This window comes from Pseudomonas bharatica (assembly GCF_048586865.1).
Lineage (GTDB): Bacteria > Pseudomonadota > Gammaproteobacteria > Pseudomonadales > Pseudomonadaceae > Aquipseudomonas > Aquipseudomonas bharatica.
In genome coordinates, this window is record NZ_JBMAWR010000035.1 from 1 (window position 1) to 42676 (window position 42676).

Genomic DNA, 42676 nt, shown 5'->3' on the forward strand with positions numbered 1-42676 from the left:
TATGGCGGGGGGGGGGGGGGCCCCCCCCCCCCCGCCCGAGCAGATGTCCGCACAGCAGGCCCGATTGCCCGCCGCCGATTACGAGACAGTCGAGCATTCAAACCCCCAGGGTGGCTTTCAGGTCCAGGGCTTCGCCGGACAGCTCGGACCACACGAAGCGGGCCAGGGCTCCGACGGTGACGAAGTCATAGGCGGCGGTCGGGTCGAGGGCGATATCCAGGTGCCGTTCGAGCGCAGCGATCAGCTCGACCCTGGCCACCGAGTCGAGGCCGATGTAGTCGAACGACAGGTTGTCGTGGATCTCCTCGGCGAAGTCCGGTTGGTGCACCTTCAGGTAATCGCGCAGACGCCCCTTGATCAGGGCGTTGACAGCGGCCAGCCCGTCTTCGCTGGCCCAGGAGGCGTCAGGGATCGGGGCGCAAAGCGTGGTTTCGGTAGTCATGGCGCAATGGCCTCCAGGCAGGACGGGGCGGACAGGCGGGTGGAATGAAGCAGCAGGCGATGGTCCTCCAGGCTGCCGTCGAGGTAGCGGGCGGCACACAGGTGGCGCTGCACCTTGCCGCTGGACGTACGGGGAATGCCGCCCTGGTAGAGGAAAACGATGCCCTCCAGGCGGACCTCGTGAGCGCTCATCAACACCGCCCGCGCCTCCCGGCACAGCCGGGGGAAGTCCAGCCCGGCGGCAGCGCGGTCGCGCCGTGGAAATTCGATGCAGGCGACCACCCGCGACGGGCCGCCGTCTTCCACGGCGAACACCGCCACGGCCGCCTTGGCCAAGGCCGGCAAGGCCTCGCGCAGGCTGGCCTCGAGGTCGTGGGGATGAAGATTGCGCCCGCGCAGGATGATCAGCTCCTTGATACGTCCGGCGATGTACAAGGCTCCCTCATGGAGCAAGCCCAGGTCACCGGTGCGCATCCACGGCCCCTGGCCACAGGCCGTGGTGGCGGCGAAGGTGGCGGCGCTGGCCTCGGCGTTGGCCCAGTAGCCTGCGGCGACACTGGGGCCGGCGAACCACACCTCGCCGGTCTGGCCGTCGGCGAGCACGGCGCGGCTTTCAGGATCGACGATCGCGACCCGGTGATCGCGCACCGCCGGCCCGCAACTGACCAGCGCCTTGCCCTCGACATCGAGGCTTCGAAGCCCGTCCGCCGTAGTGCCACCGGAGACGATCAGCGTGGCCTCGGCCAGGCCGTAGCAGGGCACCACCGTCCCCGGGCGCAATCCACAGCGGGCGAACTTCGCCTCGAACTGCTCAAGCACCGTGGCACTCACCGGCTCGGCCCCGCAGAAGAGGATGCGCAGGGCCGACAGGTCCAGTTGCGCGGCGCTGCGTTCGTCCATTTCGGCCTGCACGCACAGGGCCAGGGCGAAGTTCGGCGCAGCGGTGGCCACTGCCCGGCTTTGGCTGAGCAGGCTCAGCCAGCGCAGGGGCCGCTGCAGGAAGTGCATCGGCGCCATGAACAGGTAATGACCGCCCAGGGCAATCGGCTGCAACAGCGCGCCGATCAGGCCCATATCGTGGAATTGCGGGAGCCAGCCGGCGCCGACGAAGCCTTCGTCCAGGCGCGAGACCGACTGGATGGCGCGCTCGTTGGCGATCAGTTGGCCGTGGCGGATCATTACCCCCTTGGGTACCCCGGTCGAGCCGGAGGTGTACTGGATGAAGGCCAACTGCTCGGGCCCCGGACGCTCCAGCACCGGGCTGGCGCTCGCCGACGCCGGCGGTTCGCAATGAAATGCCAGGTCGGCGGCCAGGCCCTCGGCGACCGAAGCGCGCAATTCCGCCACGGTCAGCACCGCCACCGCACCGGCGTTCTTCACGATCTGCCCGAGCCGGGTGTAGTGATGGCTGTTGCGCGCCAGGTTGGCCGGGATGGGTACCGCCTGCGCATAAGCGCAGGCGAAGAACGCGATGACGAAATCCAGCCCGGTGGGGAACAGCAGCAGCACGTTGCGCTGCGCCAACCCGGCCTGTTGCAGCACCGCCGCATAGGCGCAGGCGCGCCGCTGCAACTCGCCATAGCTGAGAACCTGGCGATCCTCGTCCTTGTGGCCGATAAAGGTGTAGGCCGGGGCATCGGGCTGGGTCGCCGCGTAATGATCAAGGCAGTCGAGGATGGTGGCGGCGCGATCCAGAACCATCATGCCGGCACCTCCCCGCTGATCCGCCGCAGCATGCGGATGCCCGCCTCCACGGCATCGACGAAGCGCTCCAGGCTGTGCTCGCAGGTCAGCGGGCCGAGGCTGACGCGCAGGGTCGCCTGGATCGCCGCCTCGTCCAGGCCCATGGCCAGCAGCACATGGGAAAGGGACTTGGCATTGTTGCTGGAACAGGCCGAACCGAGCGAGACCTGGATACCGTGCATCTGGTCAAGCAGTGCCGCCAGGGACTCGGCACGGATTCCCGCGAAGCACAGGCTGAGGGTGTTGGGCGCCTGTTTCGTCGGGTCTGCCGAACCATGCACGGTCACTCCGGGAATGCGCCGCTGCAATTGCTCGATCAGGTGGGCACGGTAGGCGCCCATGCGCGCGATGGTATCGGGCATGGCCGCCGTGGCCAGCTCGGCGGCAACGCCCATGGCCGTGACCAGTGCCGAGGCCTCGGTTCCGCCGCGCAGGCCGCCTTCCTGGCCGCCGCCATGCAGCAACGGCTCGAGCACCACGCCACTGCGCAGGTACAGGCCGCCGATGCCCTTGGGCCCGCAGAACTTGTGGCCGGCGAACGACAGGCTATCGATGCCCAGCGCCTGGACGTCCACCGGGATCTTGCCCACGGCCTGCACGCCATCGACATGGAAGTGGATACCCCGACCATGCAGCACCCGGGCGATGTCGCCCACCGGCTGCAAGGTACCGACTTCGTTGTTCATCAGCATGATCGAGACCAGCCGGGTGTCGTCGCGCAGCGCCTGGCGCACCCGCTCGGCACTCACCAGGCCTTCGCGGTCCGGTGCCAGGCGGGTGACTTCGAAACCGAAGCAGCGCTCCAGATGGGCGGCGATCTCGAGGATCGAGGAATGCTCGATCGCCGAAATGACGATATGGGTCGGCCGGGCCACGCGGCCGATGGCACCGCAGGCGAGCAAGGCGCCCTTGATCGCCCAGTTGTTGGCCTCGGTGCCTCCCGAGGTGAAGGTCAGTTCGGCCGGCGCGCAGTTCATCAGGCCGGCGACCTGTTGCCGTGCCGTGGCCAGAGCGTTGCGGTTCTGCCGGGCCAGCGTATAGACGCTCGAAGGATTGCCGAAATGATCCAGGGCTTCGCTCAGGGCGCGGGAAGCTTCCTTGTACATCGGCGTGGTGGCGTTGTAATCGAAATAACCGAGAGTCGACATCCCGTTCTTCCTCAGGCGGCGTTGTAGTGCCGTAGCCGGGCAAAGAGTGAATTGAGCATTTCCAGGCAATGGTGTTGCGACGGTTCGATCTCGCCGAGCATCCGTTGCATATCGGCTGGAGTAATAGCGTCGATATGCGCCAGCGAGCGGCCGTCTACTTCGCTGCAGAATATATTTCCGGTGGCCAGGGAAGTTGCACAGCCCCAAGCCTGGTAACGAACATTGCGAATCGAGTTTTCGACCACTTCGAATTGCACGCGAATACGGTCACCGCATACGGGGTTGCCCAGTTCGATAGTTGCAGCCTGTTCATCGAGTTCGGCGGCATACAGCGGGTTGGAGAAGTTCCTGACGATAATATCGTTGAACATACAATGTCCTTTTGCGAGGTCCACATTTATCAACTGGCGATCGGGCACACCGGCGTTGCGTCGGACGTTTGTCCATCCATGGTCTTTTCCAGGTTCACCGCGCAGCAACCGAACTCCAGCGAGGACGGCGCGCGCATCACATATTCCATGCGCTGGCCGCTGCGGCCCGAAGGGCTCTCGCCTGGCAGCAGGATCACGATGTCTTCGGTCAGGATCATTCCCGGCGTAGCCAGCGCCAGCGGGTCGAGAATCCCCAGCACGCCCTTTTCGCCGGGCGCCACTTCACGGCTCAGGTCGTTCATGTCGCGTACGGTGAAGTGCACGTAGGGCGAGACGTGCTTGACCTGGTGCTCGTCGTCGATGGCCATGACGTTGGATTCCACCAGCGCATAGATATCCCGCACCGAGCCCGGGTCGATGCCCAGGTACTCCTGGCACATCAGGTTGAATTCGCGACGGGAGATCATCTGCCCGGTAAAGCGTTTCCAGCCGCCGAGGGTAATGACCCGGCTGCTGCGGTCCAGTTGCAGGCGCTGGCCGGTCTGCTTGAGGAACTGCAGCAGGCGGTGGATCAGGAACGGCGGGCCGATGATGTGGCGGGTGAACTGGTTTTCCCAGCCCTTGAGCCGGGCGATGGCCTGCTCCGGAACGAAGCGCTCCTCCTTGACCATGAACTCGTGGGTGTCCAGCAACCCGGCAAGCATGTTCAGCGCCTTGATCATGCCCATCTCCGGGATTTCCTCGGTGGACGGGCAGATATACAGGCCGGCGCCCTTGGAGATCCCGAGGAACTCGCGGTACATCGCATAGATGGCGACCACCGCGACATCCACGGTCTCGTGGCAGCGCCGGGAAATGCTCGGGATACCGCTGGTGCCGGTGCTGCGCATTTCATGTTCGATTCGGGCAAGCGGTTTGGACAGCAGCTCATGACTGCTGGCGGACTTGAACTTGGCGATCGGCACCAGCGGAATGCGGATCAGGTCTTCATACGTTGCAATGCTATGTTCATCGATGCCCTTGCTTTCGCACGCCTGGCGATAATAGGCATTGTTACGGTAATGAAAACGGAAGGCCTCGACGATCAGGGAAGTCTTGATTTCATCTAGGCGTGCCTGGGGCAAGCGATAAAGTTCCGATACCGAAGCGGCCGCGGCTTTCAACGGGTCGATACCCAGTTCTTTCAAGGCCGCAGAAAAATCGCTGTTGTTCATGAAGTTCCTCATTTCCATTGATGGTTGTTTTAAAACAGACAAGCGCAGGGGACCGCAGACCGAACATTGAAAGTTCGATCTTTTAAATCAACTTTTTCAGCGCCCGGCCGTCAGCGCAACGACAGCCCTGATAAAACAGGTCCGGTTGTACAAGCGAACAGGCAACTACCCGAAGCCATAGGACTTCGAATAATCAACGAGGGCTAATCAGAGGGGGTATTCATTTCATCAACATCCTTGTTGAGTTATACGAACCGGGTCGGTTCGCCGATCCATGGGTATTACGATGGAGGCACGATAAACCCTCTAGTGACTACAGAGTCAAGCAGTGACCTACAAGAAACCCTGTATTTTCTACAAGGTCGGCGGAACGCCTCCTACGCACCCGAATACAGGACACCTCGCCCCGCGATCCTTTATAGTGCCGCCCATGATCAGAGACCCTTTCGAACGCCTCGGCCTCGACCGTGAAGTGCTCACCGTCAGCCAACTCAACGGCCGCGCCCGCGTGCTGCTGGAAGATGTCTTCAGCAGCATCTGGGTCGAGGGCGAGATATCCAACCTCGCCCGCCCCGCCTCCGGCCATGTGTATTTCACCCTCAAGGACAGCGGTGCCCAGGTGCGCTGCGCGCTGTTCCGCAATAACGCGGCGCGGGTCCGCCAGGCCTTGCGTGACGGGCTGGCGGTGAAGGTGCGCGGCAAGGTCTCGCTGTTCGAGGGCCGTGGCGACTACCAGTTGATCCTCGACACGGTCGAGCCGGCCGGCGACGGCGCCCTGCGCCTGGCCTTCGAGGCACTCAAGGAAAAGCTCGGCGCCGAGGGCCTGTTCGCTGCCGAACGCAAGCGCTCGCTGCCGGCGCATCCGCAGCGCATCGGCATCATCAGCTCGCCCACCGGCGCGGTGATCCGCGACATCATCAGCGTGTTCCGCCGTCGTGCCCCGCAGGTCGAACTGAACCTGGTGCCCACCGCCGTGCAAGGCCGCGAAGCCATCGGGCAGATCGTCCGGGCCCTGCAGAAGGCCGATGCCCAGGGCTTCGACGCGCTGATCCTGGCCCGGGGCGGCGGTTCGCTGGAAGACCTCTGGTGCTTCAACGAAGAAGCCGTGGCCCGCGCCATCGCCGCCTGCGTGACGCCGATCGTCAGTGCAGTGGGGCATGAAACCGATGTCTCGATCAGTGACTTCGTCGCCGATGTCCGCGCGCCGACGCCGTCGGCCGCCGCCGAGCTGCTGGCGCCCGACAGCAGCGACCTGCAACGCCGCCTGGAAAGCCTGCAACGGCGCCTGTTGCTGCGCATGCAGAACCGCCTGATGCACGATCGCCTGCGCCTCGACGGACTCAGCCGGCGCCTGCGTCATCCGGGCGAGCGCCTGCGCCAGCAGGCCCAGCGCCTCGATGACCTGGACATGCGCCTGCGCCGCGCCTTCGAGCAGCGCCTGAACCAGCGCCGCGAACGCCTGGCCCGTCTCGACACGCGCCTTGCCGCGCAGCATCCGGGACGTACCCTGGCGCTGCTCAAGCAGCGCCTGGACAACCTGTCCGCGCGCCTGCCCCGGGCCATGCGCGACACCCTGAAGGATCGCCGCCAGCAGCTCCAGGCCCAGGTGCAGATGCTCGAAGTGGTCAGCCCCCTGGCCACCCTCGGTCGCGGCTACAGCATCCTGCTCGACGAACGCGGCCAGGCGATTCGCAGCGCCGCGCAAACGAACAATGGCCAGCGTCTCAAAGCCCGCCTCGGCGAAGGCGAGTTGCTGGTGCGGGTCGAGGACAACCACCAGACCCCGGTCACGCTTTCCCTTCTGGACTGAACCCATGCCACGACTGCTTTGCGCCTTTCTCCTGCTGTGCCTGACCTTCGCCGGCAGCGCCCATGCCAGCTACATCACTCGCCAGTTGAACAAACCGGTACCCGGCGGTGTGGCGGTGATCGACCTCGGGCCCTCGGCCCAAGCGCCGAGTGCGCGCTTCGACGGCAAGCCGGTACTGGTGGTGAAGGAGCAGGACAACTGGCTGGCCATCGTCGGCATTCCCCTGACCCAGAAGCCCGGCGTTGCCCGCATCACCCAGGGCAACCGCACCCTGACCTTCAACGTTGGCAGCAAGAAGTACCAGGAACAGCACATCACCTTGAAGAACCAGCGCCAGGTCAACCCGAACCCGGCCGACCTCAAGCGCATCGACGCCGAGCTGGCCGAGCAGATCAAGGCCTACCGCAGCTTCAGCCCCGGTACGCCGAGCAACCTGATCCTCGACAAGCCGGTCAGCGGCCCGCTGTCCAGCCGCTTCGGCGTGCGCCGTTTCTTCAATGGCGAAGAACGCAATCCGCATTCCGGCCTGGACTTCGCCGTGCCCGCCGGCACGCCGGTCAAGACCCCGGCCAACGGCAAGGTGATCCTCACCGGCAGCTATTTCTTCAATGGCAACACGGTGTTCGTCGATCATGGCCAGGGTTTCATCAGCATGTTCTGCCACCTGTCGAAGATCGATGTGAAACCCGGGCAGGTGCTGACCCGCGGGGCGGTGATCGGCAAGGTCGGCTCCACCGGCCGGGCCACCGGGCCGCACATGCACTGGAACGTCAGCCTGAACGATGCGCGGGTCGATCCGGCGATCTTCATCGGTGCGTTCCAACCCTGAACTACCCGCCAGGCGGCGCTCTTGCGCCAATCAAAAAGACCGCGCAACCGACGCGGTCTTTTTGATTGGAATGCGCGATTAAATGTCGGTAAAAAGCAGATTCCGCACATTTCTATCAATTTTTTCGAGGTGCTTGCCATCTTTCACCTCACTGGTTAGGGTTGAGGGCATGAAAACCTTTGAAACCCTCATCCGCCTCCGCCAACACCGCAGCCTTTGCCTGGTCAGTGCACGACTACCAAGCTGAATCGCGTCGCCTCGCCCATTCCAAGATTCCATGTTTCCGGCAGGCCCGTTCCAGGCCGCATCAAAAGGATTGCTCCCATGTCCATGCTCAAAGACCCTTCGAAGAAATACCGCGCCTTCCCGACCATCGACCTGCCCGACCGTACCTGGCCGTCGAAGACCATCACCCAGGCGCCGATCTGGTGCAGCTCCGATCTGCGCGACGGTAACCAGTCGCTGATCGAGCCGATGGATTCGGAAAAGAAACTGCGCTTCTGGAAGACCCTGGTCAGCGTGGGCGTGAAGGAAATCGAAGCGGCCTTCCCGTCCGCCTCGCAGACCGATTTCGACTTCGTCCGCACCCTGATCGAAGACGGCCACATCCCTGACGACACCACCATCCAGGTCCTGACCCAGGCCCGCGAAGACCTGATCTCGCGCACCTTCGAATCCCTGCGCGGGGCGAAGAAGGCCATCGTCCACCTGTACAACGCCACCAGCCCGTCGTTCCGCCGCATCGTCTTCAACCAGGACAAGCAAGGCGTGAAGGACATCGCGGTGAACGCGGCCAAGCTGTTCGTCAAGTACGCCGCCCAGCAGCCGGAAACCCAGTGGACCTTCCAGTACTCGCCGGAGACCTTCAGCGCGACTGAAATGGAATTCGCCAAGGAAGTCTGCGACGCGGTGATCGAGGTGTGGAACCCGACCCCGGAACACAAGATCATCCTCAACCTGCCGGCTACCGTCGAAGTCTCGACGCCGAACGTCTACGCCGACCAGATCGAGTGGTTCTGCCGCAACGTCAACCGCCGTGACAGCGTGATCATCAGCCTGCACTGCCACAACGACCGCGGCACCGGCATCGCCGCCACCGAGCTGGGCCTGATGGCCGGCGCCGACCGTGCCGAAGGCTGCCTGTTCGGCAACGGCGAACGTACCGGCAACGTCGACCTGGTGACCCTGGCCCTGAACCTCTACACCCAGGGCATCGACCCCGAGCTGGACTTCTCCGACATCGACGGCGTGCGCAAGGTGGTCGAGGAATGCAACCAGTTGCCGGTGCACCCACGTCACCCGTATGTCGGCGACCTGGTCCACACCGCATTCTCCGGCTCGCACCAGGACGCCATCCGCAAGGGCTTCGCCCAGCAGAAGGAAGACGCCCTGTGGGAAGTGCCGTACCTGCCGATCGACCCGGCCGACATCGGCCGCAGCTACGAGGCGGTGATCCGCGTCAACAGCCAGTCCGGCAAGGGCGGTATCACCTACCTGCTGGAACAGGAATACGGCATCAGCCTGCCGCGTCGCATGCAGATCGAGTTCAGCCAGGTGGTCCAGGGTGAAACCGACCGTCTTGGCCTGGAAATGACCGCCCAGCAGATCTACAACCTGCTGCACCGCGAATACCTCCAGGCCAACGCGCCGTACGCACTGGTCAGCCACCGCCTGCAGGAAGAAAACGGCCACAGTGCCGTGGAAGTGGAAGTCGCCGGCGAAGGCGAAACCACCCTGCACTGGCGCGGCAAGGGCAACGGTGCCCTGGAAGCCCTGGTCGCCGGCCTGCCGGTTGCCGTGGAGATCATGGACTACAACGAACACGCCATCGGCGCCGGCACCAATGCCAAGGCTGCGGCGTACATCGAACTGCGCGTGGCCGGTGGTCGTCCGGTGCACGGGGTGGGCATCGATGAAAACATCACCACTGCCAGCTTCAAGGCCCTGTTCAGCGCGCTGAACCGCTCCCTGACCCAGCAGGCGGCGAGCAAGGCAGCGTAAGCCGCCAGGCACGCTCGCTGCTCGACCAAGGCCCGCCTCCCGAAGGCGGGCTTTTTTTCGTGTGAAAAAAAAGGGGCGCCGACCAAGCGCCCCGAACAGCCGTAACCACTTATCCTTCGAGCAGCGCCATCGCCTCGGCGCTGCACTTCTCCACGGCGGCCCAGTCGCCGTTCCTGATCCAACTGCTATCCAGCATCCAGGTGCCACCCACGCACATCACGTTGGGCAGGCCCATGTAGCTGAGCAGGTTATCCGGACGAACCCCGCCAGTCGGGCAGAAACGCACATCGGCAAAGGGCCCGGCATAGGCCTTGATCGCCGCGATGCCGCCGCTGATTTCCGCCGGGAACAGCTTGAAGCGCCGGTAGCCGAGGGCGTAGCCCATCATGATTTCCGACGGCGTGCTGATCCCCGGCAGCAGCGGGATATCGCTTTCGACGCCGGCCTGGAGGATTTCCCGGGTCACGCCGGGGGTGACCACGAACTGCGCGCCCGCCGCTTCCACCGCCTCGAACTGGGCGCGGTCCAGCACGGTACCGGCGCCGATGCACAGCTGCGGACGCTGCTCACGCAATACCTTGATGGCCTTCAGGCCATGCTCGGAGCGCAGGGTCACTTCCAGGGTGCGAATGCCACCGGCGGCCAGGGCATCGGCCAGGGGCAGGATATCGGCCTCGCGGGCGATGGTGATTACCGGCAGGATGCGCGCCTGGTCGCAGATCGCATCGATCCGGGCGATCTTGTCGGCCATCGTCGGCAATGGCGTGGGGCGTTCGAGCGTGGTCATGACAGGGGTCCTTGGCTCATGGGCACCAGTAGATGCTCAAAGGGTCGTGAAGAAAGGCGCGAATCGGCATCTGCGCCGGCTCGTTGCCCGCCAGCGCGGCGCGCAGGGTAGCGAGTTTGCCGGAACCTTGCACGGACAAGGCGGTAAAGCCAGCCGTGGCCAACAGCCGCCGGGTCAGGCTCAGGCGCTGGTGCGGCACGCTCGGCGCCAGCATCGGCAGGCAGCGGCGCTCGCCATCGCGGCGCAGGCCTTCGGCAAGATTGGGGCTGTCCGGGAACAGCGAAGCGGTGTGCCCGTCATCGCCCATGCCCAGCACCAGCACATCGATCGGCGGCAGCTCGGACAGCGCCTGGTCGGCCGCCAGCGCGGCCGCCTCGAGGCTGGCGGCTTGGTGATAGAGGCCGACCAGGCGCGCCTTTGCCGCTTCGCCCTGAAGCAGATGGCGACGCAACAGACCTTCGTTGCTGTCGGCATGCTCTACCGGCACCCAGCGCTCGTCGGCGAGGCTGACGGTCACCTTCGACCAGTCCAGCGCCTCTTGCGCCAGGGCCTGGAAAAACGCAACAGGGCTGCGCCCGCCAGACACTACCAGGGTCGCCCCGCCCTGCCCGGCAATCGCTGCGCGCAGGCGCGCGGCGACGTCCGCGGCCAACTGCCGGGCAAGCTGCTCGGCGGTTTTCAATTCATGGATCGTGACCGTCGCCGGCCACTGCATTTCAGATATCGCCATACCACGACCTCCCATCGCGGGTAATCAGTGCCACCGCCGCCACCGGCCCCCAGGTTCCCGCGGCATAGGGCCGGGGCGCTTCGCCGGATTGCTTCCAGCCGGCGATCAACTGGTCGCACCATTTCCACGCGTACTCGATTTCATCCTTGCGCACGAACAGGTTCTGATTGCCGCGCATCACCTCCAGCAGCAGCCGCTCGTAGGCATCGGGAATCCGTGCGCTGCGGAAGCTGCCGTCGGAAAAATTCAATTGCAGCGGGCTGCTGCGCAGTTGCATGCCCTTGTCCAGGCCCTGTTCCTTGGTCATCACCCGCAGGGAAATACCCTCGTCCGGCTGCAGGCGGATGATCAGCTTGTTGCCGATCTGCAAACGCTGTTCCGCCGCGAAGATATAGTGCTGCGGTTCCTTGAAGTGAATGACGATCTGCGACAGTTTCTGCGGCATGCGCTTGCCCGTGCGCAGGTAGAACGGCACACCGGCCCAGCGCCAGTTGCGGATATCGGCGCGCAGGGCGACGAAGGTTTCGGTGTCGCTGTGGGTATTGGCGTTCTCTTCATCGAGATAACCCGGCAGCGCCCGCCCGTCGCTGTGCCCGGCGATGTACTGGCCGCGCACCACGCGGGTGCCCAGGCCTTCGCCGGTGATCGGCGCCAGGGCCTTGAGCACCTTGACCTTCTCGTCGCGGATGCTGTCGGCGGACAGGTCGCTGGGCGGGTCCATGGCGATCAGGCAGAGCAACTGCAGCAAGTGGTTCTGGATCATGTCGCGCAGTTGCCCGGCCTTGTCGAAATAGCCCCAGCGTCCCTCGATGCCGACCTTCTCGGCGACGCTGATTTCCACATGGGAAATCGAGGTCTGGTTCCACTGGGTTTCGAACAGGCTGTTGGCAAAGCGCAGGGCGATCAGGTTCTGCACCGTTTCCTTGCCCAGGTAATGGTCGATGCGATAGATGCGGTTTTCCGGGAAGAACTGCGCCACCGCGTCGTTGACCCGCCGCGACGACTCAAGGTCATGGCCGATGGGCTTCTCCAGCACCACCCGGGTACGCTCGGCCAGGCCGACCTTCGCCAGGTTCTCGCAGATACCTCCGTAGACCGCCGCCGGAGTAGCGAAATAGGCGATCAGCGGCGCTTCGGGGGTGACCTGCGCGGCCAGTGCCGGATAGGCCTGGGCGTCGAGGAAGTCCATATGCAGATAGTTCAGGCGGCCAAGGAAACGCTGCAACACCATGGTGTCCAGGGTGTCGGACGCGACGAACTCGTGCAGGTGCGCTTCGATCGAGGCCAGGTGCTCCTGCACGTTGCCGGGCTCGCGGGCCAGGGCCAGCAGGCGGGTGCGCTCATGCAGCAGCCCGGCTCGGTCGAGCTGGTAGAGGGCCGGGAACAGCTTGCGCAAGGCCAGGTCGCCAAGGGCGCCGAACAGGGCAAAGGTGCAAGGCTCAACACTGATCGAAGACATGATGTAGGTTCTTTTACCGAGTGCGTGTAGAAATATCGCGTTCCAGCGTGGATATCAAGAGCGAATGTAGTAATAACAACAACATCTGACCTGCAAGACAGATACAAGTGGTAGGTCTACCCTGCCATCAGTAGGATACAGACCCTGTAAACCCGGCCCCTGCTTGCGCGAACGGGCCGCACCCCCGACCGAAGGAACCCCAATGGACCGCGTGCGCAATCTTCTGGAGCAGATCCAGGGCCGTCTCGACGAGCTGAACAAGGCCGAACGCAAAGTCGCCGAAGTCATCCTTGCCGCCCCGCAGCAGGCCACCCGCTTCAGCATCGCCGCACTGGCCCAGGCGGCCAAGGTCAGCGAGCCGACGGTCAATCGCTTCTGCCGCTCCTTCGGCGTCAGCGGCTACCCGGAACTCAAGCTGCAACTGGCGCAAAGCCTGGCCAGCGGTGCAGCCTACGTCAGCCGCGCGGTGGAGCCTGACGACGATCCGGCGGCCTTTACCCAGAAAATCTTCGGCAGCACCATCGCCTCCCTCGACAGCGCCTGGCAGCAGCTCGACCCGGCGCTGATCAGCCGCGCCGTGGACATGCTGATCCAGGCCCGGCAGATCCATTTCTTCGGCCTCGGCGCCTCGGCGCCGGTGGCGCTGGATGCCCAGCACAAGTTCTTCCGCTTCAACCTCGCGGTTTCCGCCCATGCCGATGTCCTGATGCAGCGCATGCTGGCGTCCGTGGCGCATACCGGTGAGCTGTTCGTGATCATTTCCTATACCGGACGCACCCGGGAACTGGTGGAAGTGGCGCAACTGGCGCGCGACAACGGCGCCTCGGTACTGGCCCTGACCGCCGCCAACTCGCCCCTGGCCCGGGCCAGCAGCCTGAGCCTGAACATTCCGCTGCCGGAAGACACCGACATCTACATGCCGATGACCTCGCGGATCATCCAGTTGACCGTGCTGGATGTGCTCGCCACCGGCATGACCCTGCGCCGCGGCGCGGACTTCCAGCCGCACCTGCGCAAGATCAAGGAAAGCCTGAATGCCAGCCGGTATCCGCTGGATGATGAGCTGGGCTGATCCGGAATCTGCTTCAAGCTACGACGCGATCCCACAGGGGCCGCGTCAGCCTTTGTAAGTTTGTAAACTTACTACAAGGTTGCCTCAGAACGAGCTCTGCACCTTGATCCCCGCCACCAGCGCGTTGTCGACCTCGTCCACCCCACCCGGACTCTTGATGTATTGCAGGTTCGGCCGCACGGTCAGCCAGTCGGTGACGTGGAAACCGTAATACAGCTCGGCGTTGTACTCGCTGCGCTGGATCGGCACGAAGGCCGGGTTGTCGTAGTCATCGATGCCGTTGCCGGCGTTGATCAGCTCGGCCCGTTTCTTCACGTCGTCGTTGACGTGGATCCGCGCCACGCCAAAGCCGATGTCGTCCTTGGGCCGCCCGTCGAACGCGCCCTTGTAGACCAGGCCCACCTGCTGGTAGTTGTCGACCACGTTGGTGTCCCTGTCGTGCACGGTGAAGTTGGCGAACAGGCTCAGCCCGCGATTGGCGTCCCCCTTGTGCGCGGTGACCTGCTGCTGCGCCACCACCCACCAGCCATGCTTGCTCGAATGGGTACGGTCAGGGTCGCTGATGTCGTCGGCCTTGGCGGTGCTGTAGTAGTACCCCAGGCGGTACTCGCCCGGCAGCCCGCTGACCTGCGGCGACCAGACCAGCTCGACAGGCAGGATCATGCCCTTGGTCCCGCTGCCGCTGAGCTTGAAGCCGTTGCCGGTTTCCAGGTTCGACGGGTTCTGTTCGAACACCCCGACCTGGGCGAAGAACTCCGGCGTGATGTTGTACTTGACCCGCATCGCCCACTGGCTGACCGGCCAGTTGTACCAGATGCCGCCCACCCAGTTGCCCACCTGCGAACCACAGAACGCCAGGTTCTGGAAATCGCAGGGGAAGCTGTTGAAGTCCTCGCCTTCACCGAAGCGCCCGACCTTCACGTCGAGGGCGCCATCGAAGTATTTCTGCTTGATCCACATCTGCGTCAGCCGCCAGGTCTGGCCACGGCCCCAGACCTCCTGCACCGAGCTGAACTGCCCGGCGCGCGGATCGCTGATCCGGTCGTTGGACAGATTGCGCCCGCTGCGCTCGGTGATTGCCAGCTTGAACTCGGCATCGTGCCAGCCAAGGATCTTTTGCAGATCCAGCTTCATGCCCAGGGCGAACTGGTCGCTGTAGCGTGCGGTGCGGTCGTCGTTGTAGCCGCCGTGCAGGTTGGTCGCCGCCTCGCCGACATAGTCGAGGGTGAAGTCGTAGCCCTTGTCCAGCAGCTCGGTACGGGCCCCGCCCCAGTCGCCGGTCATCCATTTCGACGACGACTCGAAGGCCCCGGCGGCCAGCGCCGGGTTGCTCGCCACCGCCACCAGCAGGGCCAGCGGGGTCAATCCTGAAATGCGCTTGAAGTACTCCATCCGTTGTTTCCTCGTTTTCTTGTTATCGATGGTGATTCATGCACGGCAGGCGAAGTTCAAGGCTCAACGCCCTTTGAACTGCGCCACGTTGCCCTTGCTCGCGGGCGGGTTGCCGATCGCACCCAGGCGTTCGCCGCTGGCAGCGTCGAACAGCAGCACCCGGGCAGGATCGAATTGCAGGGTCAGGCTGTCACCGACCCGCGCCGGAACATCCGGCGCCAGGCGGCAGCAGACCTTGGTCTGGTTGAGGGTGACGAACACCAGCAGGTCCGGCCCGGTGGGCTCGGTGATCTGCACCTCGGCGCGGATGCTCGGCATGCCGTTGCCTTCGCCGGGCGCCAGGCTGATCTGTTCCGGGCGAATGCCGAGGATCACGTCGCGATCCTCCAGCCCGGCCTCGCTCAAGCCCAACGGCAGCTCGCAGCGTGCCTGGCCGCTGTCGAGCAGCGCCTGCAGGCGCCCTTCGCGCCGCTGCAGGCGCAATGGAATGAAGTTCATCGGCGGCGAGCCGATGAAGCTGGCGACGAACAGGTTGGCCGGGTCGTTGTAGATCTGCTGCGGCGTACCGAACTGCTGGATCAGGCCGTCCTTCATCACCGCCACCTTGTCGCCCAGGGTCATGGCCTCGATCTGGTCGTGGGTGACGTACACCGTGGTGGTCTTCAGGCGCTGGTGCATCAGCTTGATCTCGGTGCGCATCTCCACCCGCAGCTTGGCATCGAGGTTCGACAAGGGTTCGTCGAACAGGTAGATCTTCGGCCGCCGCGCCAGCGCCCGGCCCATGGCCACGCGCTGCTGCTGGCCGCCGGACAGCTGGCCGGGCTTGCGCGCCAGCAAGTGCTCGATCTGCAACAGCCGCGCGACCCGCGCCACTTCCTCGTCGATGGCCGCCGCCGGCATCTTGCGGATCTTCAGGCCGAAGGCGATGTTGTCGCGCACGTTCATGGTCGGGTACAACGCGTAGGACTGGAAGACCATGGCGATATCCCGATCCTTCGGGCTCATGCCGCTGATATCGGCCTCATCCACCAGGATCGCCCCGCCGCTGATCTGCTCAAGGCCGGCAATGCAGTTCATCAGCGTGGATTTGCCGCAGCCGGAGGGCCCGACGAGGATCAGGAATTCCCCGGAATCGATCTTCAGTTCGATGTTCTTCAAGGTATCCGGCAGACCGCTGCCGTAGCTTTTGTTGACGTTGCGCAGTTCCAGCGTTGCCATGCTTCACCCCTTGACCGCGCCGGCCGTCAGCCCGCGCAGGAAGTATTTGCCCGCAAGGACATAGACCAGCAGGGTCGGCAGGCCGGCGATCATCGCGGCGGCCATGTCGACGTTGTATTCCTTGACCCCGGTGCTGGTGTTGACCAGGTTGTTCAGGGCCACGGTGATCGGTTGGGCGTCGCCGCTGGCGAACACCACGCCGAAGAGGAAGTCGTTCCAGATCTGGGTGAACTGCCAGATCAGGCAGACCATGATGATCGGCACCGACATGGGCAGGAGGATCCGCCCGAAGATGGTGAAGAACCCCGCGCCGTCCAGCCGCGCCGCCTGCACCAGGGCCTGGGGCACGCTGCAGTAGTAGTTGCGGAAGAACAGCGTGGTGAAGGCCAGGCCGTAGACGATATGCACCAGCACCAGGCCGGTGGTGGTGCTGGCCAGGCCGAGCTTGCCCAGGGTGAAGGAGGCCGGCAGCAGCACGGTCTGGAACGGCAGGAAACAGCCGAACAGGAGCAGGCCGAAGAACAGCTGCGAACCGCGGAAGCGCCACATCGACAGGACGTAGCCGTTGAGCGCGCCGAGCAAGGTGGAGATCAATACCGCCGGCACGGTGATCTTCACCGAGTTCCAGAAATAGCCGCCCACCGTGTCCCAGGCCTTGATCCAGCCGATCCCGGTGATCACCTGCGGCCAGCTCAGCAGGTTGCCGGCGCGGATGTCCTCGGGGGTCTTGAAACTGGTCAGCAGCATGACCAGCAGCGGCACCAGGTACAGGGCGCAGGCGGCCAGCAGGGTGGTGTAGATGGCGATGCGGCTCAGGCGCAGCGATGGGCTAGTCATGGCGCTTGCCTCGCAGTTCCGAATACAGGTACGGCACCAGGATCGCCAGGATCACGCCCAGCATCAGGATCGCGCTGGCCGAGCCCATGCCCATCTGACCGCGGCTGAAGGTGAAGGAGTACATGAACATCGCCGGCAGGTCGGAGGCGTAGCCCGGGCCGCCGGCGGTCATGGCCGCCACCAGGTCGAAGCTCTTGATCGCGATGTGGGCAAGGATCATCAGCGCACTGAAGAACACCGGGCGCAGGCTCGGCAGGACGATGCGCAGGTAGATGACCGGCAGGCTCGCGCCATCGACCTGGGCGGCACGCACGATGGACGAATCGACGCCGCGCAGCCCGGCCAGGAACAGCGCCATGACAAAGCCCGAGGCCTGCCACACGGCAGCGATCACCAGGCAGTAGACGACGCGGTCCGGGTCTACCAGCCAGTCGAAGCGAAAGCCCTCCCAGCCCCAGTCGCGCAGCAGCTTGTCCAGGCCCAGGCCGGGATTGAGCAGCCATTTCCAGGCGGTGCCGGTGACGATCATCGACAGCGCCATGGGGTACAGGTAGATGGTGCGGATAAAGCCCTCGCGACGGATGCGCTGATCCAGCAGCACGGCCAGCAGCACTCCGACGGCCAGGCTGATGGCGATGAACAGCCCGCCGAACACCAGCAGGTTCTTGCTCGCCACCCACCAGCGGTCGTTGTCCATCAACCGCGCGTACTGGGCCAGCCCGACCCATTTGTAGCTGGGCATGAAGCTGGAGTTGGTGAACGACAGGATGAAGGTCCAGAGGATGTAGCCATAGAAGCCCACCAGCACGATGAGCATGCTCGGGGCCAGGACCAGTTTGGGCAGCCAGCGCTGGAGGGCGTCCAGGGGGGAGGCTCGCCGCTGGGCGATTGCAGTGGTCATGATCGGGGATCTCCGGTGTGAACAAGCCAGCCCAAGGAACAGCACATGACTTATTGATCTAGCCGGGACCTTGTGGGAGCGGGTTCACCCGCGATTGCGTTGGTGAATTCACTATCGTAATCGCGGGTAAACCCGCTCCCACAAGACCGCGCCGCTTGATCGATATTCGTACTACCTGGCCGCCTTGATCGCCGCGTTGAGCTGCTTCACCGCCGTCGCCGGCTCGGCCTGGGGATCGTTGAGGAAGTTGGTCACCACATCGAAGATGGCGCCCTGCACCGCCAGGGTCGTGGCCATGTTGTGCGCCATGCTCGGTTGCAGGCCGTCGCCCTTGGCCGCTTCCTTGAAGTCCGCCGCCGATTTCTGCGTGCAGGCGTCGAACTTGCTCATGTCCATGTCCTGGCGCACCGGCAGCGAGCCCTTGTTCTGGTTGAACACGGTCTGGAACTCCGGCTCCAGGGCGACCTTGGCCAGGTCGTTCTGCGCCTTGATGTCGTTGGCGTCCTTGAGCTTGAACATCGCCAGCGAGTCGATGTTGTAGGCGAAGCTGCCCTGGGTCCCGGGGAAGGCCACGCACTGGTAGTCCTTGCCAGCCACCTTGCCGGCAGCGCTCCACTCGCTCTTGGCCCAGTCGCCCATGATCTGCATGCCGGCCTTGCCGTTGATGACCTCGGCGGCGGCGATGTTCCAGTCGCGCCCGGCGCGGTTGGGGTCCATGTAGGTGCCGAGGCGCTTGAGGGTGGCGAAGGCCTCGGTCATCTGCGGCCCGGTCAGGGTCTTCTCGTCGAGGTCGACGAAGGCGGCGTGGTAGCCCTTGGGCCCGAGGATGCTCAGCACCAGGTCTTCGAACACCGTGCTGTCCTGCCAGGGCTGGCCGCCGTGGGCCAGGGGAATGAAACCGGCGGCCTTGAGCTTGTCGGCGGCGGCGAAGAGCTCGTCGAGGGTGGTCGGCACCTTGGCTCCGGCCTTGTCGAACACCTGCGGGTTGATCCACAGCCAGTTGACCCGGTGGATGTTCACCGGCACTGCGACATAGTGGCCGTCGTATTTCATGATATCGGCGACCTGCCTGGGCAGCAGGTCGTCCCACTTGTTGGCGGCGGCCACGTCATCCAGTTCGGTGAGCAGGCCGAGGGCGCCCCACTCCTGGATATCCGGGCCCTTGATCTGCGCAGCGGAAGGCGGGTTGCCGGAAATGGCGCGGGTTTTCAGCACGGTCATGGCGGCAGCACCACCGCCACCGGCGACGGCATTGTCCTTCCACACGAAGCCGTCCTTCTGCACTTGTTGCTTGAGGGTTTCCACGGCCTTGGCTTCACCGCCGGACGTCCACCAATGCAGGACATCGACGGTACCGGGATTATCGGCGGCGTGGGCAGCGAGGGGAAACAGCGAGGCCAGGGAAACGACGGCGGCGAGACGGGTAAGCGCATTCATCGGGAGAAGCCTTTTTGTTGTTTTCACTGGAGTCTAATCAGGGGGTGGAAGGCGGAGGTAACGAAGGGATGCGGGAATGTCACCAGGCAGTGACATTGGCGCTGATCTCATCGCTGGCAAGCCAGCTCCCACAGGGTGGGAGCTGGCTTGCCAGCGATGAGACCCGGGAGATCAATCAAGATACCGGGGCAGGCTCAGGGTCACCCGCAACCCACCCTCCCGGAGATTCCTCAAACTCACCTCCCCGCCATGGCTATGGGCAATATTCCTGGCAATCCCCAGGCCCAGGCCATACCCCTGCTGCTTCCCGGCCAGGCGGAAATGCGGTTCGAACACCTGTTCCAGCTGTTGCGCCGGCACCCCGGGGCCTTCGTCGTCCACATGCAGAACGAAGCTGTCCTCGCTATCGATGATCCGCAGGTGCGCCCGCTCGCCATATTTCAACGCGTTGTCGATCAGGTTGCCGATACAGCGGCGCAACGCCAGCGGCTTGCCCGGGTAGGCCGCTTCGGCATGCCCTCGGATGGTCACCCGGCCGCTGGCAAGGTAAGGCTCGACCAGGCATTCCAGCACCTGGTTGAGATCGATGGCTTCGATGTTTTCGTGGATATCCGTGTCCTTCACGCATTGCAGCGCGCCTTTCACCAGCATCTCCAGTTCGTCCAGATCCCGTCCGAACTTCGCCTGCACCTGCTCGTCCTCCAGCAGCTCGACGCGCAAGCGCAAGCGCGTGATCGGCGTACGCAGGTCGTGGGAAATCGCGCTGAACAATTGGCTGCGCTCGGTGAGATAGCGGCTGATGCGCTCGCGCATGGCATTGAAGGCGCGCGCCACTTCCTCCACCTCGCTGCCGCCGCCCTCCACCACCGGCGCCACGTCCGCGCCGAGGGACATTTCCCGCGCCGCCAGGGCCAGGCGCTTGAGCGGCCTGCTCTGCCAGTGGACCAGCAGGCCGATGAACAGCAGCAGGAAGAAACCGGTGAAACCGATGAACAGCACCTGCTGACGCGGCAGCCCTTCATCTTCGAGGGTGGTGTAGGGCTCGGGCAGCAGCGAGGCGATATACAGCCACTCGCCCTCGGCCAGGCGGATCTGGGTGACCAGCACCGGCGGCTCCACCGGCTCCAGCGTGAGCGCGTAATGCGCCCAGGAACGCGGCAGTTCGTCGAGCTTCAGGCCACTGTTGAAAATCCGCAGGTCCTGCGGGCTGACGAACTCCACCGAAATGCGCATCTCGCCCAGGCGCTGGCGCAGCACTTCGTCCACCGCGGCGATGACCGCCTCCTTGCGCGGCGTGCTGGGCAGCACCTGCATGTCCAGCGGGCGATCGTTGAGTGAGACGAAGAAGCGCGTGCCGCCCATGCTGCGCAACTGGTCCAGCACCAGCGGTCGATAGGCCAGGGGCAGCGAGCGGAAGTAGCTGACACTGGCGCTCATCGAATGCGCCAGGCTTCGCGCACTGGCGACCAGCCCCTCGCGCTGGCTGGCACGCAGTTGCGACAGCCAGATCAGGCTCGACAGGCCCTGGGCCAGCAGCACCACCAGCAAGGTCAGCAGCAGCATCCGCCCCAGCAGCGAACGCGGCAGCGGCAGGCGCCGACGGCGCTCAGTGCGACGCAGCAACACTGGCCGCCAGCAGGTAACCGCTGCCCCGCACGGTCCGGATCAGCCGCGGCGGCTTGCCGGTGTCGCGCAGGCGCTGGCGCAGACGGCTGACCGCCATATCGACGATGCGATCCAGTGGCATCGGCTCGCGTCCGCGCGTGGCATTGCCGATGGTGTCGCGGTCGAGAATCTGTTGCGGATGATCGAGGAAAAGCTTGAGCAGGGCGAAGTCGGCGCCCGACAGAATCACCTCCTCGCCGTCGCGATGGAACAGGCGATGGCTGACGGTATCCAGGCGCCACTCATCGAAGGCCAGCACCTCGCCGCCAGGGGCCTGGAACCCGGCCCGGCGCAACAGCGCCTTGATCCGCGCCTGTAGTTCGCGCGGGCTGAAGGGCTTGCCGAGGTAGTCGTCGGCCCCCAGCTCCAGGCCGATCACCCGATCGGCCTCGTCGGAGCTGGCGGTCAGCATGATGATCGGCACGCGGGCCTGGCGCGGATGCTCGCGCACCCAGCGGCACAGGCTGAAACCGTCCTCGTCGGGCAGCATCACATCGAGGATCACCAGGTCGCTGCCCTCGGCATCCAGCGCCTGGCGAAACGCCTGGCCGTCGGCCACGGCGCGCACCTGGAAACCGCAGCGGCTCAGGTAGGCGTCCAGCAGTTCACGGATGTCCTGGTCGTCATCCACCAGCAGAATCGACTTGCTCACGAAAGAGGTCCTTGTCCTTGACCGGGAATCAAGCCCCGGAGGTTCCCGCCAGCGCTTGCTGCAATGCCACGCCGGCACCCAGCAGCCCGGAGAATTCGGCGGTCACCAGCCACACCGGGATGCCCTGGAAATAGCCGCTCATGCAGCCTTTGTCAGCAAAGCTTTCGGCAAAGCCGCTGCGCAGGAAAAGTCGGCTGAAACGCGGCACCACGCCGCCGACGATATACACCCCGCCGCGCCCGCCGAGGGTCAGCACATCATTGCCGGCGACCCGGCCGAGAAAGCGGCAGAACTGCTCGATCACCGCCAGCGCCACCGGCTCGCCCGACAGCGCGGCTTCGGTGATGGCAGCGGGCGTCGCCAGGGTCGGCGCGTGGCCGTCGAGGCTGCAGATGGCGTGGTACAAGCGCAAAAGTCCGCCACCGCTCAATACGGTCTCGGCACTGACGTGCCCGGTATGTTCGGCGATGGCCTGGCGAATTGCTGCCTCGCGGGCGTCGTTGACCGGCAGGTCGACATGCCCGCCCTCGCCTGGCACGGCCAGCCAGCGCCCCTCTTCCAGACGCAGCAGGCTGGCCACACCAAGGCCGGTGCCGGGGCCGATGATCAGCGCTGGGCGGCTCAGGTCGGCCTCGCCGGCGCAAACACTGATCCGCTCGTGCGGTTGCAGGCGGGTCATGCCCAGGGCCATGGCGGAGAAATCGTTGATCAGCAGCAGGTGCTCGACCTGCAAGGCAGCGCAGAAAATGCTGCGGTTGATCCGCCAGTGACTGTTGGTAAAGCGGAACTCCTCGCCCGACACCGGTCCGGCCACCGCCAGGCACACCGCCTGCAGCTCGCCACGGGCAATGCCCTGGCCCTCCAGGTAAACGCCGATGGCCTGTTCCGGGCTGCTGTAGTCCGCTGCCTGGAATACCTGCACGGCATGCAGGGCATCGTCGCGCCACAGGGCGAAACGGGCGTTGGTCCCGCCGATATCGCCTACCAGCGAAACGCTCATTTGCACCCCTCCAGCGCCTGGGTGAAGGCACTCGCGCCCTTCTCCGCCGGGCTGAAGGCCTGGCGCATGAAACCGAACAGCTCGCGGCCACAGCCGAGGTCATTGCCCAGTGGCGCAGGCGGGACCTCGCGGGCGGCCAGTTCATCGTCCGGCACCCGTACCAGCAGGCTGCCGGTGGCGCCATCGACGCGCACGATATCGCCGTCGCGCACCCGGGCCAGCGGCCCGCCGTCATAGGCCTCGGGGCAGACATGGATGGCCGCCGGGATCTTGCCCGAGGCACCGGACATGCGCCCGTCGGTGACCAGCGCGACCTTGAAGCCGCGGTCCTGCAGCACGCCAAGGAACGGCGTCATCTTGTGCAGCTCGGGCATGCCGTTGCAGCGCGGGCCCTGGAAGCGCATCACGGCGACGAAGTCGCGCTCCAGCTCACCGGCCTTGAAGGCATCGGCCAACGCCTGCTGGTCGTGGAAGACCCGCGCCGGCGCCTCGACCACCTGGTGCTCCGGAGCCACGGCCGAGACCTTCATTACGCCCCGGCCCAGGTTGCCCTCCATCACCCGCAGTCCGCCTTCGGCGGAGAACGGCCGGGCCACCGGGCGCAGGATCGACTCGTCGAGGCTTTGCCGCGGCCCCTCGCGCCACACCAGCGCGTCGCCATCGAGGAAGGGTTCCTCGACGTAGCGGCGCAGGCCTCGACCGGCCACGGTGTTGACGTCCTCGTGCAGCAGGCCGGCATCGAGCAGCTCGCGGATCAGGAAGGCCATGCCCCCGGCCGCCTGGAAGTGGTTGATATCGGCCTTGCCGTTCGGATAGACGTGGCAAAGGGTCGGAACCACTTCGGAAAGATCGGCCATGTCCTGCCAGGTCAACTGGATTCCGGCGGCCTGGGCGATGGCCGGGATATGCAGGGTGTGGTTGGTGGAGCCGCCGGTGGCGTGCAGGGCCACCACCGAGTTGACGATCACCTTTTCGTCGACGATTTCGCCGATCGGCATGAAGTTGCCGCTGGCCTTGGTCAGCCGTGTGACCTGCTGCGCGGCCGCCACGGTCAGGGCATCGCGCAGCGGCGTATAGGGATTGACGAAGGACGCACCCGGCAGGTGCAGGCCCATCACTTCCATGAGCAACTGGTTGGTATTGGCGGTGCCATAGAAGGTACAGGTGCCGGGGCTGTGGTAGGACTTCATCTCCGACTCCAGCAACTGTTCGCGGCTGGCCTTGCCTTCGGCGTAGAGCTGGCGCACCTCGGCCTTTTCCTTGTTGGAAATGCCCGAGGGCATCGGGCCACCGGGGACGAACAGCATCGGCAGGTGACCGAAGCGCAGTGCGCCCATCATCAGGCCGGGGACGATCTTGTCGCAGATGCCGAGCATCAGCGCCGCATCGAACAGGTTGTGCGACAGCGCCACGGCGGTGGACATGGCGATCACCTCGCGGCTAGCGATGCCGATCTCCATACCCGGTTCACCCTGGGTGACACCGTCGCACATGGCCGGCACCCCACCGGCGAACTGGCCGACCGAGCCTATGTCGCGCAGGGCCTGCTTGATCTGCTCGGGGTAGTGCTCGTAGGGCTGGTGGGCGGAGAGCAGGTCGTTGTAGGCGGAGACGATGGCGACGTTGGCCGAATTGGTCAGGCGCAGGGTCTGCTTGTCATCGGCGCCGCAGCCGGCCACGGCATGGGCGAAGTTGGCGCATTGCAGGCGGGCACGCATCGGGCCGTCGCTGGCGGCGCCGCGGATCAGTTGCAGGTAGCGTTCACGGGTGGGACGGCTGCGGGCGATCAACCGCTCGGTGACCTCGACAATACGCGGATGCATGAACTCGACTCCAGGCTAAACGGTGGTGGCGACGCTCTGGCGATTTTCCCTTCCAAACGATTGCGCCTACGCTCAGGCCAAGTGCCGGTAGAAAAGGACTGGATCGCTCGACGTGGTAATTCGAACAAAATATTGCCAGCAGCTACGCTTGTTTTCTATCTGTTTCCGATTAATCTTGTAATTACAACAACAAAATTCCGTACAGTACGCGAGGTGGTGCCATGACTATCCGGATTGCAATCAACGGCTTCGGCCGCATCGGCCGCAACCTGCTGCGCGCACTCTATACCCAAGGCTACCGCCGCGACCTGCAGGTCGTCGCCATCAACGATCTGGGCGACAGCGCCATCAATGCCCACCTGCTCCGCTACGACAGCGTCCACGGCCATTTTGCCGCCGAGGTGTCCTTCGACCAGGAGAGCCTGACAGTCAACGGCGACCGCATTGCCGTCAGCGCCATCCGCAACCCGGCGGAACTGCCGTGGCGGGCCGAGGGTGTCGATGTGGTGTTCGAATGCACCGGGCTGTTTACCGATCGCACCAAGGCAGCGGCGCATATTACCGCCGGAGCGCGCAAGGTGATCATCTCGGCGCCGGCCAAGGGCGCGGATGCCACTGTAGTCCATGGCGTCAACCACGACATCCTGCGCGCCTCGCACCAGATCATTTCCAATGCCTCCTGCACCACCAACTGCCTGGCCCCCGTGGCCCAGGTGCTGCACCGCGAGCTGGGCATCGAGCAGGGCCTGATGACCACCATACACGCCTATACCAACGACCAGAGCCTGACCGATGGTTACCACAGCGATCCCTACCGCGCCCGCGCCGCGACCCAATCGATGATCCCGAGCAAAACCGGGGCCGCCGAGGCGGTGGGCCTGGTCCTGCCGGAACTGGCCGGCAAGCTCACCGGCATGGCGGTACGGGTGCCGGTGATCAATGTGTCGCTGGTGGACCTGACCGTCACCCTCGCCCGGCCGACCACGGCCGAGGACGTCAATGCGCTGTTCAAGGAAGCCAGTCGCGGTTCGAAAATCCTCGGCTACAACGATCTGCCGCTGGTGTCCTGCGACTTCAACCACAACCCGTTGTCGTCGATCTTCGATGCCAATCACACCAAAGCCAGCGGGAAATTGCTGAAGGTGATGGCCTGGTACGACAACGAATGGGGCTTCTGCAACCGCATGCTGGATAACTGCCTGGCACTGTGGAACGCCCGCTAGACGGGGCTTTCGGCGTTTGGCCGGCGGGCATCCCAGGCACTGCCCGCCAGCGCCGTGCTACTTACCGCTTGACCGAAGCCGTTAATGACAATCAATATCATTAGCAAATTCCGGTCGGGTATTCCCGTGAGCCACTCTCACTTCAACACCGTTTTTCTCGCCCAACGGGTGACCCTGTTGCGTACGCTGCAGCGCATGGTGGACAACCCCAGCACCGCCGAGGACCTGCTGCAGGAAACCTACCTGCGGGTCACCCGGGCACTGGGCGAGCGTCCCATCGAGCACCTTGAACCGTTCGTCTTCCAGACTGCGCGCAACCTGGCGCTGGACCATCTGCGTGCGCGCCGGGTCCAGGCCCGTACGCTGGTGGACGATGTGCCGGAGCAGATCCTGCACAATGTCGCGGCGCCGGTCAGCAGCGCCGAAGACGCCGCCCACGCGCAAAAGCTGCTCAAGCGCCTGAGCGGCTCGCTGGCGCAACTGACCCCGCGCCAGCAGCGCATCTTCATCCTCAGCCGGCTGCATGGCGCCAGCTACCTGGAGATCGCCGAGCAACTGAAGGTCTCCGCCAGCACGGTGCAGAAGGAACTGAAACTGATCATGGCGATCTGCATGGGCGTCGCCGATCGGCTCGACGGCAACTGAAGGTTCCTTGCCTGCCCTTGCGTTTGCCGCGATCATGACGCCCACGACAAGACAGCCGCCACGCCCCAAGGACCCTCCGTGACCGAACCCGCCCATCAGCGCCCCGCGCCGCATGCGACTGCCCGCGACCAGGCCATGGACGAGGCCCTGGACTGGCTGATCCGCCTGCAATGCCCCAGCGATGACGACACCCGCGCCTTCGAAGCCTGGCTGCAAGCCAGCCCGGACAACGCCCAGGCCTATGTCGATGCCGAAGCGCTGTGGAACGGCGGTGCCGTGCGCCAGGCGGCCGGTGAGCTGCAGCGAAAACGCAAGGCCTCGCCTCTGGCACGCCTGCGCCCGCACTGGAAGCCGCTGTCCGTTGCAGCGGTGTTGCTGGTGGGTGTCCTGACCGCCGGGAACCTGCCCGTGCGCCTGCAGGCCGATCACCTGACCGTGGTCGGCGAGCGCCAGCGGGTCGAACTGAACGACGGCTCAAGGGTACTGCTCAACACCGATTCGGCCTTTTCCAGCGCTGTCGATGCGCGCCAGCGGGTCGCTCGGCTGTACCAGGGCGAGGCCTATTTCGAAATCCCCGGCGGGCTTGACCAGCCCTTCGAACTGCAAGCCGGGCCGCTGCGCGCCAGCGTGCGCGACAGTGATTTCGCGGTGCGCTACCTCGATGGCGAAGCGCTGGTGCGGGTACAGCGCGGCGATGTCGATGTGCTCGCCAGCCAGGACCAGCGCATCCGCCTCACCAGCGGCGAAAGCATCCGGGTCGGCCCCGACGGTTTCGGCGAACGGCAGCGCGCCGACCTGCAGAAGGACCTGGCCTGGGTCCAGGGTCGGCTGATCTTCGAAAACTGCCCGTTCAGCGAGGTGCTGGCCGAGCTGCGCCGCTACTACCCCGGCTGGATCATCAATACCAACCACAGGCTGGAGCAGGTGGCGGTGACTGGCAACTACCGCCTCGACCAGCCGCTGGAAGCCGTGCGCGCCCTGGCCCACATCACCTCTTCGCAAGTGCGGGAATTGCCAGCCGTGGTGATTATCAACTGAGTCGAAGGTTTTTTTACGCGATCCCCTGAGGTCGTACGTCTCGTTATAGCCAATGCAACTGATTCTTGTTTGAACCAGTAGCCACCTATAACGACGCGCGACAGGGAGCGCCTTTCGATGCCCACCGGATCCACCCGCCGAAACCCCAGCCCCGCCCGCAAGCCGGGCCTGCCACGTTGCACGCTCTCCCTGCTGACCCTGGCCATGCTCGCCAGCAGCGCCGCCAGCCTGCCGGCGCTGGCCGCCGCGCCGGCGCAAGTGCCTGCCCAGCGCATGGGTGACTACCGCTTCAACATTGCCCAGCAACCGTTGGTGTCAGCGTTGAACGCCTTCAGTTCGGTGACCGGCTGGCAGGTCGGCTTGTCCGCCGAACTGGGACAGAATGTGGTATCGGCGGGCGTGCGCGGTTCGCTGCCGCCGGAGCAGGCCCTGCAACGGCTGCTGCTGGGCACCGGCCTGACCTACCGCAAGCTGGGCAGCAACAACGTCGCCATCGAGCGCAGCCAGTCCCAGGCCATCGCCCTGCAACAGGTGACCATCAGCGCCACCCGCAGCGCCCAGGACGTCAGCCAGGTGCCCAGTACCGTCAGCGTGCAGACCCGCGAACAACTGGACCGCAACAACGTCAACGACATCAAGCAACTGGTGCGCTACGAACCGGGTGTCTCGGTCAGCGGCACCGGCCAGCGCAGCGGCCTGAACGGCTACAACATCCGCGGCATCGACGGCGAGCGGGTACTGACCCAGATCGACGGCGTGGCGATTCCCGACAGCTACTTCTTCGGCCCCTACGCCCAGACCCAGCGCAACTACGTCGATCCGGAGATCGTCAAGCGCGTGGAAATCCTCCGCGGCCCGGCCTCGGTGCTGTACGGCAGCAACGCCATCGGCGGCGCGGTGAGCTACTTCACCCTCGATCCGGACGACATCATCAAGCCGGGCCAAGACGTCGGCGCGCGCCTGAAGGCCGGCTATAGCTCGGCCGACAACAGCTGGCTGAAATCCGCCACCGTCGCCGGCCGCGAAGGCGGGTTCGACGGCCTGCTGCACCTGAGCCGGCGTGACGGCCACGAGACCGAATCCTACGGCGAGCACGGCGGTACCGGCCTGAGCCGCACCGAGGCCAACCCGGAAGACGTGCAGACCACCAACGTGCTGGCCAAGCTGGGCTGGAACTACGCCGACGACGGGCGTATCGCCCTGACCTACGAGCGCTACAAGGACGACCGCGACCTCGACCAGAAAAGCGCGGTCGGCGGCCCCTTCACGCCGAACCCGCTGAACTTCTACCAGGACCGCACCGGCAGCGACGTGGTCACCCGCGAGCGCTTCGGCATCGCTCATGACTTCGCCGTCGACAGCCTGCTGGCCGACAACCTGAAGTGGAGCCTGAACTACCAGATCGGCAAGACCGACCAGCGCACCGCGGAAATCTACCGGCCAATGGTCTACACCCTCTACCGCGACCGCAAGACCACCTACAAGGACCGTCAGTGGATCCTCGATGCCCAGGCCGATAAGGCCTTCGCTATCGGCGACACCGAGCACCTGCTGACCTACGGCGCGACCTTCAAGCAGAACAAGGTTACCGGCTCGCGCAGCGGCACCGCCACCTGCCTGACCACCGGCTTCGGCTGTGTCACCGGGCGGCCGCTGGCGTCCAGCGCACTGGTTGAAGTCAGCGACTTCCCCGATCCGACGGTCAATACCTACAGCCTCTTCGCCCAGGATGAAATCCGCTGGAACCAGTGGACCTTCCTGCCGGGCCTGCGCTACGACCAGACACGCATGAAGCCACACGTCACCGACGAGTTCCTGCGCGGCATCAGCTCGAGCAACGAGCCGGTCAACACCGAGGACAAGAAGTGGCACCGCGTCTCGCCCAAGTTCGGCGTGACCTATGCCTTCAACGACAACTACACCTGGTACGGCCAGTACGCCGAAGGTTTCCGCACCCCGACCGCCAAAGCCATGTACGGCCGCTTCGAGAACCCGGGCGTCGGCTACAGCGTGCAGGGCAACCCGAACCTCGAGCCGGAGAAGAGCAAGAGCTACGAAACCGGTCTGCGCGGCAACTTCGAGGCCGGCAACTTCGATGTGGCGGTGTTCTATAACAAGTACCGCGACTTCATCAACGAAGACGCCGTGCAGGGTTCCAACGTTGGCCAGAGCTTCGAGGCCAACAACATCAAGCACGCCACCATCAAGGGCGCCGAATTCAAGGGCCGCCTGAACCTGGATGCCTTCGGCGCGCCGAACGGCCTCTACACCCAGGGCTCGCTGGCCTATGCCTGGGGCAAGAACGAAGACACCGGCAAGCCGATCAACAGCGTCAACCCGCTGACTGCGGTGATGGGCCTGGGGTACGAGCAGGAGCAGTATGGTGGTTTGCTCAGCTGGACCCTGGTCAAGCGCAAGAACCGCGTCGACGACACCAGCTTCTACGCCCCAGACGGCACCAGCAAGCAGTTCCGCACTCCGGGTTACGGCGTGCTGGACCTGAGCGGGTTCTACAAGGTGAGCGACGACGTGACGGTCAATGCCGGCCTGTACAACCTGACCGACAAGAAGTACTGGCAGTGGGATGACGTGCGCGGCTACGACGGGATCGGCGAAGCCGCTGCGACGGCCCCGGCCAACCTGGATCGCCTGACCATGCCGGGGCGCAACTTCTCGGTGAATGTGGTCTGGGATATCTGATCACAATCTTGAAGCGCACATAGACACCCTGTGGGAGCGGGTTTACCCGCGATTACGGTAGTGAACTCACCGACGTAATCGCGGGTGAACCCGCTCCCACAGAGTTCTCTACATGGTCAGGACACCGGTGTAGAGACTGAAGGCTGCCAGGCCGGCACCTGCCACCACCGCCGCGAAAATCAGCTTCTCCCAGCCGGTGAACAACGGCTTATCCTGCTCACGCTTCGCCCTTGCGAACAGGATCACCCCCGGCGCATAGAGCAGCGCCGAGAGCAGCAGGTATTTCAACCCGCCCGCGTACAGCAACCACACCGCATACAGCAACGCCACCAGCCCGACGCACAGGTCCTTGCGCCGCGTTCCGGCAAAGCCTTCATAGGTCTCCCCGCGCAACGCCAGCAGCACCGCATAGGCCGCCGACCATAGGTAGGGCACCAGGATCATCGACGACGCCAGGTAGATCAGGCTGGTGTAGGTCCCCGCCGAGACCAGCGTGATCAGCAGGAAAACCTGGATCATGCTGTTGGTCAGCCACAGCGCGTTGGACGGCACATGGTTGGCATTTTCGAAGGCGAGAAACCGCGGCATGGTCTTGTCCCGCGCCGTGGCATAGAGAATCTCGGCGCAGAGCAAGGCCCAGGAGAGCAAGGCGCCGAGCAGCGAAACCGCCAGCCCGATGCTGATCAGCAAGGCGCCCCAGGGCCCGACGATATGCTCCAGTACCGAAGCCAGCGACGGATTGTGCAGCGCCGCCAGTTCCGGCTGGGTCATCACCCCCAGCGACAGCACGTTGACCAGCACCAGCAGGGCCAGCACACCGAGAAAACCGATCACCGTGGCCTTGCCGACATCCGAGCGCTTTTGCGCCCGCCCGGAATAGATGCTTGCCCCTTCGATACCGATGAACACGAACACTGTCACCAGCATCATGTTGCGCACTTGGTCGAGCACATTACCGAAGCTCGGGTTGGCCAGGCCCCAGATATCCCGGGTGAAGATGTCCATGCGAAACGCCGCCGCGGCAATCACGATGAACAGGATCAGCGGCACCACCTTGGCCACCGTGGTGATCTGGTTGATGAACGCGGCCTCCTTGATCCCGCGCAGCACCAGGAAATGCACCGCCCACAGCAGCAGCGAGGCACAGCCGATGGCCAACGGCGTGTTGCCTTCGCCGAACGCCGGGAAGTACAGGCCCAGGGTACTGAACAACAGGACGAAGTAACCGACATTACCCAGCCAGGCGCTGATCCAGTAGCCCCAGGCGGAGGAAAAGCCCATGTACTCGCCGAAGCCGGCCTTGGCGTAGGCATAGACCCCGGAATCCAGCTGGGGCTTGCGATTGGCCAGGCTCTGGAAAACGAAGGCCAGGGCCAGCATGCCGATCGCAGTGATACCCCAACCAATCAGTACTGCACCTACGTCGGCACGGGCAGCCATGTTCTGCGGCAGGGAAAAGATGCCACCGCCGATCATCGAACCCACCACCAACGCGATCAACGCTCCAAGGCGCAGTTTCTGGCCAGGCTCGGACATGAAATTCCCCTTTTTATTCCCTGTTTTTCAGTCAATGAACCTGATCATCATCTTGTAAAAAACGCAGGTTATAAGCCTTTATATTTAATAACAAAGGACTCTAATAACGACACGCTTCGGTCAGAGTTTTGTGCACTAATTCCGCTTCGACAAGTCTAACCGCCTTTTTTTCGTGAAAAATTTGCGAAAGCCGGGAAACGGACTAGCTTCAAAGTTCTCAGGCACTTTCGAGAACCCACCCCTTCTCTGAAAGCGCCGTATCACAAGGCCTGCGCAGCAAACTGCTGATCTTTCGAAGGCTCTTCCAGTCATTTGTCAACAATGGAATGTCGCAATGAACTGACCTGTATCAGCTTCCTGTAATTCCATCCGCATTACCTTGAAAGTCTCTCTTTTCTGAAATGGAGCTCAAGCATGTCAGAGGCTTCCGGAAAACTTCGACTCGGTGCGCTCGTCGCACTTGTGGTGGGTTCGATGATTGGTGGCGGGATCTTTTCCCTGCCGCAAAACATGGCGGCCAGCGCCGATGTCGGCGCGGTACTGATCGGCTGGGCGATCACCGCCGTCGGCATGCTCACCCTGGCCTTCGTCTTCCAGACCCTGGCCAACCGCAAACCCGATCTGGATGGCGGGGTGTATGCCTACGCCAAGGCCGGTTTCGGCGATTACATGGGCTTCTCGTCGGCCTGGGGCTACTGGATCAGTGCCTGGCTGGGCAACGTCGGCTACTTCGTCCTGCTGTTCAGCACCCTCGGCTATTTCTTCCCGATCTTCGGCGAGGGCAACACCCCGGCGGCGGTCATCGGCGCTTCGGTGCTGCTGTGGGCCGTGCACTTCCTGGTGCTGCGCGGGATCAAGGAAGCGGCCTTCATCAACCTGGTTACCACCGTGGCCAAGGTGGTGCCGCTGGCCCTGTTCGTGCTGATCGCGCTGTTCGCCTTCAAGCTGGATATCTTCACCGCCGACATCTGGGGAACCATGAACCCGGACCTGGGCAGCGTGATGAACCAGGTGCGCAACATGATGCTGGTCACCGTCTGGGTGTTCATCGGCATCGAGGGCGCGAGCATCTTCTCGGCCCGCGCGGAAAAACGCTCGGACGTGGGCAAGGCCACGGTCATCGGCTTCATCACCGTGCTGCTGTTCCTGGTCCTGGTCAACGTGCTGTCGCTGGGCATCATGACCCAGCCTGAACTGGCCAAGCTGCAGAATCCGTCGATGGCGGCCGTGCTCGAGCACGTGGTCGGCCACTGGGGCGCGGTGCTGATCAGCGTCGGCCTGATCATCTCGCTGCTGGGGGCCCTGCTGTCGTGGGTGCTGCTGTGCGCGGAGATTATGTTCGCCGCCGCCAAGGACCACACCATGCCGGAGTTCCTGCGCCGCGAGAACGCCAACCATGTGCCGGCCAATGCCCTGTGGCTGACCAACGCCATGGTGCAGATCTTCCTGATCATCACCCTGTTCTCGGCCAGTACCTACCTGTCGCTGATCTACCTCGCCACCTCGATGATCCTGGTGCCTTACCTGTGGTCGGCGGCCTACGCCGTGCTGCTTGCCTGGCGCAGCGAGACCTACGAGCAGGCCCTGGCCGAGCGCAAGAAGGACCTGATCATCGGTGGTATCGCCCTGCTCTATGCGATCTGGCTGCTGTACGCCGGCGGGGTCAAGTACCTGCTGCTCTCCGCCCTGCTCTATGCCCCTGGCGCGATCCTGTTCGCCAAGGCCAAGCGCGAGGTCGGCCAACCGGTTTTCACCCACGTGGAGAAGTTGATATTCGCCGCCGTGGTCGTTGGTGCCCTGGTGGCAGCCTACGGCCTGTATGACGGCTTCCTTACGCTGTAACCCCCGTATTTCACACCTTTGGAGGAAATGATCATGTCCACGGATAAAGTCAAGTACGGTGTTCATTCCGAGGCAGGCAAACTGCGCAAAGTGATGGTTTGCTCCCCTGGCCTGGCGCACCAGCGCCTGACCCCGAGCAACTGCGACGAGCTGCTGTTCGATGACGTCATCTGGGTCAACCAGGCCAAGCGCGACCACTTCGACTTCGTCACCAAGATGCGCGAGCGTGGGGTCGAAGTCCTGGAAATGCACAACCTGCTGACCGAAACCATCCAGAATCCCGAAGCCCTGAAGTGGATCCTCGACCGCAAGATTACCCCCGACACCGTCGGCGTCGGCCTCACCAACGAAGTGCGCAGCTGGCTCGAAGGCCTGGAGCCGCGCCGTCTGGCCGAGTTCCTGATCGGCGGCGTGGCCGGCGAGGACCTGCCGGACAGCGAAGGCGCCAGCGTGATCAAGATGTATCGTGACTACCTGGGCCACTCCAGCTTCCTGCTGCCACCCCTGCCGAACACCCAGTTCACCCGCGACACCACTTGCTGGATCTACGGCGGCGTGACCCTGAACCCGATGTACTGGCCGGCGCGACGCCAGGAAACCCTGCTGGCCAGCGCCATCTACAAATTCCACCCTGAGTTCACCAACGCCGACTTCGAAGTTTGGTACGGCGATCCGGACAAGGACCACGGCCAGGCCACACTTGAAGGCGGCGACGTCATGCCGATCGGCAAGGGCGTGGTGCTGATCGGCATGGGCGAGCGCTCCTCGCGCCAGGCCATCGGCCAACTGGCGCAATCGCTGTTCGCCAAGGGCGCTGTGGAGAAGGTGGTGGTCGCCGGCCTGCCGAAATCCCGCGCGGCGATGCACCTGGACACCGTGTTCAGCTTCTGCGACCGCGACCTGGTCACGGTCTTCCCGGAAGTGGTGAAGGAGATCGTGCCGTTCGTGATCCGTCCGGACAGCAGCAAGCCCTACGGCATGGACGTGCGCCGCGAGAACAAGTCGTTCCTCGAGGTAGTTGCCGAGTCCCTCGGCCTCAAGGCCCTGCGCGTGGTGGAAACCGGCGGCAACAGCTTCGCCGCCGAACGCGAGCAATGGGATGACGGCAACAACGTGGTGGCCCTGGAACCCGGCGTGGTCATCGGCTACGACCGCAACACCTACACCAACACCCTGCTGCGCAAGGCGGGCGTGGAGGTCATCACCATCAGCGCCGGCGAACTGGGCCGCGGACGTGGCGGCGGCCACTGCATGACCTGCCCGATCGTGCGCGACCCAATCGACTACTAACGCCCACTACCCCGGCCGCGCCCACCCGGCGCGGCCGGGCAGATCACCGAATCCAAGGAGTCCCGAAATGGCGTTCAACATTCATAACCGCAACCTGCTCAGCCTCGAACATCACACCGAGCGCGAACTGCGCTACCTGCTCGACCTGTCCCGCGACCTCAAGCGCGCCAAGTACACCGGCACCGAGCAGCAGCACCTCAAGGGCAACAACATCGCCCTGATCTTCGAAAAGACCTCGACCCGCACCCGCTGCGCCTTCGAGGTGGCGGCCTACGACCAGGGCGCCAACGTCACCTACATCGACCCGAACTCCTCGCAGATCGGCCACAAGGAAAGCATGAAGGACACCGCCCGGGTGCTCGGGCGCATGTACGACGCCATCGAGTACCGCGGCTTCAAGCAGGAAGTGGTGGAAGAACTGGCGAAGTTCGCCGGGGTGCCGGTGTTCAACGGCCTGACCGACGAATACCACCCGACCCAGATGATCGCCGACGTGCTGACCATGCGCGAGCACGCCGACAAGCCGCTGCACGAGATCAGCTACGCCTACCTGGGCGATGCGCGCAACAACATGGGCAACTCGCTGCTGCTGATCGGCGCCAAGCTCGGCATGGATGTGCGCATCGCCGCACCGAAGGCCCTGTGGCCGCATGACGACCTGGTTGCGCGCTGCAAGAAATACGCGGAAGACAGCGGTGCGCGCATCACCCTTACCGAGGATCCGAAGGCTGCGGTCAAGGGCGTGGACTTCGTCCACACCGACGTCTGGGTGTCCATGGGCGAGCCGGTGGAAGCCTGGGGCGAACGTATCCAGCAACTGCTGCCCTACCAGGTCAACGCCGAACTGCTGAAGGCCACCGGCAACCCGCGCACCAAGTTCATGCACTGCCTGCCGGCGTTCCACAACTCGGAAACCAAGGTCGGCAAGCAGATCGCCGAACAGTATCCGCACCTGGCCAACGGCATCGAGGTCACCGACGACGTCTTCGAATCACCGGCGTGCATCGCCTTCGAGCAAGCGGAAAACCGCATGCACACGATCAAGGCGATCCTGGTTTCGACCCTGGCTGATCTGTAACCCAAATCGCTGGCAAGCCAGCTCCCACAGGTCCGGTGTACGCCGTAACTGAGTAGGCAATCCTCCAGCCTGATGCTGTAAGCCAACTCCCACAGGTCCAGTTTACGCCGTCCCCTGTGGGAGCTGGCTTGCCAGCGATGGCGGCCTCCCGTTCAACGAGATTCAAAGGACATTCCCCATGCGTATCGTTGTTGCACTAGGCGGTAACGCGCTGCTGCGCCGTGGCGAGCCCATGACCGCCGACAATCAGCGCGCCAATATCCGTATCGCTACCGAACAGATCGCCAAGATCCACCCCGGCAACCAGCTGGTCATCGCCCACGGCAACGGCCCGCAGGTCGGGCTGCTGTCGTTGCAGGCGGCGGCCTACACCTCGGTCACCCCGTACCCGCTGGACGTCCTCGGCGCCGAGACCGAAGGCATGATCGGCTACATGATCGAACAGGAACTGGGCAACCTGCTGGACTTCGAGGTGCCCTTCGCCACCCTGCTCACCCAGGTCGAAGTCGACGCCAATGACCCGGCCTTCCAAAACCCGACCAAACCCATCGGCCCGGTCTACTCCAAGGAAGAAGCCGAGCGCCTGGCCAAGGAAAAGGGCTGGGCCATTGCCGCCGACGGCGACAAGTTCCGCCGTGTGGTCGCCAGCCCGAAACCCAAGCGCATCTTCGAGATCCGCCCGATCAAATGGCTGCTGGAAAAGAGCAGTATCGTGATCTGTGCCGGTGGTGGCGGCATTCCTACCCTGTATGGTGCCGACGGCAAGCTGCAGGGCATCGAAGCGGTGATCGACAAGGACCTGTGCTCGGCGCTGCTGGCCGAACAGCTGGAAGCCGACCTGCTGGTGATCGCCACCGACGTCAACGCCGCCTATGTCGACTTCAACAAACCGACCCAGAAAGCCATCGCCCAGGCCCACCCGGACGAGCTGGAACGCCTCGGTTTCGCCGCCGGGTCCATGGGGCCGAAGGTCCAGGCAGCTTGCGATTTCGCCCGTCACACAGGCAAAGTCGCGGTGATCGGCTCGCTCAGTGATATCGAGGATATCGTCAAGGGCACCGCCGGCACCCGGGTCAGTACCGCCTCCCCAGGCCTCAGCTATCGTTGAAACGCCCGGGCGGGCCTGCTGGCGGGCCCGCCTGTTTCAACCGTACAAGGAGCCCTCATGGCACAGTTCACCCCAGGCCATCTGCATATCGAGCGCCATGCGCTGAACAAGGACGACCACAGCTACAACTTCTGCGTCGATTACGAAACCGTCCAGGACCCCACCGCAGGCAAGGGCATCCAGTTCCGCCTGCACGGGACCATCCAGGACAAGCCCGCCGACGAGACGTTCTTCCTCGGCAAGAGCGACTGGTACAACTTCGCCGCCGTCATCGATGACATCGCCCGCAAGCACGACATGCCGATCAAGGGCATCGTCACCTCGGCGCACAACACCCTCTACGACAGGATGTTCGAAGACATCCGCGACAAGCTGGAGGTGAAATCGGGCGACCCGATCAAGCCCGAGCGTTTCGAATAACCGGCACAGCCTTCACCGCTGGCAAGCCAATCGACCACCACGCAGCCGCAAGGCATACTTGCACGCTTCGCCAGCCGTGAACCCATCGCCCACCAATGCGCATCCATGTCAGCTTCATCGACCGCGTCGGCATCACCCAGGAAGTGCTCGCCCTGCTGGGCGCGCGCAACCTCAACCTGGATGCGGTGGAGATGGTGCCGCCGAACGTCTATATCGACGCGCCCACGCTCAATCCCTTCGTCCTCGAAGAACTGCACGACGCCCTGCTCAACGTCCGCGGCGTACAGTCGGTGCGCGTGGTGGATATCCTTCCCGGCCAGCGCCGCCACCTGCAGCTCGATGCCCTGCTGGCAGCCATGGGCGACCCGGTGCTGGCCCTGGACAGCGCCGGCAACGTGCTGCTGGCCAACCCGGCGCTGGTCGCACTGTGCGGGCAGGAGCCGGCGGGACGCAGCATCGCCGAGCTGTTCGATGCGCCGGAACTGCTCGCCACCCTGATCGACCAGGGCTTCCACCTGCCGATGCGCGAAGTGGTGCTCAACGGCCAGACGCTGCTGCTGGACGCCACGCCGATCACCGACGCCGGTGCGCTGGTCACCCTGTACCCGCCGAACCGCATCGGCGAACGCCTGTCGGCCTTGCATCACGACCACGCAGAGGGCTTCGACGCCTTGCTTGGCGAATCCCCGGCGATCCGTACCCTGAAAAGCCGCGCCCTGCGCGTGGCGGCCCTCGATGCGCCGTTGCTGATCCACGGCGAGACCGGTACCGGCAAGGAACTGGTGGCACGCGCCTGCCATGCCATCAGCAGCCGCCATGCCGCGCCCTTCCTCGCCCTCAACTGCGCGGCACTGCCGGAGAACCTGGCCGAAAGCGAGCTGTTCGGCTACGCCCCCGGCGCCTTCACCGGCGCGCAGCGCGGTGGCAAGCCGGGGCTGATGGAACTGGCCAACCAGGGCACGGTGTTTCTCGACGAAATCGGCGAGATGTCGCCCTACCTGCAGGCCAAGCTGCTGCGCTTCCTCAATGACGGCAGCTTCCGCCGGGTCGGCGGCGATCGCGAGGTCAAGGTCAATGTGCGGATCCTCAGCGCCACCCACCGCGACCTGGAAAAGATGGTCGCCGAAGGCAGCTTCCGCGAAGACCTGTTCTACCGCCTCAACGTCCTCAACCTCGAGGTGCCGCCGCTGCGTGAGCGCGGCCAGGACATCCTGCTGCTGGCCCGCTACTTCATGCAGCAGGCCTGTACCCAGATCCAGCGGCCGCTCTGCCGCCTGGCCCCGGACACCTTCCCTGCCCTGCTCGGCAACCGCTGGCCGGGCAACGTGCGGCAACTGCAGAACGTGATCTTCCGCGCTGCCGCCATCAGCGAAAACAGCCTGGTGGACATCGGCGACCTGGACATCGCCGGCACCTCGGTAGCCCGCGAGCAGGACGGCGAAATCACCAGCCTGGAGCAGGCCGTCGAGAACTTCGAAAAGAACCTGCTGGAAAAGCTCTACGCCGAGCATCCCTCGACCCGCCAATTGGCCAGTCGCTTGCAGACCTCTCACACGGCGATTGCCCACCGGCTGCGCAAGTACGGAATCCCAACCAAACACTGAACATTCGTAGCGAAATCAATACACCGTAATGATTTCGCTACGAACTGTTGTAATGCCTAGCCGGCAAGGCCTTGATCCTTCTCGGCTTTAATCCCTCCCTTCTGCCGTATCGATTTCATTCCACTCATTCTGTAATTCGGTCAGGAAAATTCGGGAAAACCCTTTGTTCACGGGCTTTTGCCGAACATGGCCGCGAACTTGCTATGGATATTCCAGACCCCGCCCGCCGCGCCTTTTCCGCGGGCCATCACCGCATCCGGCCGCACCGACGGCCTTCGAGGAGTTTCCATGAGCGAGTTGCGTTTTACCGAAGATCACGAGTGGCTGCGTGCCGAAGCCGACGGCAGCGTGACCGTGGGCATCACCGCCTTTGCCCAGAACGCCCTGGGCGACGTGGTCTATGTGCAACTGCCGGAACTGCAGCAATACGCCAAGGGCGCCGAAGCCTCCACGGTGGAGTCGGTGAAAGCCGCCAGCGGCGTGTACATGCCGCTGGACGGCGAAGTGGTCGAGGTCAATGGGCAACTGGAAGACAGCCCGGAGCTGGTCAACGAAGACCCGCTGGGCGACGGCTGGTTCTTCCGCTTTATCCCGGCCGACGCCGGCGCCGTCGCGCAACTGCTCGACCAGGACGCCTACGACCGCCTGATCAAAGCCAACGCCGACGCCTGAGGAACCCGTCATGACCATCAATCTCGGCACCGCCAACGAATTCATCGCCCGCCATATCGGTCCGCGCCAGGCCGATGAGCAGGCCATGCTCGCCACCCTCGGCTTCGACTCGCTGGACGCCATGACCGCCGCGGTCATCCCCGACAGCATCAAGGGCACCAGCGTGCTGGAAATGGGCGAAGGCCAAAGCGAAGCCGACGCCCTCGCCGCCCTGAAAGCCATCGCCGGCAAGAACCAATTGGTCAAGAGCGTGATCGGCCAGGGTTACTACAACTGCCATACGCCGGCGCCGATCCTGCGCAACCTTCTGGAAAATCCGGCCTGGTACACCGCCTACACCCCGTACCAGCCGGAGATTTCCCAGGGCCGCCTGGAAGCCCTGCTGAACTTCCAGACCCTGATCAGCGACCTCACCGGCCTGCCGATCGCCAACGCCTCGCTGCTCGACGAAGCCACCGCCGTCGCCGAAGCCATGACCTTCTGCAAGCGCCTGAGCAAGAACAAGGGCAGCCACGCCTTCTTCGCCTCGGTGCATTGCCACCCGCAGACCCTCGACGTGCTGCGTACCCGTGCCGAGCCGCTGGGCATCGAAGTGGTGGTCGGCGACGAGCGCGAACTGAGCGACGTCAGCCGCTTCTTCGGCGCCGTGCTGCAATACCCGGCGAGCAACGGTGACGTCTTCGACTACCGCGAGCTGGTCGAGCGCTTCCACGCCGCCAACGCCCTGGTCGCGGTTGCCGCCGACCTGCTGGCCCTGACCCTGCTGACCCCGCCGGGCGAGTTCGGCGCCGACGTGGCCATCGGCAGCGCCCAGCGCTTCGGTGTACCGCTGGGCTTCGGCGGCCCTCACGCCGCCTACTTCTCCACCCGCGACGCGTTCAAGCGCGACATGCCGGGTCGCCTGGTCGGCGTGTCCATCGACCGCTTCGGCAAGACCGCCCTGCGCCTGGCCATGCAGACCCGCGAGCAGCACATCCGCCGCGAAAAGGCCACCAGCAACATCTGCACCGCCCAGGTGCTGCTGGCCAACATCGCCAGCATGTACGCCGTCTACCACGGCCCGCAGGGCCTGAAGCAGATTGCCGCACGCACCCACCAACTGACCGCGATCCTCGCTGCCGGCCTCAACGGCCTGGGCGTGACCGTCGAAACCAGCGCCTTCTTCGACACCCTGACCCTGGCTACCGGTGCCGCGACCGCCGAGCTGCACGCCCAAGCCCGCGCTGCCGGCTTCAACCTGCGCCAGATCGATGGCGAGCGCGTGGGTGTGTCCCTCGACGAAACCAGTACCCAGGCCGATGTCGAAGCCCTGTGGGCGCTGTTCGCCCAAGGCAAGGCGGCCCCGGACTTCGCCGCCCTGGCCGCCAGCACCGCCGCGCAATTGCCGCAGGCCCTGCTGCGCCAATCGGCGATCCTCGAGCACCCGGTGTTCAACCGCTACCACAGCGAAACCGAGCTGATGCGCTACCTGCGCCGCCTGGCCGACAAGGACCTGGCGCTGGACCGCACCATGATCCCGCTGGGCTCCTGCACCATGAAGCTCAACGCCGCCAGCGAGATGATCCCGGTGACCTGGGCCGAATTCGGCAGCCTGCACCCCTTCGCCCCTGCCGAGCAGAGCCAGGGTTACCAGCAACTGACGTCCGAACTGGAAGCCATGCTCTGCGCCGCCACCGGCTACGATGCCGTATCGCTGCAGCCGAACGCCGGCTCCCAGGGCGAATATGCCGGCCTGCTGGCGATCCGTGCCTATCACCAGAGCCGTGGCGACGACCGCCGCGACATCTGCCTGATCCCGTCCTCGGCCCACGGCACCAACCCGGCCACCGCCCATATGGCCGGCATGCGCGTGGTGGTGACCGCCTGTGACGCCCGCGGCAACGTGGACATCGACGACCTGCGGGCCAAGGCCATCGAGCACCGCGAGCACCTTGCCGCGCTGATGATCACTTACCCGTCGACCCACGGCGTGTTCGAAGAGGCCATCGGCGAGATCTGCGCGATCATCCACGACAACGGCGGCCAGGTGTACATCGACGGCGCCAACATGAACGCCATGGTCGGCCTCTGCGCACCGGGCAAGTTCGGTGGCGACGTTTCGCACCTGAACCTGCACAAGACCTTCTGCATTCCTCACGGCGGTGGCGGCCCGGGCGTCGGCCCGATCGGCGTCAAGTCGCACCTGGCGCCGTTCCTGCCGGGCCATGCGCAGATGGAAAACAAGCAAGGGGCGGTCTGCGCAGCGCCATTCGGCAGCGCCAGCATCCTGCCGATCACCTGGATGTACATTCGCATGATGGGTGGCGCGGGCCTCAAGCGTGCCTCGCAGATGGCGATCCTCAACGCCAACTACATCGCCCGTCGCCTGGAAGAGCACTATCCTGTGCTGTACACCGGCAGCAACGGCCTGGTCGCGCATGAATGCATCCTCGACCTGCGCCCGCTCAAGGACAGCAGCGGCATCAGCGTCGACGACGTGGCCAAGCGCCTGATCGACTTCGGCTTCCACGCCCCGACCATGTCCTTCCCGGTCGCCGGCACCCTGATGATCGAGCCGACCGAAAGCGAGTCCAAGGAAGAACTGGATCGCTTCTGCGAGGCGATGATCCGCATCCGCGAAGAAATTCGTGCGGTGGAAAACGGCAGCCTGGACAAGGACGACAACCCGCTGAAGAACGCTCCGCACACCGCGGCCGAGCTCGCGGGCGAATGGCCGCACGGCTACAGCCGCGAGCAGGCGGTGTACCCGCTGCCGTCGCTGGTGGAAGGCAAGTACTGGCCACCGGTGGGCCGGGTCGACAACGTGTTCGGTGATCGCAACCTGGTGTGCGCTTGCCCGTCGATCGAGAGTTACCAAGAGGTCTGAGTTCGCTTGAGGGCCTCATCGCCGGCAACGCCGGCTCCCACAAGGTTCGCGGCGCACCCGATACCTGTGGGAGCCGGCGTTGCCGGCGAGGGGGGGGGGCCCCGCCCCGCCCTTCATACCGCCG

General features: G+C 64.5%; 34 protein-coding genes. 16 read left to right on the plus strand and 18 right to left on the minus strand.

Features of this window, described 5'->3' with window-relative positions:
• Window positions 1-97 precede the first annotated feature (97 nt).
• From ACKLLE_RS25670 to ACKLLE_RS25690, 5 genes are read right to left on the minus strand one after another with little or no spacing between them, the layout of a single operon-like run.
• Window positions 98-442 carry an acyl carrier protein gene (locus tag ACKLLE_RS25670; RefSeq protein WP_420059416.1) on the minus strand — a complete coding sequence of 115 codons (345 nt, stop codon included), beginning with the start codon at window positions 440-442 and terminating at the stop codon, window positions 98-100.
• Window positions 439-2145: a fatty acyl-AMP ligase gene (locus ACKLLE_RS25675; protein WP_420059417.1), complete on the minus strand. Its 1707-nt coding sequence runs from the start codon at window positions 2143-2145 to the stop codon at window positions 439-441. The genes ACKLLE_RS25670 and ACKLLE_RS25675 overlap by 4 nt, the downstream gene beginning before the upstream one ends.
• Window positions 2142-3332 (minus strand): cysteine desulfurase family protein, encoded by a 1191-nt coding sequence (locus ACKLLE_RS25680; RefSeq protein WP_064301677.1) that lies wholly within the window; start codon window positions 3330-3332, stop codon window positions 2142-2144. The genes ACKLLE_RS25675 and ACKLLE_RS25680 overlap by 4 nt, the downstream gene beginning before the upstream one ends.
• Before the next feature lie 11 nt (window positions 3333-3343).
• Window positions 3344-3703, minus strand: coding sequence for an iron-sulfur cluster assembly scaffold protein (locus ACKLLE_RS25685; protein WP_064301676.1), 360 nt, complete (start codon window positions 3701-3703; stop codon window positions 3344-3346).
• A gap of 29 nt (window positions 3704-3732) precedes the next feature.
• Window positions 3733-4917: a LuxE/PaaK family acyltransferase gene (locus ACKLLE_RS25690; protein WP_420059418.1), complete on the minus strand. Its 1185-nt coding sequence runs from the start codon at window positions 4915-4917 to the stop codon at window positions 3733-3735.
• A 430-nt stretch (window positions 4918-5347) separates the two neighbouring features.
• On the opposite strand from ACKLLE_RS25690, the gene xseA reads away from it, so the two are divergent.
• From xseA to leuA, 3 genes are all read left to right on the plus strand, one after another.
• Complete coding sequence (xseA, locus tag ACKLLE_RS25695) at window positions 5348-6727, plus strand: exodeoxyribonuclease VII large subunit (protein ID WP_420059419.1); 1380 nt, start codon at window positions 5348-5350, stop codon at window positions 6725-6727.
• Window positions 6728-6731: 4 nt separating this feature from the next.
• Window positions 6732-7556 carry a peptidoglycan DD-metalloendopeptidase family protein gene (locus ACKLLE_RS25700; RefSeq protein ID WP_064301673.1) on the plus strand — a complete coding sequence of 275 codons (825 nt, stop codon included), beginning with the start codon at window positions 6732-6734 and terminating at the stop codon, window positions 7554-7556.
• 324 nt (window positions 7557-7880) lie between these two features.
• Window positions 7881-9557 (plus strand): 2-isopropylmalate synthase, encoded by a 1677-nt coding sequence (leuA, locus tag ACKLLE_RS25705; protein ID WP_064301672.1) that lies wholly within the window; start codon window positions 7881-7883, stop codon window positions 9555-9557.
• 109 nt (window positions 9558-9666) lie between these two features.
• On the opposite strand, the gene ACKLLE_RS25710 is transcribed toward leuA, so the two are convergent.
• The 3 genes from ACKLLE_RS25710 to zwf are packed head-to-tail and all read right to left on the minus strand — an operon-like array spanning window position 9667 to window position 12533.
• Entirely contained in the window at window positions 9667-10344 is a 678-nt protein-coding gene (locus ACKLLE_RS25710; protein WP_420059420.1) for a bifunctional 4-hydroxy-2-oxoglutarate aldolase/2-dehydro-3-deoxy-phosphogluconate aldolase, read from the minus strand.
• Window positions 10345-10360: 16 nt separating this feature from the next.
• Window positions 10361-11074 (minus strand): 6-phosphogluconolactonase, encoded by a 714-nt coding sequence (pgl, locus tag ACKLLE_RS25715; protein ID WP_420059421.1) that lies wholly within the window; start codon window positions 11072-11074, stop codon window positions 10361-10363.
• On the minus strand, window positions 11061-12533 hold the full coding sequence (zwf, locus tag ACKLLE_RS25720; RefSeq protein ID WP_420059422.1) for a glucose-6-phosphate dehydrogenase: 1473 nt from the start codon (window positions 12531-12533) through the stop codon (window positions 11061-11063). The genes pgl and zwf overlap by 14 nt, the downstream gene beginning before the upstream one ends.
• Before the next feature lie 211 nt (window positions 12534-12744).
• Here zwf and ACKLLE_RS25725 point away from each other — a divergent pair, with 211 nt between their 5' ends.
• Window positions 12745-13605 carry a MurR/RpiR family transcriptional regulator gene (locus ACKLLE_RS25725; protein ID WP_205884576.1) on the plus strand — a complete coding sequence of 287 codons (861 nt, stop codon included), beginning with the start codon at window positions 12745-12747 and terminating at the stop codon, window positions 13603-13605.
• Between the two features lie 84 nt (window positions 13606-13689).
• Here ACKLLE_RS25725 and ACKLLE_RS25730 read toward each other — a convergent pair whose 3' ends face one another.
• The 9 genes from ACKLLE_RS25730 to edd form a co-directional block, all read right to left on the minus strand.
• Entirely contained in the window at window positions 13690-14997 is a 1308-nt protein-coding gene (locus ACKLLE_RS25730) for a carbohydrate porin (protein WP_420059423.1), read from the minus strand.
• A gap of 63 nt (window positions 14998-15060) precedes the next feature.
• Window positions 15061-16215, minus strand: a complete 1155-nt coding sequence (locus tag ACKLLE_RS25735) for an ABC transporter ATP-binding protein (protein ID WP_009398302.1) — start codon at window positions 16213-16215, stop codon at window positions 15061-15063.
• Between the two features lie 3 nt (window positions 16216-16218).
• Entirely contained in the window at window positions 16219-17052 is an 834-nt protein-coding gene (locus tag ACKLLE_RS25740; RefSeq protein ID WP_009398300.1) for a carbohydrate ABC transporter permease, read from the minus strand.
• Window positions 17045-17953, minus strand: a complete 909-nt coding sequence (locus tag ACKLLE_RS25745) for a carbohydrate ABC transporter permease (protein WP_420059424.1) — start codon at window positions 17951-17953, stop codon at window positions 17045-17047. Before ACKLLE_RS25745 ends, ACKLLE_RS25740 begins: the two co-directional genes overlap by 8 nt.
• A 171-nt stretch (window positions 17954-18124) precedes the next feature.
• Complete coding sequence (locus tag ACKLLE_RS25750) at window positions 18125-19390, minus strand: ABC transporter substrate-binding protein (protein WP_064301664.1); 1266 nt, start codon at window positions 19388-19390, stop codon at window positions 18125-18127.
• Between the two features lie 171 nt (window positions 19391-19561).
• Entirely contained in the window at window positions 19562-20977 is a 1416-nt protein-coding gene (locus tag ACKLLE_RS25755; RefSeq protein WP_167654026.1) for an ATP-binding protein, read from the minus strand.
• A 19-nt stretch (window positions 20978-20996) separates the two neighbouring features.
• Window positions 20997-21707 (minus strand): response regulator, encoded by a 711-nt coding sequence (locus ACKLLE_RS25760; RefSeq protein ID WP_009398290.1) that lies wholly within the window; start codon window positions 21705-21707, stop codon window positions 20997-20999.
• A gap of 28 nt (window positions 21708-21735) precedes the next feature.
• The gene (locus tag ACKLLE_RS25765; RefSeq protein WP_420059425.1) at window positions 21736-22707 is read right to left on the minus strand and encodes a glucokinase; all 972 of its coding nucleotides are present in this window, start codon (window positions 22705-22707) and stop codon (window positions 21736-21738) included.
• A complete protein-coding gene (edd, locus tag ACKLLE_RS25770) occupies window positions 22704-24530 on the minus strand; it encodes a phosphogluconate dehydratase (RefSeq protein ID WP_064301661.1) in 1827 nt (608 codons plus the stop codon). The genes ACKLLE_RS25765 and edd overlap by 4 nt, the downstream gene beginning before the upstream one ends.
• Window positions 24531-24751: 221 nt before the next feature.
• On the opposite strand from edd, the gene gap reads away from it, so the two are divergent.
• The 4 genes from gap (at window position 24752) to ACKLLE_RS25790 (ending at window position 30136) form a co-directional block, all read left to right on the plus strand.
• Entirely contained in the window at window positions 24752-25753 is a 1002-nt protein-coding gene (gap, locus tag ACKLLE_RS25775) for a type I glyceraldehyde-3-phosphate dehydrogenase (protein WP_420059426.1), read from the plus strand.
• 126 nt (window positions 25754-25879) lie between these two features.
• Entirely contained in the window at window positions 25880-26398 is a 519-nt protein-coding gene (locus ACKLLE_RS25780) for an RNA polymerase sigma factor (RefSeq protein ID WP_009398286.1), read from the plus strand.
• A 78-nt stretch (window positions 26399-26476) separates the two neighbouring features.
• Window positions 26477-27436, plus strand: a complete 960-nt coding sequence (locus tag ACKLLE_RS25785) for a FecR family protein (protein ID WP_420059427.1) — start codon at window positions 26477-26479, stop codon at window positions 27434-27436.
• Window positions 27437-27553: 117 nt separating this feature from the next.
• On the plus strand, window positions 27554-30136 hold the full coding sequence (locus tag ACKLLE_RS25790; protein ID WP_420059428.1) for a TonB-dependent receptor: 2583 nt from the start codon (window positions 27554-27556) through the stop codon (window positions 30134-30136).
• Between the two features lie 108 nt (window positions 30137-30244).
• On the opposite strand, the gene arcD (ACKLLE_RS25795) is transcribed toward ACKLLE_RS25790, so the two are convergent.
• Window positions 30245-31672: an arginine-ornithine antiporter gene (arcD, locus tag ACKLLE_RS25795; RefSeq protein ID WP_420059429.1), complete on the minus strand. Its 1428-nt coding sequence runs from the start codon at window positions 31670-31672 to the stop codon at window positions 30245-30247.
• 414 nt (window positions 31673-32086) lie between these two features.
• On the opposite strand from arcD (ACKLLE_RS25795), the gene arcD (ACKLLE_RS25800) reads away from it, so the two are divergent.
• The 8 genes from arcD (ACKLLE_RS25800) to gcvP all read left to right on the plus strand — a co-directional run bounded on the left by arcD (ACKLLE_RS25800) (window position 32087) and on the right by gcvP (window position 42552).
• Window positions 32087-33514 (plus strand): arginine-ornithine antiporter, encoded by a 1428-nt coding sequence (gene arcD / locus ACKLLE_RS25800; protein ID WP_009398281.1) that lies wholly within the window; start codon window positions 32087-32089, stop codon window positions 33512-33514.
• 33 nt (window positions 33515-33547) lie between these two features.
• The gene (arcA, locus tag ACKLLE_RS25805) at window positions 33548-34804 is read left to right on the plus strand and encodes an arginine deiminase (protein WP_420059430.1); all 1257 of its coding nucleotides are present in this window, start codon (window positions 33548-33550) and stop codon (window positions 34802-34804) included.
• A gap of 67 nt (window positions 34805-34871) precedes the next feature.
• A complete protein-coding gene (locus ACKLLE_RS25810) occupies window positions 34872-35882 on the plus strand; it encodes an ornithine carbamoyltransferase (RefSeq protein WP_009398277.1) in 1011 nt (336 codons plus the stop codon).
• Between the two features lie 178 nt (window positions 35883-36060).
• The gene (gene arcC / locus ACKLLE_RS25815) at window positions 36061-36990 is read left to right on the plus strand and encodes a carbamate kinase (protein WP_420059431.1); all 930 of its coding nucleotides are present in this window, start codon (window positions 36061-36063) and stop codon (window positions 36988-36990) included.
• A 57-nt stretch (window positions 36991-37047) separates the two neighbouring features.
• Window positions 37048-37410, plus strand: a complete 363-nt coding sequence (locus ACKLLE_RS25820; protein WP_009398274.1) for a DUF5064 family protein — start codon at window positions 37048-37050, stop codon at window positions 37408-37410.
• 95 nt (window positions 37411-37505) lie between these two features.
• Window positions 37506-39014 carry a sigma-54-dependent transcriptional regulator gene (locus tag ACKLLE_RS25825; RefSeq protein WP_064301654.1) on the plus strand — a complete coding sequence of 503 codons (1509 nt, stop codon included), beginning with the start codon at window positions 37506-37508 and terminating at the stop codon, window positions 39012-39014.
• Between the two features lie 288 nt (window positions 39015-39302).
• Window positions 39303-39686, plus strand: a complete 384-nt coding sequence (gcvH, locus tag ACKLLE_RS25830) for a glycine cleavage system protein GcvH (RefSeq protein WP_009398272.1) — start codon at window positions 39303-39305, stop codon at window positions 39684-39686.
• 10 nt (window positions 39687-39696) lie between these two features.
• On the plus strand, window positions 39697-42552 hold the full coding sequence (gene gcvP, locus ACKLLE_RS25835) for an aminomethyl-transferring glycine dehydrogenase (RefSeq protein WP_420059432.1): 2856 nt from the start codon (window positions 39697-39699) through the stop codon (window positions 42550-42552).
• The last annotated feature ends 124 nt before the right edge of the window (window positions 42553-42676 follow it).

Excerpts from the sequence above, each read along its gene's own strand:
- ACKLLE_RS25670 (WP_420059416.1), bottom strand. The coding sequence starts at position 442 with ATGACTACCGAAACCACGCTTTGCGCCCCGATCCCTGACGCCTCCTGG.
- ACKLLE_RS25675 (WP_420059417.1), bottom strand. The coding sequence starts at position 2,145 with ATGATGGTTCTGGATCGCGCCGCCACCATCCTCGACTGCCTTGATCAT.
- ACKLLE_RS25680 (WP_064301677.1), bottom strand. The coding sequence starts at position 3,332 with ATGTCGACTCTCGGTTATTTCGATTACAACGCCACCACGCCGATGTAC.
- ACKLLE_RS25685 (WP_064301676.1), bottom strand. The coding sequence starts at position 3,703 with ATGTTCAACGATATTATCGTCAGGAACTTCTCCAACCCGCTGTATGCC.
- ACKLLE_RS25690 (WP_420059418.1), bottom strand. The coding sequence starts at position 4,917 with ATGAACAACAGCGATTTTTCTGCGGCCTTGAAAGAACTGGGTATCGAC.
- xseA (WP_420059419.1), top strand. The coding sequence starts at position 5,348 with ATGATCAGAGACCCTTTCGAACGCCTCGGCCTCGACCGTGAAGTGCTC.
- ACKLLE_RS25700 (WP_064301673.1), top strand. The coding sequence starts at position 6,732 with ATGCCACGACTGCTTTGCGCCTTTCTCCTGCTGTGCCTGACCTTCGCC.
- leuA (WP_064301672.1), top strand. The coding sequence starts at position 7,881 with ATGTCCATGCTCAAAGACCCTTCGAAGAAATACCGCGCCTTCCCGACC.
- ACKLLE_RS25710 (WP_420059420.1), bottom strand. The coding sequence starts at position 10,344 with ATGACCACGCTCGAACGCCCCACGCCATTGCCGACGATGGCCGACAAG.
- pgl (WP_420059421.1), bottom strand. The coding sequence starts at position 11,074 with ATGGCGATATCTGAAATGCAGTGGCCGGCGACGGTCACGATCCATGAA.
- zwf (WP_420059422.1), bottom strand. The coding sequence starts at position 12,533 with ATGTCTTCGATCAGTGTTGAGCCTTGCACCTTTGCCCTGTTCGGCGCC.
- ACKLLE_RS25730 (WP_420059423.1), bottom strand. The coding sequence starts at position 14,997 with ATGGAGTACTTCAAGCGCATTTCAGGATTGACCCCGCTGGCCCTGCTG.
- ACKLLE_RS25735 (WP_009398302.1), bottom strand. The coding sequence starts at position 16,215 with ATGGCAACGCTGGAACTGCGCAACGTCAACAAAAGCTACGGCAGCGGT.
- ACKLLE_RS25740 (WP_009398300.1), bottom strand. The coding sequence starts at position 17,052 with ATGACTAGCCCATCGCTGCGCCTGAGCCGCATCGCCATCTACACCACC.
- ACKLLE_RS25745 (WP_420059424.1), bottom strand. The coding sequence starts at position 17,953 with ATGACCACTGCAATCGCCCAGCGGCGAGCCTCCCCCCTGGACGCCCTC.
- ACKLLE_RS25750 (WP_064301664.1), bottom strand. The coding sequence starts at position 19,390 with ATGAATGCGCTTACCCGTCTCGCCGCCGTCGTTTCCCTGGCCTCGCTG.
- ACKLLE_RS25765 (WP_420059425.1), bottom strand. The coding sequence starts at position 22,707 with ATGAGCGTTTCGCTGGTAGGCGATATCGGCGGGACCAACGCCCGTTTC.
- edd (WP_064301661.1), bottom strand. The coding sequence starts at position 24,530 with ATGCATCCGCGTATTGTCGAGGTCACCGAGCGGTTGATCGCCCGCAGC.
- gap (WP_420059426.1), top strand. The coding sequence starts at position 24,752 with ATGACTATCCGGATTGCAATCAACGGCTTCGGCCGCATCGGCCGCAAC.
- ACKLLE_RS25790 (WP_420059428.1), top strand. The coding sequence starts at position 27,554 with ATGCCCACCGGATCCACCCGCCGAAACCCCAGCCCCGCCCGCAAGCCG.
- arcD (WP_420059429.1), bottom strand. The coding sequence starts at position 31,672 with ATGTCCGAGCCTGGCCAGAAACTGCGCCTTGGAGCGTTGATCGCGTTG.
- arcD (WP_009398281.1), top strand. The coding sequence starts at position 32,087 with ATGTCAGAGGCTTCCGGAAAACTTCGACTCGGTGCGCTCGTCGCACTT.
- arcA (WP_420059430.1), top strand. The coding sequence starts at position 33,548 with ATGTCCACGGATAAAGTCAAGTACGGTGTTCATTCCGAGGCAGGCAAA.
- ACKLLE_RS25810 (WP_009398277.1), top strand. The coding sequence starts at position 34,872 with ATGGCGTTCAACATTCATAACCGCAACCTGCTCAGCCTCGAACATCAC.
- arcC (WP_420059431.1), top strand. The coding sequence starts at position 36,061 with ATGCGTATCGTTGTTGCACTAGGCGGTAACGCGCTGCTGCGCCGTGGC.
- ACKLLE_RS25820 (WP_009398274.1), top strand. The coding sequence starts at position 37,048 with ATGGCACAGTTCACCCCAGGCCATCTGCATATCGAGCGCCATGCGCTG.
- ACKLLE_RS25825 (WP_064301654.1), top strand. The coding sequence starts at position 37,506 with ATGCGCATCCATGTCAGCTTCATCGACCGCGTCGGCATCACCCAGGAA.
- gcvH (WP_009398272.1), top strand. The coding sequence starts at position 39,303 with ATGAGCGAGTTGCGTTTTACCGAAGATCACGAGTGGCTGCGTGCCGAA.
- gcvP (WP_420059432.1), top strand. The coding sequence starts at position 39,697 with ATGACCATCAATCTCGGCACCGCCAACGAATTCATCGCCCGCCATATC.